Source organism: Amycolatopsis sp. NBC_00345 (assembly GCF_036116635.1).
Lineage (GTDB): Bacteria > Actinomycetota > Actinomycetes > Mycobacteriales > Pseudonocardiaceae > Amycolatopsis.
Map to the genome: position 1 here is coordinate 1,880,705 of NZ_CP107995.1, position 56,325 is coordinate 1,937,029.

Annotated in this window: 51 protein-coding genes and 1 pseudogene (2 of these 52 only partly in view); 30 read left to right on the top strand and 22 right to left on the bottom strand. The window is 71.1% G+C overall.

Features of this window, described 5'->3' with window-relative positions; all coding sequences use genetic code 11:
• The 12 genes from OG943_RS08315 to OG943_RS08370 all read left to right on the top strand — a co-directional run.
• On the top strand, positions 1–572 hold the 3' portion of the coding sequence (locus OG943_RS08315; protein ID WP_328609112.1) for a GNAT family N-acetyltransferase. It extends 322 nt beyond the left edge of the window; the window shows 572 of its 894 coding nt (coding positions 323–894); the start codon falls outside the window, past its left edge; the stop codon is at positions 570–572.
• A complete protein-coding gene (gene menC / locus OG943_RS08320) occupies positions 569–1,675 on the top strand; it encodes an o-succinylbenzoate synthase (RefSeq protein WP_328609113.1) in 1,107 nt (368 codons plus the stop codon). The genes OG943_RS08315 and menC overlap by 4 nt, the downstream gene beginning before the upstream one ends.
• A 76-nt stretch (positions 1,676–1,751) precedes the next feature.
• Positions 1,752–3,440 (top strand): PucR family transcriptional regulator, encoded by a 1,689-nt coding sequence (locus OG943_RS08325; RefSeq protein ID WP_328609114.1) that lies wholly within the window; start codon positions 1,752–1,754, stop codon positions 3,438–3,440.
• Positions 3,441–3,565: 125 nt separating this feature from the next.
• Entirely contained in the window at positions 3,566–4,834 is a 1,269-nt protein-coding gene (locus tag OG943_RS08330; protein WP_328609115.1) for an MFS transporter, read from the top strand.
• Positions 4,831–5,730 carry a serine hydrolase gene (locus OG943_RS08335; RefSeq protein ID WP_328609116.1) on the top strand — a complete coding sequence of 300 codons (900 nt, stop codon included), beginning with the start codon at positions 4,831–4,833 and terminating at the stop codon, positions 5,728–5,730. The genes OG943_RS08330 and OG943_RS08335 overlap by 4 nt, the downstream gene beginning before the upstream one ends.
• A 134-nt stretch (positions 5,731–5,864) precedes the next feature.
• Complete coding sequence (locus OG943_RS08340; RefSeq protein ID WP_328609117.1) at positions 5,865–7,259, top strand: serine hydrolase domain-containing protein; 1,395 nt, start codon at positions 5,865–5,867, stop codon at positions 7,257–7,259.
• Positions 7,259–8,158 (top strand): serine hydrolase, encoded by a 900-nt coding sequence (locus tag OG943_RS08345; protein ID WP_328609118.1) that lies wholly within the window; start codon positions 7,259–7,261, stop codon positions 8,156–8,158. Before OG943_RS08340 ends, OG943_RS08345 begins: the two co-directional genes overlap by 1 nt.
• A 9-nt stretch (positions 8,159–8,167) precedes the next feature.
• On the top strand, positions 8,168–9,763 hold the full coding sequence (locus OG943_RS08350) for an ABC transporter substrate-binding protein (RefSeq protein ID WP_328609119.1): 1,596 nt from the start codon (positions 8,168–8,170) through the stop codon (positions 9,761–9,763).
• On the top strand, positions 9,763–10,761 hold the full coding sequence (locus OG943_RS08355) for an ABC transporter permease (protein ID WP_328609120.1): 999 nt from the start codon (positions 9,763–9,765) through the stop codon (positions 10,759–10,761). The genes OG943_RS08350 and OG943_RS08355 overlap by 1 nt, the downstream gene beginning before the upstream one ends.
• A 112-nt stretch (positions 10,762–10,873) precedes the next feature.
• Positions 10,874–12,772, top strand: coding sequence for a dipeptide/oligopeptide/nickel ABC transporter permease/ATP-binding protein (locus OG943_RS08360; RefSeq protein ID WP_328609121.1), 1,899 nt, complete (start codon positions 10,874–10,876; stop codon positions 12,770–12,772).
• A complete protein-coding gene (locus OG943_RS08365; RefSeq protein ID WP_328609122.1) occupies positions 12,769–13,758 on the top strand; it encodes an ABC transporter ATP-binding protein in 990 nt (329 codons plus the stop codon). Before OG943_RS08360 ends, OG943_RS08365 begins: the two co-directional genes overlap by 4 nt.
• Complete coding sequence (locus OG943_RS08370; protein WP_328609123.1) at positions 13,755–17,081, top strand: serine hydrolase; 3,327 nt, start codon at positions 13,755–13,757, stop codon at positions 17,079–17,081. Before OG943_RS08365 ends, OG943_RS08370 begins: the two co-directional genes overlap by 4 nt.
• Before the next feature lie 82 nt (positions 17,082–17,163).
• Here the strand turns inward: OG943_RS08370 and OG943_RS08375 are convergent, their stop codons facing one another.
• Positions 17,164–18,687, bottom strand: coding sequence for an FAD-dependent oxidoreductase (locus OG943_RS08375; RefSeq protein ID WP_328609124.1), 1,524 nt, complete (start codon positions 18,685–18,687; stop codon positions 17,164–17,166).
• Between the two features lie 158 nt (positions 18,688–18,845).
• On the opposite strand from OG943_RS08375, the gene OG943_RS08380 reads away from it, so the two are divergent.
• Together OG943_RS08380 and OG943_RS08385 are read left to right on the top strand one after the other, a co-directional pair.
• Positions 18,846–19,925: a TetR/AcrR family transcriptional regulator C-terminal ligand-binding domain-containing protein gene (locus OG943_RS08380; protein ID WP_328609125.1), complete on the top strand. Its 1,080-nt coding sequence runs from the start codon at positions 18,846–18,848 to the stop codon at positions 19,923–19,925.
• A 101-nt stretch (positions 19,926–20,026) separates the two neighbouring features.
• Positions 20,027–20,362: a hypothetical protein gene (locus OG943_RS08385; RefSeq protein ID WP_328609126.1), complete on the top strand. Its 336-nt coding sequence runs from the start codon at positions 20,027–20,029 to the stop codon at positions 20,360–20,362.
• 29 nt (positions 20,363–20,391) lie between these two features.
• On the opposite strand, the gene pqqB is transcribed toward OG943_RS08385, so the two are convergent.
• From pqqB to OG943_RS08425, 8 genes are all read right to left on the bottom strand, one after another.
• Positions 20,392–21,261 (bottom strand): pyrroloquinoline quinone biosynthesis protein PqqB, encoded by an 870-nt coding sequence (pqqB, locus tag OG943_RS08390; protein WP_328609127.1) that lies wholly within the window; start codon positions 21,259–21,261, stop codon positions 20,392–20,394.
• Positions 21,258–22,349, bottom strand: a complete 1,092-nt coding sequence (gene pqqE / locus OG943_RS08395; RefSeq protein WP_328609128.1) for a pyrroloquinoline quinone biosynthesis protein PqqE — start codon at positions 22,347–22,349, stop codon at positions 21,258–21,260. Before pqqE ends, pqqB begins: the two co-directional genes overlap by 4 nt.
• Positions 22,340–22,612 (bottom strand): pyrroloquinoline quinone biosynthesis peptide chaperone PqqD, encoded by a 273-nt coding sequence (gene pqqD / locus OG943_RS08400; RefSeq protein WP_328609129.1) that lies wholly within the window; start codon positions 22,610–22,612, stop codon positions 22,340–22,342. The genes pqqE and pqqD overlap by 10 nt, the downstream gene beginning before the upstream one ends.
• A gap of 4 nt (positions 22,613–22,616) precedes the next feature.
• Positions 22,617–23,315 carry a pyrroloquinoline-quinone synthase PqqC gene (pqqC, locus tag OG943_RS08405; RefSeq protein WP_328609130.1) on the bottom strand — a complete coding sequence of 233 codons (699 nt, stop codon included), beginning with the start codon at positions 23,313–23,315 and terminating at the stop codon, positions 22,617–22,619.
• A gap of 82 nt (positions 23,316–23,397) precedes the next feature.
• Positions 23,398–23,490 (bottom strand): pyrroloquinoline quinone precursor peptide PqqA, encoded by a 93-nt coding sequence (gene pqqA / locus OG943_RS08410; RefSeq protein WP_328609131.1) that lies wholly within the window; start codon positions 23,488–23,490, stop codon positions 23,398–23,400.
• Between the two features lie 308 nt (positions 23,491–23,798).
• Positions 23,799–24,677, bottom strand: a complete 879-nt coding sequence (locus OG943_RS08415; RefSeq protein WP_328609132.1) for a toll/interleukin-1 receptor domain-containing protein — start codon at positions 24,675–24,677, stop codon at positions 23,799–23,801.
• On the bottom strand, positions 24,661–27,213 hold the full coding sequence (locus OG943_RS08420; protein ID WP_328609133.1) for a CHAT domain-containing protein: 2,553 nt from the start codon (positions 27,211–27,213) through the stop codon (positions 24,661–24,663). Before OG943_RS08420 ends, OG943_RS08415 begins: the two co-directional genes overlap by 17 nt.
• On the bottom strand, positions 27,213–30,485 hold the full coding sequence (locus OG943_RS08425) for a hypothetical protein (protein ID WP_328609134.1): 3,273 nt from the start codon (positions 30,483–30,485) through the stop codon (positions 27,213–27,215). The genes OG943_RS08420 and OG943_RS08425 overlap by 1 nt, the downstream gene beginning before the upstream one ends.
• Before the next feature lie 344 nt (positions 30,486–30,829).
• Here OG943_RS08425 and OG943_RS08430 point away from each other — a divergent pair, with 344 nt between their 5' ends.
• Positions 30,830–31,039 (top strand): CsbD family protein, encoded by a 210-nt coding sequence (locus tag OG943_RS08430; protein ID WP_328609135.1) that lies wholly within the window; start codon positions 30,830–30,832, stop codon positions 31,037–31,039.
• Positions 31,040–31,104: 65 nt separating this feature from the next.
• On the opposite strand, the gene OG943_RS08435 is transcribed toward OG943_RS08430, so the two are convergent.
• Positions 31,105–31,533, bottom strand: a complete 429-nt coding sequence (locus tag OG943_RS08435; RefSeq protein WP_442874697.1) for a hypothetical protein — start codon at positions 31,531–31,533, stop codon at positions 31,105–31,107.
• Between OG943_RS08435 and ribA the strand changes: the two genes are divergently transcribed.
• Positions 31,439–32,395, top strand: coding sequence for a GTP cyclohydrolase II (gene ribA, locus OG943_RS08440; RefSeq protein ID WP_442874698.1), 957 nt, complete (start codon positions 31,439–31,441; stop codon positions 32,393–32,395). The two genes, OG943_RS08435 and ribA, sit on opposite strands and share 95 nt — an antisense overlap.
• Before the next feature lie 12 nt (positions 32,396–32,407).
• Here the strand turns inward: ribA and OG943_RS08445 are convergent, their stop codons facing one another.
• Positions 32,408–33,490 (bottom strand): oxidoreductase, encoded by a 1,083-nt coding sequence (locus tag OG943_RS08445; RefSeq protein ID WP_328609137.1) that lies wholly within the window; start codon positions 33,488–33,490, stop codon positions 32,408–32,410.
• A 102-nt stretch (positions 33,491–33,592) separates the two neighbouring features.
• On the opposite strand from OG943_RS08445, the gene OG943_RS08450 reads away from it, so the two are divergent.
• Together OG943_RS08450 and OG943_RS08455 are read left to right on the top strand one after the other, a co-directional pair.
• Positions 33,593–34,789 carry a dipeptidase gene (locus tag OG943_RS08450; RefSeq protein WP_328609138.1) on the top strand — a complete coding sequence of 399 codons (1,197 nt, stop codon included), beginning with the start codon at positions 33,593–33,595 and terminating at the stop codon, positions 34,787–34,789.
• Between the two features lie 31 nt (positions 34,790–34,820).
• Positions 34,821–36,119: an MFS transporter gene (locus OG943_RS08455; RefSeq protein WP_328609139.1), complete on the top strand. Its 1,299-nt coding sequence runs from the start codon at positions 34,821–34,823 to the stop codon at positions 36,117–36,119.
• Here OG943_RS08455 and OG943_RS08460 read toward each other — a convergent pair.
• The 4 genes from OG943_RS08460 to OG943_RS08475 form a co-directional block, all read right to left on the bottom strand.
• Positions 36,109–37,527, bottom strand: coding sequence for an amidase (locus OG943_RS08460; RefSeq protein ID WP_328609140.1), 1,419 nt, complete (start codon positions 37,525–37,527; stop codon positions 36,109–36,111). The two genes, OG943_RS08455 and OG943_RS08460, sit on opposite strands and share 11 nt — an antisense overlap.
• Before the next feature lie 47 nt (positions 37,528–37,574).
• On the bottom strand, positions 37,575–38,393 hold the full coding sequence (locus tag OG943_RS08465) for an HpcH/HpaI aldolase/citrate lyase family protein (RefSeq protein ID WP_328609141.1): 819 nt from the start codon (positions 38,391–38,393) through the stop codon (positions 37,575–37,577).
• A complete protein-coding gene (locus OG943_RS08470; protein ID WP_328609142.1) occupies positions 38,390–39,208 on the bottom strand; it encodes an FAS1-like dehydratase domain-containing protein in 819 nt (272 codons plus the stop codon). Before OG943_RS08470 ends, OG943_RS08465 begins: the two co-directional genes overlap by 4 nt.
• 120 nt (positions 39,209–39,328) lie before the next feature.
• The gene (locus OG943_RS08475) at positions 39,329–40,264 is read right to left on the bottom strand and encodes a LysR family transcriptional regulator (RefSeq protein WP_328609143.1); all 936 of its coding nucleotides are present in this window, start codon (positions 40,262–40,264) and stop codon (positions 39,329–39,331) included.
• 100 nt (positions 40,265–40,364) lie between these two features.
• On the opposite strand from OG943_RS08475, the gene OG943_RS08480 reads away from it, so the two are divergent.
• Positions 40,365–41,522 carry an acyl-CoA dehydrogenase family protein gene (locus tag OG943_RS08480; protein WP_328609144.1) on the top strand — a complete coding sequence of 386 codons (1,158 nt, stop codon included), beginning with the start codon at positions 40,365–40,367 and terminating at the stop codon, positions 41,520–41,522.
• A 10-nt stretch (positions 41,523–41,532) separates the two neighbouring features.
• The gene (locus OG943_RS08485; RefSeq protein WP_328609145.1) at positions 41,533–42,687 is read left to right on the top strand and encodes a CaiB/BaiF CoA transferase family protein; all 1,155 of its coding nucleotides are present in this window, start codon (positions 41,533–41,535) and stop codon (positions 42,685–42,687) included.
• 190 nt (positions 42,688–42,877) lie between these two features.
• Here OG943_RS08485 and OG943_RS48290 read toward each other — a convergent pair.
• The 3 genes and pseudogenes from OG943_RS48290 to OG943_RS08500 form a co-directional block, all read right to left on the bottom strand.
• Positions 42,878–43,378: pseudogene (locus tag OG943_RS48290) on the bottom strand (HAMP domain-containing protein); the annotation flags it as partial.
• A gap of 103 nt (positions 43,379–43,481) precedes the next feature.
• Positions 43,482–44,135 (bottom strand): response regulator transcription factor, encoded by a 654-nt coding sequence (locus tag OG943_RS08495; protein WP_328609147.1) that lies wholly within the window; start codon positions 44,133–44,135, stop codon positions 43,482–43,484.
• Between the two features lie 58 nt (positions 44,136–44,193).
• Positions 44,194–44,814 (bottom strand): TetR/AcrR family transcriptional regulator, encoded by a 621-nt coding sequence (locus OG943_RS08500; RefSeq protein ID WP_328609148.1) that lies wholly within the window; start codon positions 44,812–44,814, stop codon positions 44,194–44,196.
• Between the two features lie 101 nt (positions 44,815–44,915).
• On the opposite strand from OG943_RS08500, the gene OG943_RS08505 reads away from it, so the two are divergent.
• The 7 genes from OG943_RS08505 to OG943_RS08530 are packed head-to-tail and all read left to right on the top strand — an operon-like array spanning position 44,916 to position 49,896.
• Entirely contained in the window at positions 44,916–45,254 is a 339-nt protein-coding gene (locus OG943_RS08505) for a non-heme iron oxygenase ferredoxin subunit (protein ID WP_328609149.1), read from the top strand.
• A complete protein-coding gene (locus OG943_RS08510; RefSeq protein WP_328609150.1) occupies positions 45,254–45,844 on the top strand; it encodes an aromatic-ring-hydroxylating dioxygenase subunit beta in 591 nt (196 codons plus the stop codon). The genes OG943_RS08505 and OG943_RS08510 overlap by 1 nt, the downstream gene beginning before the upstream one ends.
• Before the next feature lie 30 nt (positions 45,845–45,874).
• Complete coding sequence (locus OG943_RS08515; RefSeq protein WP_328609151.1) at positions 45,875–47,113, top strand: aromatic ring-hydroxylating oxygenase subunit alpha; 1,239 nt, start codon at positions 45,875–45,877, stop codon at positions 47,111–47,113.
• 16 nt (positions 47,114–47,129) lie between these two features.
• On the top strand, positions 47,130–47,894 hold the full coding sequence (locus tag OG943_RS08520; protein WP_328609152.1) for an SDR family oxidoreductase: 765 nt from the start codon (positions 47,130–47,132) through the stop codon (positions 47,892–47,894).
• A gap of 46 nt (positions 47,895–47,940) precedes the next feature.
• Positions 47,941–48,108: a hypothetical protein gene (locus OG943_RS48295; protein ID WP_442874699.1), complete on the top strand. Its 168-nt coding sequence runs from the start codon at positions 47,941–47,943 to the stop codon at positions 48,106–48,108.
• Positions 48,101–49,033, top strand: a complete 933-nt coding sequence (locus OG943_RS08525) for an aldo/keto reductase (protein ID WP_328609153.1) — start codon at positions 48,101–48,103, stop codon at positions 49,031–49,033. Before OG943_RS48295 ends, OG943_RS08525 begins: the two co-directional genes overlap by 8 nt.
• A gap of 53 nt (positions 49,034–49,086) precedes the next feature.
• The gene (locus OG943_RS08530) at positions 49,087–49,896 is read left to right on the top strand and encodes an SDR family NAD(P)-dependent oxidoreductase (protein ID WP_328609154.1); all 810 of its coding nucleotides are present in this window, start codon (positions 49,087–49,089) and stop codon (positions 49,894–49,896) included.
• On the opposite strand, the gene OG943_RS08535 is transcribed toward OG943_RS08530, so the two are convergent.
• The 3 genes from OG943_RS08535 to OG943_RS08545 are packed head-to-tail and all read right to left on the bottom strand — an operon-like array spanning position 49,897 to position 52,814.
• Positions 49,897–50,826, bottom strand: coding sequence for a fumarylacetoacetate hydrolase family protein (locus OG943_RS08535; RefSeq protein WP_328609155.1), 930 nt, complete (start codon positions 50,824–50,826; stop codon positions 49,897–49,899).
• A complete protein-coding gene (locus OG943_RS08540; RefSeq protein ID WP_328609156.1) occupies positions 50,823–51,611 on the bottom strand; it encodes a cyclase family protein in 789 nt (262 codons plus the stop codon). The genes OG943_RS08535 and OG943_RS08540 overlap by 4 nt, the downstream gene beginning before the upstream one ends.
• Before the next feature lie 15 nt (positions 51,612–51,626).
• Positions 51,627–52,814, bottom strand: a complete 1,188-nt coding sequence (locus tag OG943_RS08545) for an MFS transporter (protein ID WP_328609157.1) — start codon at positions 52,812–52,814, stop codon at positions 51,627–51,629.
• Positions 52,815–52,933: 119 nt separating this feature from the next.
• Here OG943_RS08545 and OG943_RS08550 point away from each other — a divergent pair, with 119 nt between their 5' ends.
• Together OG943_RS08550 and OG943_RS08555 are read left to right on the top strand one after the other, a co-directional pair.
• The gene (locus OG943_RS08550; protein WP_328609158.1) at positions 52,934–53,536 is read left to right on the top strand and encodes a TetR/AcrR family transcriptional regulator; all 603 of its coding nucleotides are present in this window, start codon (positions 52,934–52,936) and stop codon (positions 53,534–53,536) included.
• Positions 53,537–53,727: 191 nt separating this feature from the next.
• On the top strand, positions 53,728–54,261 hold the full coding sequence (locus OG943_RS08555) for a DUF222 domain-containing protein (RefSeq protein WP_328609159.1): 534 nt from the start codon (positions 53,728–53,730) through the stop codon (positions 54,259–54,261).
• 196 nt (positions 54,262–54,457) lie between these two features.
• Here the strand turns inward: OG943_RS08555 and OG943_RS08560 are convergent, their stop codons facing one another.
• Entirely contained in the window at positions 54,458–55,057 is a 600-nt protein-coding gene (locus tag OG943_RS08560) for a TetR/AcrR family transcriptional regulator (protein ID WP_328609160.1), read from the bottom strand.
• Between the two features lie 130 nt (positions 55,058–55,187).
• Between OG943_RS08560 and OG943_RS08565 the strand changes: the two genes are divergently transcribed.
• Positions 55,188–56,325, top strand: partial view of a macrolide family glycosyltransferase gene (locus OG943_RS08565; RefSeq protein WP_328609161.1) — the 5' portion only. Its footprint extends 44 nt past the window's final position; only the first 1,138 of its 1,182 coding nucleotides appear in the window; its start codon is at positions 55,188–55,190; its stop codon lies beyond the right edge, outside the window.

Here is a 56,325-nt window from a genome sequence, read left to right on the forward strand (position 1 = left end):
TCGCCGGGGTGGCGCCGTCCGGCGCGGGCCGGGGGATCGGCCAGGCGCTCAAGCTGCACCAGCGCGGCTGGGCGCTGGCCCAGGACCTTTCGCTGATCACCTGGACCTTCGACCCGCTGGTGCGGCGCAACGCCTATTTCAACCTCGGCAAGCTCGGCGCGCTCCCGCTGCGGTACCTGCCCGACTTCTACGGGCCGATGCTGGACCGCATCAACGGCTCGGGCGACACCGACCGCCTGATGGTCGGCTGGGACCTGACGAGCCCGGCCGTACGGTCCGCGTCGTTCGGCGAACCGGTGCTGGCCGACGCGGGCGCTTTGCGGGCTCAGGGGGCCGCGACGGCGCTCTCGGCCGGTCCCGGCGGCGGGCCGGTGACCGGGCCGGCCGACTCGCCGACCGTGCTCGTTGCCGTCCCGCCCGACATAGAACTGTTGCGCCGCAACGATCCCGGCCGCGCCGCGGCGTGGCGCACGGCGCTGCGCGAGGTGCTCGGCGGGCTGATGGCGGACAACGCGAGGGTCACCGGATTCGATCGTGCCGGCTGGTACGTGATCTCTAAGGAGCAGTCGTGAAACTCAGCGGTGTGGAACTGCGCCGGGTACGGATGCCGCTCGTCGCCCCGTTCCGGACCTCGTTCGGGACCCAGTCCGAACGGGAGCTCCTGCTCGTCCGCGCGGTGACCCCGAACGGCGAGGGCTGGGGCGAATGCGTCACGATGGCCGGCCCGCTCTACTCCTCGGAGTACAACGACGGCGCCGAGCACGTGCTCGTGAACCACCTGATCCCGGCGCTGCTGCACGCCGGCGACGTCACCGCGAACAAGGTGGCGACGCACCTGGCGAAGTTCAAGGGGCACCGGATGGCGAAGGGGGCGCTGGAGATGGCGGTCCTCGACGCCGAGCTCCGGGCGCACGACCGGTCCTTCGCCGCCGAGCTCGGGTCCACCCGCGACCGGGTGCCCTGCGGGGTTTCGGTCGGGATCATGGATTCCGTCCCGCAGCTGCTCGACGTCGTCGCCGGTTACCTCGACGAAGGCTACGTGCGCATCAAGCTGAAGATCGAACCCGGCTGGGACGTCGAGCCGGTGCGCGCGGTGCGCGAGCGCTTCGGTGACGACGTGCTGCTGCAGGTCGACGCGAACACCGCGTACACACTGGGGGACGCGCCGCTGCTGGCCCGGCTCGACCCGTTCGAGCTGCTCCTGATCGAGCAGCCGCTGGAAGAGGAGGACGTGCTCGGCCACGCCGAGCTGGCCCGGCGCATCCGGACGCCGATCTGCCTCGACGAGACGATCGTGTCGGCCAGGGCCGCCGCCGACGCCATCAAACTCGGCGCCTGCCAGATCGTGAACATCAAGCCGGGCCGCGTCGGCGGTTACCTCGAAGCCCGCCGGGTGCACGACGTCTGCGCGGCGCACGGGGTGCCGGTGTGGTGCGGCGGGATGATCGAGACCGGGCTGGGCCGGGCGGCCAACGTCGCGCTCGCCTCGCTGCCCGGGTTCACCCTCCCCGGCGACACCTCGGCGTCGGACCGGTTCTACCGCACCGACATCACTGAGCCGTTCGTGCTGGAGGCCGGGCACCTGCCGGTGCCGTCCGGCCCAGGGCTCGGGGTCACCCCGATCCCCGGGCTGCTCGAGGAGGTCACCACGGCGAAGGCCTGGATCGCTTCGTAGCCGCGCACGAATTCCGGGGGTGGATTTGGTCGCGCCGGACCAGCGGGCCCGGCGTGGCCGGGGCTAGCTTCGGGGGATGGTGACACCGGCGTCCGGCCCATCGCCCACGACTCTATCGCCCACAACTCTGGGGCGTGTCCTCGACGATCTCGGGGAGGTGCTCCTGGAGCCGGTCGCGGTCGCCCGGTTCACCCGGAAGCAGCTCGGCGGGGTGGTCATCCACGATCCGCACGACGACGCCGAGTTCCCGCGCCACGCCGTGGTGCTGGGCGTCGGGGTGCGGGAGCCGGACGAGGTCGTCCGCCTGCTGCACGAGGCCGGCCGGCGCGGGGCGGTGGCGCTGGTCGTCCGGTCCCCGGTCACCCCGTCGCCGGAGTTCCGGCGCGCCGCGGACTCGTCCGGCGTCGCCCTGCTGGGGCTCGCGGCCGGCGCGTCCTGGACCCAGCTCGCCGCCATGCTGCGGACGCTGCTGGCCGAAGGCGACATCGGCGACGTCTCGCCGCAGACGCTGGGCGGTCTGCCCTCGGGCGACCTGTTCGCGCTCGCCAACGCGGTGGCCGCACTCCTGGACGCGCCGGTGACCATCGAGGACCGCAACTCGCGGGTCCTCGCGTTCTCCGGCCGCCAGGACGAGGCCGACTCGTCCCGCGTCGAGACCATCCTGGGCCGTCAGGTGCCCGAGCGGTTCACCCGCGACCTCGAACACGACGGCGTCTTCGAGCGGCTGTACCGCGACCATGCCCCGGTGTACGTCGACCCGCTCCGCTACGAGCACGAGGGGATCAGCCTGCCCCGCGTGGCCCTCGCCGTACGGGCGGGCGACGAGGTGCTGGGGTCGATCTGGGCGGCGGTGCGCGAGCCGTTGAGCGAGGAGCGGACCCAGGCGCTGGTCGACGCGGCCAAGCTCGTCGCGCTGCACCTGCTCCGGCTGCGGGCGGGCGCGGACGTCGAACGGCGGCTGCGCGCCGACCTGGTGAGCACGGCGCTCGAAGGCGGCACCGGGGCGCCGGAGGCCATCGCCCGGCTCGGCCTGCTGGGCCAGCCCTCGGTCGTGCTCGCCATGGGGCTGCTCGGCGCGTCCGAGCCCGACGACGACCTTCGCCTGGTCGCGGAACGCCAGCGGGTCGCCGACGCACTGGCCATGCACCTGAGCGCGGTCCAGCCGCGCTCGGCCGTCGCCCTCGTCGGCGACGTCGCCTACGGCATCGTCCCCATGCCGGGCAGCCACGCCGACTGCCTGGGGCGGGCGGTGCGGGTCGCGTCGACGTTCCTGGAGCGCACCGGACGCCGGGCGGCGGCGGCGATCGGCATCGGCGGGCTCGCGCTCGACGGCTCGGGCCTGCGCGCCTCGCGCGACGGCGCGGACCGGGCGTTGCGCGTGCTGCTCACCGGCGGCGGCGCCAAGCGGGTGACCACGGCCGAGGACGCCCACGTCGACGCGCTGATGCTGGAGCTGGCCGACCTCGCCGCGGCCCGGGGGGACGGCGCGACCGGCCCGGTCGCGCGGCTGCTGGACTACGACGCCCGGCACCAGTCCCAGCTCGTGCACACCCTGCGGTGCTGGCTGGACGCCTTCGGGGACATCACCGCCGCGTCCGCCGCCGCCTACGTCCACCCGAGCACGTTCCGGTACCGGCTGCGGCGGCTCGCCGAAGTCGGCGAGATCGACCTCGGCGACCCCGGGGACCGGTTCGCCGCCATGCTGCAGCTGCGGCTGCTGCCCCGGCGCGCGGCGACCGGCGCGTCGCAGGCCGAAGCGAGCTGACGCCCGCGCCGGGGTTCGTCGCCCCGGCCCGAAAGACCGCCGGATGTTCGTGTGAACGCACGAACTCCGGGCGGAACGCGCTGATCAGAATGAGGGATCTTCTCCCACGTTCCCGCGGAGGCGCCATGACGGCAGTGGTCAACGAAGACACCTGGACAGCGCGGCGGATCAACCGGACGGCGCTGATCACCATGACGGTGATGGTGTTCGCCTGGTCGATCGACTACATCGACCGGTTCTCGATCGGGATGGCGCTGCCCCTGATCGGGCGCGAGTTCGGCATCGGCAAGACCGAGCAGGGCTGGCTGGTCACCGTTTTCGCCCTGGTCTACATGGTCTGCCAGATCCCGGCCGGGTTCCTCGCCGACCGGTTCGGCGCGCGCGGGCCGATGCTGGTCACGCTGGTGCTCTGGTCGGTGTTCACCGCGCTGACCGGGATGGCGGGCACGTTCGGGATGCTGCTGGTCGTGCGCGGGCTTTTCGGCGTGTGCCAAGGGCTTTTCCCGGCGGCCTCGTTCAAGGCGGTCGCGGAGCGGACGACCCCGGCCAACCGGGCGACCAGCGCCGGCGTGATGCTGTCCGCGAGCGGGATCGGCTCGGGGGTGGCCCCGCTGATCGTCGGCCCGCTGCTGATGGCCGTCGGCTGGCGGCACACGTTCTTCTGGATGGCGGGGGTCGGCGCGGTCATCGGCGTCGTGGTCTGGGCGTTCCTGCCCAAGGCGCTGCCGGAAGCGCTCAGCAGCCTTCCGCGCACCGAGGCGAAAACCCCGGAGGTCTCGCGCAAGCAGCTGCTGAAGTCGCCGGTGATCTGGAAGTTCACGCTGCTGTTCTGCACCACCAACATGCTGAGCTACGGCCTGATCACCTGGGTGCCCAGCTACCTGCTGGAGGCCCGTGGCCTGACGCTGACCCAGACCGGCGTGGCCGCCGCCATCCCGATGCTGGTCAGCATCGGCACGACCATCCTCGGCGGCTGGCTGTTCGACCGGTACTTCCACGACCACGGCCGCTGGTACCTCGGCTCGGTCGCGCTGGTGACCGTGGTCCTGCTGGTCCTCATGGTGAACGCGGGCAGCACGGTGGAGTTCACCGTCTACGAGACGCTGGCCCTCGGCGTCTTCGGCCTGGCCACGATGGGCGTCTTCGGCCTGCCGCTGCGGGTGCTCCCCACGGCGCTGACCGGGATCGGCATGGGGGTGATGAACTTCGGCGGCCAGGTGGCCGGCGCGGTCGCCCCGCTCGCGATGGGCTGGCTGGCCGAGACCTTCTCCTACACCGCCGCGTTCGGGTTCCTGATCGGCAGCACGCTGCTCACCGTGGTGCTGGCGTTCTGGGTCCCGCAGAACCCCGCGCAGTTCGCCTTCGCCAGTCCTGAGCAGACAGGAGCGTCATGACCACCGCAGCCGAGACGGTCGCCACGATCAACCGCCGCGCGAAGGAGGTGGGAGTCCGGGTTTGGCTGCACGCGGCCGAAATCGGTGGTACGCGCGGGATCGGCATCGGCGAGGACGAACCGGTTGTCACGGCGTCGGTGTTCAAGGTCCCGGTCGCCCTGGAACTGGCCCGGCAGGCCGCCGAGGGCGCGTTCGACCTGGCCGGCCGGGTCACCGTCGCGCCGGGACACCCCACGCCCAGCCCGTACGGCCTGGCGACCTTCCGGCACGAGGTGGTGCTGTCCTGGCACGATCTGGCGATCCTGATGATCGGCATCAGCGACAACGTCGCCACCGACCTGATCCTCGCCGAGGTGGGTAAGGACGCCGTCAACGCGTCGTTGCGGCGCCTCGGCTTCGAGCACACCACCGTCCCGCAGGACTGCCGGGAGGTGCTGGACAGCATCGGCGAGGACCTCGGGCTGTCCTATGAGGACGACGAACGGCTGCTGGCCGAGCTGCCGTACGAGCAAGTGTCCGCGTTGCGCGCGCTGCGCCCGGAGCACACCTGCCGGACGACGGCCGCCGAGGCCACCCGGCTGCTCGGGTTGATCTGGCGCGACGAGGCGGCGGCGCCCGCCGCGTGCGCCGACGTCCGGCGCTGGCTGGAACTGCAGGTGTGGCCGCACCGGCTGCGGTCCGGGTTCCCGGACGACGGGATCCGCGTCAGCGGCAAGACCGGGACCCTGCCGTCGGTGCGCAACGAGGTCGGCGTGGTCGAGTACCCGGACGGGAGCCGTTACGCCGTGGGGGTTTTCACGCAGGCCGGGGACACGCGATCGCGGGTGCCGGAGCGGGACGCGTTCATCGGCTTCGCCGCGGCCGAGGCCCTCGGGTGGCTGCGGACGGCCGCGTGATTCGTCGGCCCGGACGAATTTTCCCGGCGCTGTCCTCGGTTCCGACGAACAAGTGACCTCCGTCACCGACCTAGCATTCCGGGGACGCCGGACCACCCCTTCCCGGACTCCCTTCCCTCGAAAATGAGGTGCACATGTCGAAACTCGCCGAAATCGATGCCTGGCTCCAGGAAAACCTGCCCGTACTCCTGGCCGAACACCAAGTGCCCGGCGCGGCGGTCGCGGTCTTCGCCGGCGGCGAGGTGATCGACCACGCGGCGGGCGTGCTGAACACGGACACCGGCGTGGAGTCCACAGTGGATTCCGTGTTCCAGATCGGCTCGATCACGAAGGTGTGGACGACCACGCTGGCGATGCAGCTCGTCGACGAGGGGCGGCTCGACCTCGACCGGCCGGTGCGGGCCTACCTGCCGGAGTTCGCCCTCGCCGACGAAGACGCCGCGGCGCGCATCACCGTCCGGCAGCTGACGAGTCACACCTCCGGGTTCGAGGGTGACATCTTCACCGACACCGGCCAGGGTGACGACTGCGTGGCCAAGCTGGTCGCGACGCTGTCCGAAGTGCCCCAGCTGTTCGCCCCGGGGGAGATGTTCTCCTACAACAACGCCGGCTACTGCGTGCTCGGCCGGGTCATCGAGGTGCTGCGCGGCAAGTCCTACGACGAATGCGTGCGCGACCACCTCTTCGCGCCGCTGGGGCTGACCCACGCGGCCGCCGGGCCGTACGACGCGATCCGCTACCGCGCCGCGATCGGCCACCTGCAGCCGTCGCCGGAGGACGCGCCGCGGCCCGCGCCGGTCTGGGCACTGGCCCGGTCGAACGCCCCGGCCGGCTCGACGCTCGCGATGCGCCCGCGGGACCTGCTGACCTTCGTCCGGATGCACCTCAACGGCGGCCGGGCCGACGACGGCACCCAGGTGCTCGCCCCGGAGTCGGTCCGCGCGATGCGGGAGCGGCAGGTGGAACTGCCCGACCTCGGCCTGATAGGCGGGGCCTGGGGGCTCGGCTGGATGCTCTTCGACTGGGCCGGCGGTCCGGTGATCGGCCACGACGGCGGCACCATCGGCCAGTCGTCGTTCCTGCGGGTGGTCCCCGGCCACGACGTCGCGGTGGCCCTGCTGACCAACGGCGGGCAGCCGTTGCGGGTGTACCTGGAGATCTTCCGGAAGGTGCTGGGCGACCTGGCCGGCGTCGAAGTCCCGGCGCTGCCGGAGCCGAACGCCGCCGAGGCCCCGGCCGACGCGGCCCGCTACGTCGGCGAGTACTCGTCGCGGGTGGCGGACACCGTGGTCAGCCAGGACGAGGACGGCAGGCTGTGGATCGAGCACACGGCGAAGGGGGTGATGGCCGAAGCCAGCGGCAGCGGGGCCACGGACAAGGCCGAGCTGCTGGGCTGGAGGGGCGACACGCTGGTCGCCACCCATCCGCAGCTCCCGGGTGCGTACATGTCGCACGCGTTCGTCGGTGACGACGGCGACGGGCGGGCGCTGTACCTCCACACCGGCCGGGCCGACCGGCGGGTGGGCTGATGAGCGCGATCGGCGACGAGATCGAAGCGGTCTTCGCGGACGCGGGGGCGCGGGGGTTCGTGCACGCGCGAGAGGTCGGCGTGACCGGCGGCCCCGAGGTCGGGGTCGGCGCGGACGACCCGGTGGTGCTCGCCTCGGTGTTCAAGATCCCGGTCGCGGTCGCCTACGCCCGGGAGGTGGTGGCGGGCCGGCTCGACGAGACCGAGCGCACCCGGGTCACCGCGCGGTACCGGATCGGCGGCATCGGCACCGCGGGCTGTGCCGACGACGTCGAAATGACCTGGCGGGACTTGGCGCGCTTCATGCTGACCATGAGCGACAACGCCGCGACCGACGTCGTGTACCACCGCGTCGGGCAGGCGGCGGTGGACCGCGTCCTCACGGACCTCGGGCTGTCCCGGACGCGGCTGATCGGCTGTTGTGAGGACCTGTTCGCCACGCTGGCCGCCGACCTCGGGGCCGCTTCCGGCGACATCGAAGAACTCCTCGCCGCGGCCACGCCGGAACAGCTGTGGCAGCTTTCGGTGCTCGACCCGGAGCGCACCACGTCGTCGACCCCGCGCGAGATCACCACGCTGCTGGACGCCGTCTGGACCGACCGGGCGGGCGAACCGGCCGCGTGCGAGAAGGTGCGCGCGATCATGGCGCAGCAGATCTGGCCGCACCGGATCTCGTCCGGCTTCCCGGCCGGTGTGTCGATCGCGGCGAAAACCGGGACGCTGCCGGCGATCCGCAACGAAGCCGGGGTGGTGACCCACGAGGACGGCCGTCAGTTCGCCGTCGCCGTGTTCACCCGCGCCGGATCGCTCGAAGACCGCCTGCCCCGGGTCGACGCCTCCATCGGCAAGGCCGCCCGCCTCGCCGTCGACCACCTTCGCGCGCTGCCCGTGAACCCGTAGGAGAACCCCGTGAAGACAGCTCAGCTCACCGCCGTTGTGGCGGGCGTGGTGGTTCTGACCGTGAGTGCCTGCGGGGCGACCGCGTCCGGGCCGGACCGGACCGCGAACCAGAAACTGGCCGACGGCAAGACTTTCACCCTCGCGGTCCCGACCGACCCGGGATCACTCGACCCGGCCATGACTGTCCTGGGGACCACCCGGCAGATCGACGCGTTCCTCTACGACGGCCTGGTGACCCTGGACGCCACGGGCAAGCCGGTCGCGAGCCTGGCGGACAAGTGGACGGCCACGACGACCACCGCGACCTTCACCCTGCGCAAGGGCGTCACCTGTGCCGACGGCGCCCCGCTGACCGCGCGCGACGTGGCCGCGAACATCAACTTCGTCGGGGATCCGGCGAACAAGTCGCCGATCGCGGGGGTCACGGTCAAGCCGGGGACGAAGGCGGTCGGCGACGACGGCGCCGGGACCGTCACGATCACCAGCGGGGCGCCGGACGCGTTCCTGCTCCGCAACGTGGGCGGCGTGCCGATCGTCTGTGCCAAGGGATTGGCCGACCGCGCGCCGCTCGCCAAGGGGCAGCAGGGCACCGGCATGTTCACCATGACCGAGATCGTGCCGAACGACCACTACACGCTCACCCGGCGCAAGGACTACACCTGGGGCCCCGGCGCGTGGCAGCGGGAGCAGCCCGGCCTGCCGGACCAGGTGGTCGTCCGGGTCATCCAGAACATGACGACGACGTCGAACCTGCTGCTGTCCGGGGAAGTCAACGCCGGCGCGATCACCGGCCAGGACACGCGGCGGCTGAGCGCGCAGAAGCTGTTCCACGCCGACTACACCCTCTCGGTCGGCGAGCTGTTCTTCAACCAGGCGCCCGGACGGCCCAGCGGCGACCCGGCCGTGCGCCGGGCACTGGTGCAGGCGCTCGACCTCGCCCAGGTCGGCAAGGTGCTCACCAGCGGCATCGGCGTGCCGGTCACGGGCCTGGTCACCGGGGAGCCGCTGGCGTGCACCGGCCAATCGGTCGACGGGAAGCTGCCCGGCTTCGACGCCGGCGCCGCCAAGGCCGCGCTCGACGCGGCGGGCTGGAAGCCGGGGGCCGACGGCGTGCGCGTCAAGGACGGCAAGCGGCTCGCGCTCACCGCCGTCTACGGCACGCAGCTCGGCCCGACCGCGGCCCCGGCCGCCGAACTGGTCCAGCAGTCCCTGAAGGGCATCGGCGCCGACCTCACGCTCAAGGGCGTCGACGGCCCCGGGGTGAGCCGGGTGCTGTTCGACACCGGGGACTGGGACATCTCGATGGTCCCGCTGGGGCTCACGCTGCCCAGCCAGCTGGTGCCGTTCGTGTCCGGGCCGCTGCCGCCGCAGGGCACCAACTTCGCGCACATCCAGAACGCCCAGTACGACGCCCTCACCGGCAAGGCGGCGTCGATGGCCGCGGACGCGGGCTGCCCGAGCTGGACGGCCGCGGAATCGGCCCTGCTCGAGCGGCTGGACGTGGTGCCGTTCGCGAACACGGTCGTGCCGACCTTCGGCGACAACGCGCGGTTCGAGATCAGCCAGGGCGCCATCAAGCCGTCGTCGATCCGGATGTACTCCTGATGACGGACCTGACCGCCGCGACCGCCACCGCCGCGGTGCCCGGTCCGCGGGCCGGGCCCTGGCTGTCGTTCGGGCTGCGCCGCCTCGGCCGGTTCGCCGTCTCGTTGTGGCTGCTGGTCACGATGGCGTTCCTGATGATCCAGCTGATCCCGGGCGACCCCGTCCGCGCGGCGCTCGGCCTGACCGCCCCGGCCGAGCTGGTGAACGCCCGGCGGGCGGCGCTCGGCCTCGACCATCCGCTGTGGTTGCAGTACTTCGACTACCTCGGCGGGCTGGTCCGGGGCGACTTCGGCACGTCGATGCTGAGCGGGGTGCCGGTTTCGCAGGTCATCGGCGACCGGCTGCCCGCGACGCTGGAGCTGGCGCTGCCCGCCTTCGCGGCGGTCATCGTCGTGGCGGTCCCGCTCGGCCTCCTGTTCGCCGTGCTGACCCGCGGCGGCCGGCGCCGGGGCGGCGAGCTGGCGTTCACCTCGACGACCGTCCTGCTCGCCGCCATCCCCGAGTTCCTGGTCGCGGTGGCGCTGGTGGCGTTCTTCGCGGTCCAGCTCGGCTGGTTCCCGGTGGCCGGGCACGAGGGATCGGGATCGCTGGTGCTCCCGGTCATCGCCCTCGCGCTCGGCCCGGCGTCGGTGCTCTCCCGCATCGTGCGGGTGGAGACGCTTTCCGTGCTGGGCAACGACTTCATTCGCACCGCGCGGGCGAAACGGCTGCCCGCGAGGCTGGTCTACGCCCGGCACGCGCTGCCGAACGCGCTCACCGCGACGCTGACCCTCGGCGGGATGATGCTGACCGGGCTGGTCGCGGGCACCGTGCTGGTGGAGAACGTCTTCGCCTGGCCGGGCCTCGGCTCGACGATCGCGCAGTCGATCCTGCAGAAGGACTACCCGCTGGTGCAGGGAATCGTGCTCGTCTACGGCGTCGGGGTGCTGCTGGTGAACCTGGCGGTCGACGTGCTGCTGGCCGTGCTCGACCCGCGCTCGACGATCCGGGAGGGCTGACATGAACCGGCGCGCAACTGTGCCAGTCGTTACTAATCCGACGGCAGCCACGGCGGAAACGGGTTGCGACGAGCAGGTCGGCTGCAGACCGCATCCGCCTACTTTCGGTCGGATGAGTAAATGGCTCGCGGCCCTGCGCACCCCGTTGGGCGCGTTCTCGGCCGTCCTGCTGGTACTGGTGATCGCGCTCGCGGTGCTGGGCCCGGTCCTGTGGCACGACCAGGCTTTCGCGATCGACACGAACGCGATCGCCCAGGGCCCGTCGGCGGCGCACTGGGCGGGCACCGACGAACTCGGCCGCGACATCTTCTACCGCGTCCTCGTGGCGGCCCGGCTGTCGATCGTGCTGGCCCTGCTCGCCACGGTGCTCGGCGTGGTGACCGGGCTCGTCCTCGGCACGCTGCCCTCGGTGCTGCCGCGCCCGCTCGGGCGGCTGCTGATCGCCGGGGTGAACGTCGCGGTCGCGTTCCCCGGCCTGTTGCTGGTGTTGTTCTTCTCGGTCATCTTCGGGGTGGGCACGCAGGGCGCGGTGCTGGCGGTCGGTTTCGCGCTGGCGCCGTCGGTCGCGCGGCTGGCGCAGACGATGGCCGCTTCGGTCACCGGCAAGGATTTCGTGGCGGCCGCCCGGGTCGCCGGGGTGGGCCGGATCCGGCTGCTGGTCCGGCACGTGCTGCCCAACATCGGGGAACCGCTGGTGGTCAACGCCACCATCGGCGCCGGCGGCGCGCTGCTCGCCTTCTCGGGCCTGTCGTTCCTCGGGATCGGCGTGCAGGCGCCCGACTACGACTGGGGACGGCTGCTCGGGGAGGGGCTCAACGGGATCTACCTCAACCCCGTGGCGGCGCTGGCGCCCGGCGTCGCGGTGGTGCTGGCCGGCCTCGCCTTCAACCTGACGGGCGAGACGGTCGCCGGCGTGATCGGCCTGCGGACCCGCGCTCCGCGGCCCGGACCGCCGCCGGTCACCGACGCCCGCGCGGAGGCGTCGCCGGAGCACGACGACGCCGTGCTGGTGGTCGAGAACCTCCGAGTCGCGTTCCCGCGTCCGGGCGGGTGGACGGTGCCCGTCCGGGGCGTGAGCTTCACCGTCCGGGCGGGCGAGGCGATCGGCGTCGTCGGCGAGTCCGGTTCGGGCAAGAGCCTGACCGGGCTGGCGGTGTCGCGGCTGATCGAGGCCCCCGGCGTCGTCACCGCGGACCGGCTGGAGTTCGCGGGCACACCCGTGCTGACGACGCCGGAGCGCGAGTTGCGCGGGCTGCTCGGCACGTCGCTGGCGATGGTGTTCCAGGACCCGATGACGTCGTTCAACCCGGCCCGGCGGATCGGCAGGCAGCTCGCGGAGGTGTCCGAGCAGCACCACGGACTTTCGCGGGCCCAGGCGTTCACGCGGGCCGTCGACCGGTTGCGCGCGGTGCGGATCCCGGCGGCGCAGCGGCGGGCCCGGCAGTACCCGCACGAGTTCTCCGGCGGGATGCGGCAGCGCGCGATGATCGGCATGGGCCTGATGGGCGACCCGCGGCTGATCATCGCCGACGAGCCGACCACGGCGCTGGACGTCACGGTGCAGCGGCAGCTGCTGCGCCTGCTGGCGCGGACGCGGGCCGAACGGGACACCGCGATCGTGCTGATCAGCCACGACATCGCGGTCGTTTCCCAGACCTGCGAACGGATCTTGGTCATGTATGGCGGGCGGGTCGTGGAGGACCTGCCGTCCGACCCCGGCGTGACCCCGCGCCATCCGTACACGCGGGCGCTGCTGGCCACGACGCTGGATCTCGAGACCGATCGCACCGCGGCGCTCGCGGTGATCCCCGGCCGCCCGCCGGAACCGGGCCGGATGCCGGCCGGCTGCGCGTTCGCCGCCCGCTGCCCGGCGGCGACCGACCGGTGCCGCACCGACGACCCGGCGCTGGAGCGGGTGACGCCGGTGCACCGGGTCGCCTGCTGGCATCCGGACGACACGCCGGTTTCCGTGCCCGAGCGGGAGACCGTGACCGCCGGAGGTGCGGAATGAGCGATCTCGTCTTCGACGCGGTGAGCGTGCGGTACGGCGGGCGGCGTGGTCTCACCGCGGTCGACCGGGTCGGCCTGACCGTCCCTTCGGGACAGGTCGTCGGGCTGGTCGGCGAATCGGGCTCGGGGAAGTCGACGCTCGCCCGCGCGGCGGTCGGGCTCGCCCCGGTCAGCGCGGGCGCGGTCCGGCTCGGCGGGGTGGACGTGCGGCAGCTGCCCCGGCGGCGTCCGCTGCAGATGGTGTTCCAGGATCCGTATTCCTCTTTGGACCCGCGGATGAGCATCGGCGAGTCGATCACCGAGGCGATCCCGCGTGGCGCGCTGTCCGGCCGGGCGGCGCGGGCGGGTGAGGTCGCGCGGCTGCTGGAACTGGTCAACCTCGACCCGGACCGGGCCGGGCAGCGGCCGGGCCAGCTCTCCGGCGGGCAGCGCCAGCGCGTGGCACTGGCCCGCGCGCTGGCGGGACGGCCGGAGGTGCTGATCGCGGACGAGATCACCTCCGCGCTCGACGTCTCGGTGCAGGGCGCGGTGCTCAACCTCGTGCGGTCCGTGCAACGGCAGCTCGGCCTGTCGATGCTGTTCATCTCGCACAACCTCGCCGTGGTGCGGTATGTCAGCGACATCGTCGCGGTGATGTACCTGGGCCGCATCGTCGAGGCCGGTCCCGCGCACCAGGTGCTCACCGATCCCCAGCACCCCTACACCCGCGATCTGCTCGCCGCGGCCCCCTCGGCGCACAAGTCCCTGTTCGACATCGGCACCGACGAGCCGGGCGAGACCGCCGACGCGGAACCCGCCGACCCGCACCACCCGCCGGGCGGCTGCCGCTACCACACCCGATGCCCGGTCGGCCCGCTCGTGCGGTCCGGCCGTGAACTTTGCCTCCGGGCGGATCCGGCCGAGGACGCGGCACACCGCCGTCACTCGGCCGCCTGCCACTTCAGCGAGGACACCCAGCCCGCGATCTCCCGAGGAGCCAGCGCATGACCCGACGCTTAGGCATCGAAGACCTGTACGACATCGCCGTGCCCAGCCAGCCCGCTTTGTCGCCCGACGGCAGCCGGATCGTCTACGTCCTGCGGACCGTCGACCGTGAGGCGGACCGCAACGTGGACACGCTGTGGGAAGTCGGCTCCAGCACGGGGGAGGCCCGGCAGCTCACGCGCGGAACCTCCGACGGGGCACCGAAATGGGCACCGGACGGCACCCGGATCGCCTTCCTGCGTGCCGAGGAGGCGCCGCCGCAGGTGTGGCTCCTGCCGGCGGCTGGTGGCGAGGCCGAGCCGGTCACGAAGCTCCCGCTCGGCGCGGGCGCGCCGGTCTGGAGCCCGGACGGGAGCAAGATCGCGTTCTCGGCGGCGGTCGACCTGACCGCGGAAGACGGCGCGCCCGCGCCGAACGTCCCGGTCGTGGCGGACCGGCTGGACTTCAAGGCGGACGGGGCCGGGCTGGTCAAGACCGTCCGCAAGCACCTGCACGTCCTGGACGCCGGCACCGGCGAGGTCCGGCAGGTCACCTTCGGCGACTGGCACGCGGGCGAGCCCACCTGGTCGCCCGACGGCGCGCAGCTGGCGTTCTCCGCGGCCCGCGACGGCGACGCCGACCTCACTTTCCGTTCCGGGGCCTACGTTCTCGACGTGACCGCGCGGATCGCCGAGCCGCGGCTGATCGGGTCCGGCGAGGGCATGGCCGGCCCGGTCGGCTGGACGGCTGACGGCAAGGCGCTGCTGGTCGTCGGCCGGGCCGACACCGCCGTCGGCCACCTCGGGTTGCTGCGCGTGCCGCTGGACGGCGGGGGCACCGTCGACCTGGCCGCCTCCCTCGACCGCAACGTGATGTCCGGCGGCTCCGGCTACCCGGGCGCGCTCCCGCAGCTGACCGCGGACGGCGACACCGTGGTGTTCGGCGTCCGGGACCGTGGCTGCACTCATCTGTACAAAGTGGACGTCGCCGGTGGCGGTCCGAGCGCGGTACTGGCGGGTGCCGGCCGCGTGGTGTCCGGAATGGACATCGCGGGCGGCACGGTGGCCGTCGTGCTGGCCACGGACACGTCGTTCGGCGAGATCGCGGTGCTCGACCTGGCCGGGGGACCGGCCGACGTGCGCACCAGCCACGGCGCGGCGCTGTCCGAAGTGGACCTGTTCGTCCGCGAGGAGCGGGAGTTCACCATCGGCGACGGCACCGTGGTGCAAGGCTGGCTGGTGCGCGATCCCGCGCGGACCGGCTCGCTGCCCCTGCTGCTCGACATCCACGGCGGCCCGCACAACGCCTGGAACGGCGCGGCCGACTCGGCCCACCTCTACCACCAGGTGCTGGCGGCGCGCGGCTGGGCGGTGCTGATGCTCAACCCGAGGGGCAGCGACGGCTACGGCGAGGCGTTCTACACCGCCGCGGTCGGCGGCTGGGGCGTGGCCGATGCTTCCGACTTCCTCGAACCACTCGACCAGCTCGTGGCCGAGGGCCTCGCCGACCCGGACCGGCTCGCCGTCACGGGATACAGCTACGGCGGGTTCATGACCTGCTACCTGACCAGCCGTGACGACCGCTTCGCCGCCGCCGTCACCGGGGGCGTGGTCAGTGACCTGACCAGCATGGCGGGCACCTCCGACGCCGGGCACTACCTCGGCGTCAGCGAACTCGGCACGCACTCGTGGGAGAACGAGTACGCCCCGTTCTCGCCGCTGGCCGAGGTCGCGAAGGTGCGGACGCCGACGCTGGTCGTGCAGGGCGCGGCCGACGAGCGCTGCCCGGTCGGGCAGGCCGAGCAGTGGTTCACCGCCCTGCGCGAGCGCGGCGTGCCGTCCCGCCTGGTGCTCTACCCCGGCGGCGCGCACCTGTTCATCCTCGACGGCCCGCCCTCGCACCGCGCCGACTTCAACCGGCGCGTCGTCGACTGGGTGGAGCAGTACGCGCCCCCGGCCGACGGGGTGGTGCGGGTGCCGATCGAGGCCGCGCACTGGCGCCGCCGTCTGGCGGAACTGGCGCGCAAGTACCGCGTTCCCGGTGCGGCACTGGGCATTCTGCGGGTCGGCACCGGCGAGGAGGTGCACGCGAGCCACGGGGTGCTGAACAAGGCCACCGGGGTCGAGGTCACCGACGACTCGCTGTTCCAGATCGGCTCGATCTCCAAGGTGTGGACCTCGACCGTGGTGCTGCGGCTGGTCGACGAAGGGCGGCTCGACCTGGACGCGCCGATCGCCGACGTGCTGCCGGAACTGCGGCTGGCCGATCCCGACGTGGCCAAGCAGGTGACCATGCGCCACCTGCTGACCCACACCAGCGGGATCGACGGCGACGTCTTCACCGACACCGGCCGTGGCGACGACTGCATCGAGCGTTACGTCGAGCAGCTCGACGAGACCGCGCAGAACCACCCGCTCGGCGCGACTTTCTCTTACTGCAACGCGGGTTTCGTGCTGATGGGCCGGGCGGTCGAGAAGCTGACCGGGCTGACCTGGGACGCCGCGATGCGGGAGAAGCTGTTCACCCCGCTAGGGCTGACGCACACGGTCACGCTCCCGGAAGAGGCCCTGCTGTTCCGCGCCGCCGTCGGCCACGCCGCGGTGGGCGACGCCGATCCGGAGCCGGTGCCCACCTGGCAGCTGCCCCGGTCGATGGGCCCGGCCGGGCTGATCTCCGCGCGGGCCGCGGACGTGCTCGCGTTCGCCCGGCTGCACCTGACCGGCGGGCTCACCGCGGCCGGGGAGCGGATCCTCACGGCGGAGTCCGCCGCCGCGATGGTCGAGAAGCAGGCCGACGTGCCCGACCAGCACACCATCGGCGACTCGTGGGGCCTCGGCTGGATCCGGGACGACTGGAACGGCACGAGGATCGTCGGCCACGACGGCAACACCATCGGCCAGTCGGCGTTCCTGCGGCTGCTGCCGGACCAGGGGCTCGCGGTCACCCTGCTCACCAACGGCGGCAACGCGCACGACCTGTATGTCGAGCTGTACCGGGAGATCTTCGCCGAACTGGCCGGTGTGGCCATGCCGCAGCCGCTCGAACCGCCGCCGGTCCCGGTCACCGTCGACGCGACCCGCCACCTCGGCGTCTACGAACGGGCCGGCTCGCTGACCGAGGTGCTGCGCGAGGACGGCGGGTTGCGCCTGCGGAACACGGTCACCGGGCCGTTGGCGGACCTGCTGCCGGAGAAGACGCGGGAGTTCGACCTCGTGCCGGTCACCGACACACTTTTCGTCTTCCGGGAGCCGGGCGCGGAGAACTGGACGCCGGTCGTCTTCTACACCCTGCCGACTGGTGAGCCGTACGTGCACTACGGCGTGCGGGCGACGCCGAAGGTGTCCTGAGTGGCCGTCAAGGACTCCTTGCCTACCTTGAGGGTAGGCAAGGAGTCCTTGACGGCGTGGGGCTGATTCTGGCCGGGACCGCTCAGCTGATCGCGGCGAGATGGTCCGAGACCGCCGAGACGTCACCGGCGTCGGAGATCAGCGCGACGTAACCGTCGGGACGGATCAGCACCAGGGTGTGTTCGGCCGCGCCATAGGCGTCGGCCAGGTGGCCTTCGGTGTCGGCGAGGTCGCCGGGCCCGGTCGGCCGTCCGACGACGCGGAGGGTGCTGAGGCCGGACGGAGCGGCGTCGACCGCGGGTGTGTTTCCGAAGCACAGCAACGTGAAGTGCCCGCCGCGGGTCAGGTCGAACAACCGGCAGTCGCCTTCCACCGTCGTCAGCTTGGTCGCGTCGGGAGCGCGGTCGCCGGCGCGGAGTACGGCGGTTTCGTCACGGTCGTCACGGTCGTCGCGGGCCAAGGCCGAGTCGCGGTAGCCGATGCCGAGCTGAGACGTGCGCGCATCGCGTTGGGTGGGGATGCCCTTCTGCTCCAGCGTCTCCTTGAGGCGCGCGTTCGAGAGCACGAGCACGCCGGCCGCGACCGGTCGCCGCTCGGCCTCGTAGCTGTCGAGCAGCGCCGGCGAGGCGCCGTTCACGACGGCCGCGAGCTTCCAGCCGAGGTTGTGCGAGTCCTGGATGCCGGTGTTCATCCCCTGGCCACCGGCGGGGGAGTGGATGTGCGCAGCGTCGCCGGCGAGGAAGACGTGGCCCTTGCGATAACGGTCGGCGAGGCGGATGTTGGCGCGCCACAACGACGACCACGCCGGTTCGTGGAGGCGGATGTCGGTGCGGCCGGTCCGCCGTTCGAGGATCGCCTGCAGGTTCGCGAGGCCGAGCCCGGGATCCTGGCCCGGCGCGATGGCGGCCTGGTACTGGAAGACGCCGGTCGAGGGCAGCGGGCAGAGGTTGAGGAGGCCGTCGTCGTGCCGCCACATGTGCCAGGCGCTGCGATCGAGGCCGTCGACCTCGACGTCGGCGACGATCATCCGCACCTCCTCGCGGGTCTCGCCCTCGAACGCGATCCCGGCCTGCTTGCGGACGACGCTGTGGCCGCCGTCGCAGCCGACCAGCCAGCGCGCGGTGACCGTCTCGGCCTCGCCGTTCTTGATGACCACCGCCGACACGCCCTCGTCCGACTGCTTGAAACTGTCGAGCACGGTGTCGAACTCAGGCGAGCCGCCGAGTTCCGCGAGCCGCAGCCGCAGGGCTTCTTCGATCCGCCATTCCGGCGTGACCAGGCTGTCCGGATAAGGGATGTCGGGAGGAACGCTCACCGTCTCGACGCCGGTCAGCGTCACCTGGCCGTCGGCATCGGTCGAACGGATCGGCATGGCCGTGCGGCCGTGCGCGAGCACGCGGTCGACGATGCCGAGATCGTCGAACACCTCGAGGGTGCGCGGCTGGATGCCCTTGCCACGCGAGCCGGGCTGCGGGTCGGGGGCGGCCTCGATCAGGCGGAAGGAAACACCGGTGCGGGCGAGCTCGCAGGCCAGCGTCAGCCCGGTCGGACCGGCGCCGGCGATCAGCACCGTCGGCGCGTTCCGCCCGGTTGGCGCGTTCGGCACGTTCCGCACCGTTGACGCGATCGGCCCCGTCGGCGCGTTCGACACTCGTGGCGGCAGCTTCGGTTCCATCGGCTCATCCCCCCGTTCAAGAAATGAATCTCCTTCTAAGCACGGTACGGAGCCTTGTTAAGGAAGGCAAGTCCTTCTATCGTGCCTTGATGGTCACCGAGGCGTCCGAACCCGTCCGCCGTCGACGGCACGGCGAGCAGCTCGAGTCCGCGCTGCTCGCCGCCGGATGGGACGAGCTGGTGGAAGCCGGGTACGCCCGCCTGACGATGGAATCGGTCGCCGCCCGCGCCCGTACCGGGAGTGCGGTGCTGTATCGCCGCTGGGCCAACAAGGACGAGCTCGTGCTCGCCGCGATCGAGCACCACCGCATCGCCAACCCGGTCGCCACTCCCGACACCGGCGCGCTGCGCGGCGACCTGCTCGCCCAGCTGACGGCCATGAGCGAAGCCCTTGCCGGGTTCTTCGCCGTCGCCACGGCCGTCGCCTTTTCGGGGCTGCTGGCCGGAACCGGCCTCACCCCCGCGAAGGTTCGCGACAAGGTCATGGACGCCCAGGCGCTCCCGCGGCTCCGGACCATCTACCAGCGCGCCCACGACCGGGGCGAGATCGACCTCCGGCGCATTCCCCCGGCCGTGCTCGCGATGCCGTTCGACCTGGCGCGGCACGACCTGCTGATGGACCTCGAGCCGCTGAAGCCCGCCCGCATCCGGTCGATCGTCGACGAGCTCTTCCTGCCCCTGGTGCGGGACTCGATAATCAAGGACTTAACCAATAACTCGATCGAGGGCGAACCGGACGTCACGGGCAACCGCAGCTTCGAGCTGTTCAGCTCGATCATGGGGGCGCGGCGCCGGGCCGTCGAGGAGTGGGTCCGCGCCCGCGACCTCAGCTTCGAGCAGGCCATGGTGATCGGGTACCTGGAGCGGCGGCCGGGCGCCATCCAGCGCGACATCGCGGGGATGAGCCGCACGACCGCGGCGAACGTCTCGCTCCTGCTCAAGGGTCTCGAACGCCGCGGGCTCGTCGAGCGCCGCACCGAAAGCGGCGATGAACGCACCAAACGGGTCTACGCCACCCCGGCGGGCATCACGCTCATCGCCGGGCTCGACGCCGCGATGGCCGAGGTCGACAAGGCGGTTTTCGCTCCGCTGAACGAGGCCGAACGGTCCGGCCTCGAAGCCCTGCTCGACAAGATCAACGCGGGACTCCCGCAGCCGGCCGAACGGTAAGCGCGGCCCGTCCACCCGAAACTCACACACAACTCCTGCCGACCCAGCTCGCGCAACGCCAGGCCGACGGGCACGGCGACGACATCCGCGCCGCCGCGGCCGTGCTCGCCCAGTACGAACGCCCCGGTGACGGCGTGCTCTACGACTGCCTGAACTGCCACTACCCGGACATGCCCAGGGAGTTCGCGTTCGCCTACCCGGCTGCTTTCGACCCGCTCGACGACCTCGCCCTGGCCGAGTCGCCCAGTGCGTCGGGCACGTTGCGCGGCACCAGGACCGACCCGGCGACGCTGGCCCGGCGGCTCGACGGCGTCAGCCGGGTGTGGCTGATCGAGACGGGCGGCAAGAGATTGCCCGGCCCCCTGGCCGGTCGCGGCCTGCACCTGGCCAGGGTTTATCCGGCGGACAACATCACCGTCGCCCTTTACGAGCGCTGACCGGCTTGCTTTGACGGGCAGAGCGCGGGTCAGAGGAGGAATTCGGTTCCGTCGCCCGGCAATTCGGCGCCGGCGTCGAGGATCGCGGTGTGTTCCGGACCGGCCGGGTCGACGGCGGGGTTGGTGTTGTTGAGGTGGGTGTAGGCCCAGCGCGTGGGGCCACGCTGCTTCGTGATGGCCGGGAGCGTGGCGGTCATCGGGAGGTGCCCCATCGCGTGTTGCGCGGCTTGGTCCGGATGCTCGGTGGCGTGGGTGAATTCGGTGGGGCTGTGGAAGGTGCCGTCGAGCAGCACGAGGGTGGCGTCCTGGGTGAAGGCGTCGAAGCCGGGTGGCCAGGCGCGGAGGCAGGGCGCGTAGACGAGGGTGCCGCCCGTTGCCGGGTCGTGGATGCGGTAGGCGATGACCCAGGGGCCGGGATGGGTGGACTTCCGGGCGTACTTGGGTTGTTTGCCGCTGACCGGGAGGGTGCTGACCTGCAGCCCGTCGAGCGTGGTTTCCGTTGCCGGACACCAGTTCCAGCTGTGGTAGTCCTCGATGATGGTGCGGGCGGGGAAATGCTCGGTCAGGGCGTGCAGCGCGGCTTCGGGCGCGTGCACGGTGAGGCCGTCCGCTTCGCGGAGCATGAGCAGGCCGAGGGTGTGGTCGAGTTCGGCGTCGGTGAGCAGGACGCTGCGCAGCGGCGTGTCACGAGGCCCGGGCCCGGCGCGCAGGGCCGGCGTGGCCAGGATCTGCGCGCGGATGTCGGGTGAGGCGTTGAGCAGGTGCCAGGCGCGCCCGTCCGCGCTGAAGGCGACGCTGTCCTGGGTGCGGGCCGGGGCCGTGGAACCGCAGTGGCGGCAGGCGCAGTTCCACTGCGGGAAGCCGCCGCCGGCCGCGGTGCCGAGCAGGATCACCTTCATCGGGCGGGGCCTCGCATGACCAGCTCCGGAGCGGGCGCCGCGGGGGCGTCGAGGATGAGGTCGACGAGGCCGCGGTCGGGCGAGCGGGAACAGACCGGGTCGGTGTTGGCGGCGTCGCCGGTGAGCTGGAACGCCTGGCACCGGCAGCCGCCGTAGTCGATGCCGCGCCGGTCGCAGGTACGGCAGGGCTCGCTCATCCAGTCCTCGCCGCGGTAGGCGGTGAACGAGGGGGAGCGGTACCAGATGTCGGCCAGCGGGGTTTCGCGGACGTTGTCGAAGGAGAGCGTGGTGATGGCGGTGGCCGCGGGGCACGGCAGCACGGTGCCGTCGGGGGCGATGGTGAGCTGGCGCGCGCCCCAGCCGTGCATACAGGGCTTCGGGAACGGCTCGTAGTAGTCGGCGACGACGTAGATGACCTCCATCGTGCCGCGGAGCCGTTCGATCGCCTGGCGCACCACCGGTTCGGCCGCGTCGAGCTGTTCACGCGTGGGCATCAGCGCGTCGCGGTTGCGCAGCGCCCAGCCGTAGTACTGGGTGTTGGCCAGTTCGAGCCGGTCCGCGCCGAGGTCTTCGGCCAGCTCGATGATCCCGGCGAGCTGGTCGTGGTTCTGCCGGTGCAGCACCACGTTCACGGTCAGCGGCAGCCCGGCCGCCTTCACCAGCCCGGCCGCGGCCAGCTTCAGGTCGAACGCTTTCGCCCCGGCCAGCCGGTTCGCCCGGTCGCGGGTCGCGGCCTGGGCCGACAGCTGCACGTGCGCCAGCCCTTGCCCGGCCAGCTCGTCGAGCCGCGGCCCGGTCAGCCCGAGCCCGGAGGTGACCAGGTTGACGTAGCAGCCGAGCCCGCTCGCGTGCCCGACCAGCTGCGGCAGGTCGGGGCGGGCCAGCGGTTCCCCGCCGGAGAGGTGGACCTGCAGCACGCCCAGCGCCCGCGCCTGGGACAGCGCGTCCATCCATTCCTTTGTGGACATTTCCGCGGCCCGGGTGACCAGCTCCAGCGGATTCGAGCAGTACGCGCAATGCAGCGGGCACCGATGGGTCAGTTCGGCCAGCAACCCCAAGGGGGGCGCCGCGTCCTTGGTCAGGTCCATTCCACTACCCGCCGCTGCCCGAATCGGCCCAGCACGTCCACGACATCCCCCTCGCGCACGCCGAGGAATCGCTTCCCCAGCTTCGTCACGATCTCCGCCACCGGGTTCGTGCCGTCGCACAGTTGCAGCACCGCGGTCGCGGTCGCGTTCGGCACCAGCACACCCTCGGGGAACAACAGCACGTGCACCCCGCGTACTTCGTCGAACGTCAGTCGCACGCCGATGCGCAGCCGCGGCACGGACGCGGCGGTGATGGTGTCCATCGGCTCACTCCTTGGCCGCGGCGCGTTCGATGGCGTCCAGCATGGACCACAGGACGTCGCATTTGAACGACAGCGCGGAAATCGCCTTCTCCTGCTGCTCCCGGGTCACGCAGTGGCGCACGACGATGTCCAGTGTGTCCTTGCCCTCGCCGGAGACCTGGTCGATCCGGTGGGTGAAGTAGGCCAGGTCGTCCCGGGCGATCCAGGAGTACCCGGCCAGCACGTCAGCCACCCGCTGCTGCATCAGGTGCCCGGCGAACATCTCGGTCAGCCCGGAGGCGATGGCCTCGACCCACGGTTTGGTGCGGGCGAAGGTGACGTAGGCGTCGACGGCGAACCGGACGCCCGGGGCGACGTGCCGTTCGCCGACGACCTCTTCGCGGGTGAGGCCGACCGCGGCGCACAACCGCAACCAGCGTTCGATGCCGCCTTCCCCTTCGGCGGCACCGTCGTGATAGACGATCCGGTCGAGCCACTGGCGCCGGATTTCCGGCACCGGGCAGTTGCTGATGATCGCCGCGTCTTTCTGCGGCAGCACGCGCTGGTAGTACCAGCGGTTGGCCGCCCACAGTTTCACCTCGTGCTCGGACAGCTCACCCGCGTGCATCCGCTGGTGGAACGGATGGGTCCCCCAGTAGCGATGCGACAGACCGCGTAACGCGCCGGTGAACTCCGCCGGGCTCATCGGGTGCACGGTGGACATTCACGGCCTCCGGTAATTCGCGTGGAGCGATGGGGTTTCCGGTGGGACGGGGTCGCGGCGCGCCGGGCCCCGTCCCGGCGGGTCACTCCATGCGGGCCGCGTAGGCGGTGACCTCCATCGGGGTTTCGTACTCGACGAAGTCGGGCGCAGTCCACATCTCGACGGGCTCGGGCATGAGGAAACCTCGCTAACTTTTTCGGTGATGCCCCATTCAGCGGGGCATTCGATTCCCCGGTCGAACCCGGTCACCCTAAAAGGACACGGTCACCGTTCGCCAGCCTTCGGCCCCGGTTTTCGGCCGGGCCAGGGGAGATTCCTTCCGATGGCGGATCGAACGGCCCGCGGTGATCACTCTCGGGTGCTTCGGCCGGTGGCGGCCCGGCACTCGGTCGGCGGTGCCGGGGGCCGGACGGGGCGTGCTGCAACGAGAACTTGCGCCGCCTTCCCGAGCGACAGCGCGTGAAGCGTCTGCGGGTCCAGAGCTCAACGGCCGCGCGGCTCCAGATGGCCGAACGCCGATTTCAGCAGCGCCCCCAGCATCGCCGGGGCCAGCACCGCCGAGCTCGGCCGGGCCGCCCGGTAGACGATGGGGGACCCCGTTCCGTCCGGGCCGAACGGTTCCATCGTGACCGTCAGGTCGAGCACGCTGTCCTCGGTGATGCCCAGCTCGCTCAAGGGCCGATCGGACACCGGCAGCCCACGGTGATGGAGTTCGTACTCGAACCGCAGGCCCACCTTGCCGCCGAACCGGGTCTCGGCGTCCTCGAGCTCCAGCGCCGAGCGGACCTCCGCCATCAGCTGGGCGCCGGTCGCGCCGACGGGCACCGGGACCTGGTGGGCCACCGAGAGGGCCTGATTGCGCACGTACAGCCGGATCTGCGGGCCGGCCGCGCAGCGGGGACCGGGCGCGGGCAGCACCGGCGTGCCCACCGCCAGGTCCTGCCGCCACGCGGTGACGAGCCGGCTGACCATCGCGGCCCAGTCCGGATAGGCGTCCAGGTACTTGCGGGGCGCCAGCAGCGGCGGCAGCTCGGCGTCGTCCAGCCGGACGATGAACAGGAACGACCGCCGCGCGGCGCTGAGATCCTGAACGAACGCCGCCGACCACTCCAGGTCGACCCACGGCCGGTCCACGGTGTGCCGCGACCACAGCAGGACGTAGTAGTCGGACTCGGCCAGCGCGGTGTTGAGGGCGAGCACGAAGTCCCGGCCGGGCTCGATGCTGGTGTCGTCGACGAACGCGTCGATGCCCAGCAGCCGCAGGTCCTCCCGCAGCTGCTTGGCGGCGGGCCGGTCGGGGCCGGCGAACGACAGGAACACCCGGGGCCGGCCGGTGGCGCGGTGCTCAGCGGACTGGGGCACGAAGCCTCCTGGGGGCCATGCGCCTGCGGAGCAGACGGCGTAACGGTCCGGCCGAGGTCTGCCAGCCGGGGTCACCGTAAAGGGTCCAGCAGGCCCAGCGGGCCGGATGAGCGGGATCCGGCAGCAACCCCTGGGCCTTCCGGCACCCTTCGAGCTGCGCCAGCCGCAGCGCCCGGTCCCTGGGCAGCCAGCGCACGTGGTCCTCGAACGCGTCGAGCACGGCGGCGGCCACCACGTCGGCGGCGATCCAGCGGGCGGCCACCGCCGAGGCGGTCCCGGCGTGCAGCGCCGCCCGCACGAAACCCAGCCGTTCGTCCCGGCCGGCGCGCTGGGCCATGCCGGACTCGCAGGCGCCGAGCACGAGCGTGCCACAGCCGTGAAGATCCAGGTCCCGCACGGCTTCCGGCCGCAGCTGCCCCGCCGGGCCCGCGGGCGCCAGCTGCAACCACGAATGCTCGACGTCCGAGAGGTCGTGGCTGCCGTGGCAGTCGATGCGGATCATGGCGTCCAGCCGCAGGGCGGCCCGCGCCCGCACCTCGCCCGGGGTCTCCAGCGCCGGGGGATTCCTCGGCCCGGCCGCCGCGGTGAGGTCGCGGCCGGGCGATCGGACCAGCAGCGCGCGGTCACCGCGACGGTGGGCGGCCCGGAGCCGCAACGGCGCGCGGGCCGACAGGCAGGGCAGGTCGGACAACGCGAAGCGGTGCACCAACCGCCGGTCGGGGTCGCCGGGCAGCCGGATCGCCGCGAGCGGCACCTCCGAGAGCGCCCCGGCCGCGACCACCGCGATCCGGTCGGCCTCGGCGGGCACCAGGTCCACCACCTGCGACACGGCCAGCTGGTCGGCGATCCCGGCCAGGTACTCGTCGAATTCGCCGCCCTCGACGCTCGCCTCCAGCAGTGATTCCTGCAGGCAGGCCAGGAAATTCTCGATACTGTCCGTGAGCAGGCCCCGATCGGCCTCCACATGCAGGTGGCGCAGCAGCTTCCGGCCCAGGATCACGTGATGCAGGCGGTCCTCGGTGACGTACATCAGCCACACCACCTGCGACCGGGGCAGGTCCCTGGTCACCGTGCGCACCCAGCGCCAGGCCCCGTCCAGGTCGCCCGGCGGGGGCAGGTCCCTGGTCCGCCCGCCGCCGGGCAGCATCCCGGCCAGTATCGCCGCGCCGCGCGCCGCCTCCATCGCCACCACCACCGAGGCCACGGCCTCCGGATTGTCCTCGCAGGCCCGCGTGGCGGCGCGGATCCGCTCGTCGTGCTCGTCGGCGGCCTGCTCCAGCATCCGGACCCGCACCCCGTCGCTGTCCTGCCGGGCCGCCCGATGTTCCTCGAGCCAGTGCGCCTGGGCCCAGCACCGGCTCGCGAGATCGTGCTCGCCCAGATCGGCCCGCGCCCGGCCGAGCAGCCGCAACGCCCGGAACCGGACCTCGACCAGCGCGGTCGACGACGCTCGGACGGCCGCCCGCGTCAGGTGCTTCACAGCCTGGTGCAAGACTTCCGGCTCCCGGAGATGGCCGTGCCGGGCCAGTTCCAGCTCCCCGGCGGCCAGGTGCCAGCTCGCGCCGTCCCGGTGCCCGCGCACCCGGTCCCGCAGGTCCACGAGCACGGTTTCCGCTTCGGCCAGCCGATCCGCCTCGATCAGCAGCCGGGCGTGCTGCACGGCCGCCCACACCGGCTCGGGCACCGGACCGGCCGGTCCGGCACCCGGGCTGATCCGGGCCAGCAGTTGCCGTGCCGTTACCTGATCCGGTGCTTCGGCCACGGCGTCGCGCAGCCGCGGTTGCAGCTCCCGCGCGGCGGCGTCCTGGTAGGTCATCCGCAGCAGCACCGTCAGCTGGCTCAGCACGGACAGCCGCAACGCCGGGTCCACGTGGTCCGGTATCGCGCGCAGCACCCGGATCGCGGACTCGTAGCGCATTTCCCGCTTGAGCGCCATGGCCAGCTGCAGGTGCCCGGCCGCCGACCGGGCCGGGCGGGCGGCCAGCAGGGCGGACACCGCGTCCTGCTCGCCGAGACCGGCGGCGAGCACCAGCCGGTCCCGGTCGACCAGGGCGGCACCGGTGTGGTCGCCGTCCTCCTGGAACAGCCGGCGGGCCTGGGTGAGCTGTTTTTCCGCCTCGTCGACGTCACCCCGGTCGAAGGCGGCCAGCCCGAGCACCCGCCGCAGCCTCGCCCGCTGGTTGGCGCCGGGCGACCAGGTGCGGTCGGCCAGCGCCGCCTCGGCGTCGGCGGCGGCGAGCCGGTGCGAGCCGACGCTGCTGTGCGCCTGGGCTCGCACCAGCAGCAGCCCGGGCCCGGCCAGGTCGGTGGCCAGGTGGTGATCGCAGCGCCGGATCGCCAGGCTCGGCTCGGCCAGGTCGAGCAGCCGCGCGACGTGGTCCACCGCGAGCTCGGCCCGGACGTCGTGGCCGGCGGCCATGGCCACGGCTTCCTGATAGGCGCTGTCCACCGCGGCCACGTCCGACTCGGCGAAGGCCCGGCCGGCCCGGAGGACCACCCGCGCGAGCGGGCTGCCGGGCTCCAGCTCGGAGGGCATCAGTCGGTGCTCCCGCAGCCGGCCAGCTTTTCGTTGGTGTCCGGGCAGATCAGCGCGACGGTCGTGCCGGTGGCGGGGGTGCCGTCGGCGCCGGCGGGCGAGCTGGTGGCGGTCGTCGGCGTGGTCGTCGGCGTGGCGGTCGAGATGGTCGGCCCGGACGGGAACAGGTCGACCCGCAGCCACTTTCCGTTGCTGCCGCCGCCACCGCCGCCGTACACCCGGACCTCGGGCTGCACGGCTTGGTGCTGCTGGGTCTTCACCTGGCGGACGGTCACCTTGGTGTCGCTGGGCAGCGACGAGGTGATCACCGGCCCGTCCTCGAAGGTCAGCGTGGACCGGAAGTGCTCGTGCACGTAGATCGTCACGCCGGCGGCTGCCAGCGTCTTCGCGTCGCCCAGTCCCATCCTCTGCGGCGGCCCGGTCGCGGTGAGCGGGCTCTCGTCGACGATCAGGACCTGGTTGCCCTCGACCAGCAGCAGGGGCATCCGGTGCGCGGGGTCGGCGCTCTTCGCGCCCAGCGCCCGGGCCGCCCAGGGGTGGTCGGCGGGCACCAGGATGACCTGGCCGTCGCCGACCAGCGCCACGCCGTCACCGCCGAGCTCGACACCGCGCAGGAAGCCGTCCTTGGCCTCGGCGGCATTGTGCATCGCCGCGTCGACGGCGGTGAAGCCCCGCAGCAGGGCGGCGCCCTCCGTGGTCCCGTTCAGCCCGAGCAGGGGGTCGTTCGCGTCGAGGACCAGGCGGCCGTCATGCGGGTACAGGACTGATTCGCGGCCGTCCGGTGTGCTCACGCGCACCGGTGAGCCGGTGTCGGCGGGCGGATCGGAGGCGACCACACTCGCCTGCCCGCCGTGGGGGTCCGGCGTGGCCGTGAGCCAGTGCTTGCCGCCCAGCACATCCGGGGCGGGCACCAGCGTGCCGAGGTAGTACCGCACCGGGTCGTTCCGCTGCCCCGGATTCGGCTCACCGATGCGGAAAGCGAGGTTGTCGTCGGCGGGCGGGATCTGATCGGAGATCGACAGCCACGGGTCGTCCTTGCCGCCCACCCGGAGCAGTTGCCGGCCATCGGCGTCGGTGAAGCCGTACAGCACACCGTCGGCCGGGGGCGGCGATCCGGGACTGGGGCTGGCGACGAGCTTGTTCTGCACCGACTCCATCGCCTGCCGGACCCGGTCCAGCGGGCCGCGCGACCACTGCACGGTCACCAGGTCGCCGTGCTGCTGGGCGGTCAGCTTGCCGAGTTGCTTGCCCTGGAAGCCGAGCGTCTCGGAGACCAGCCCGTGGCCCGCCGACAGCAGCAGGCTCAGCTTGCGGGGCGTGTTCTGCGAAAGCCACGCCTTCACCGCGCCCAGCGGCGCGACGTTACGGCCGTCCCCGGTGGTCTCGACCTCGTTGGCGCCGTCGGGCCGGGGGCTGAAATCACGCCGGACGTGCTCGGAGGCGGTGTGCGAGTCGTCGACCGACACCTGGGTGAGGTGCCCGGTGCCGTCGCCGTCGTCGAAGCCGGCGTCCGGCTCGAACAGCCCGGCCCGCTTGACCTGGCTGGGCAGGTCCGGGTGGTAGTCCTGGCCGTTGGTGCGGTCGGTGCTGTTCGACAGCGACACACCGCCTTCGATCCACTGGCCGCCGCACTGCTGGTACGCGGGTGAAGGCGTGTGCGCGAGCGCCTCTTCAGTGGCCGAGGACGGCTTGACGAAGTCGACCGGCGCCCGTTCCTTCAGCTCGGGGTGCTGCGCGAACCAGTTCGCGAACGTCAGCGTGGACTCGACCTGCGCGTCGGGCAGCGTCGGCAGGGTGGCGGAATCCTTGGCACTGAGCCAATCCAGCGCGCCGCTCCAGCGCATGAGCTGGTCCAGCCGCTGGTACTGCGGCTCGTAAGCGGCGACGGCGGCGTAGTTCTCATCCCACCAGCGCAGCCCTCGCCCGAAGCCGTAACTGGTCTCCACCTCCTTGCCGCCGTCGGCGTTGGACCGGGCGAACAGCCGGGTGGCCTGCGCGCCGAGGTCGACCGAGTCGGCGCCGTAGCCGAACGCGGTGTCCGCCTGGCCGAACCAGAGCCGGCCGCTCTCGCTGTCGCTGCCGGCGGAACCGCACTGGCTCCACGGGACCACCAGATCGCTGTCGGGCACGAACCCGGCCACCGCCTTGGCCGGCACCCCGGTGCCCACCCCGGCCGTCCAGTTCTTGGCGACGTAGTCGGTGTAGAAGAGAGTCATGCCGACCTGGGTGCCCGCCAGGCCACCGTCGTACCGGGCCTGGGAATAGGCGTGCTGGCCCTCCAGCACGCCTTTGAGCGCCCAGAGCTGGGTCCGGTCGGTGGGCAGGCCGACCGACCGCGGGTCCTCCGGGGTCGGCTCGCCGAACAGGATGGCGTCGGCCCAGGTGCCGACCTCGTCGGCCGAGCGGAAGTCCGATCCGGCCCAGTCCTTGCCGATGATCCGGGCGGCCAGGTCGGGGCTGAGGCCGGGCACCACGGCGAGCAGGTCCTGCGTCGTCTCGGCGTCCTGCGGGTCCAGCGAGAAGCCCGGCCGCGCGCCGAAATGCGACGCGTAGCCACGTTGCAGCACCGAGACGTCCTGGGCCTGGACCTTGGCGCCCGCGGGCGCCGGCCAGTTCCAGCCGTCCGCCCAGACCTCGGAGTCCCGCAGTTCCAGGCGGGACAGGTGGCTGGTCTTGTCCAGGAACTGCTTCAGCTCGTCGACGCTGCCCAGCCGCGCCGAGACGTACCCCAGCGCCGAGCGCTCCTGGCCGGTGGGCAGCTGCCGGTCGGCGGCGATGTCGACGAGGTCGGTGTCGGTGTGCACCCGATAGTGGTGCACCTGCACGTTCGGCGCGTCGGCCCCGGAATCGGTGCGGTACTGGTCCAGCTGCAGCCCGATGGTGCGGGCCGGGGCGGGGTCGCCGACGGGCACCAGCACGTGCAGCGTGTCGCCGTCGAGCAGCGAGCGTCCTGGGCCGGTGGGTTGACGGGTCAGGTCGCTGAAACCGTCTTCGCGCACCGGGGTGGTGTCGAAGCTGGTGTCGCGCAGCTGCGCGGAGTCCAGCTCCAGGTGGGCGGCCAGCGCGGTGCGCGTCCAGTCGGTGACTTGTTCCTGCCGGTCAGTCGGGCTGAGCCCGGACAGCCGGTCGCCCGCGCCCGCGTAGGACACCGTGAAGTTCGGGCTGGGCGGGGTCCCGGGGGACGGGGGCTGGTCGCTGCAACCGGCACTGGCGAGCAGGACGCCCGAGGCCAGGAGCGCGATGACCGCTCTGGTCAGCGTGGGGACAGACATGGAGATCCTTCGTGCAGAGGTGAATCCCGGACGAGCGTGATCCCGGGAGAAACCGATACGGCCGAATGGACGAGCGATGTGGTGCGTACAGAGTAGCCAGGGCCCGCTGCCGAGTGGCAGTTTGTCAGCTTTGTGGCAGGAAGCTGTCCGGAATCCGCCGGTGCGGCTCCGCTGTGACCGTCTCTGCTGTGACCGTCTACTGTGGACGATTTCGCCCGCGCTGCGACGCGGTGACCGCTGTCACGGGCCTACTTCCGTCGTGACCGTGACGATCTTCCGCCGCCGGGGTCATACCTGGTGAACGGCGCCCACCCCGGTGCGCCGCACGAGCAGGGAGATCCGCGATGTCGTTGGGCGACAAGATCAGCAACAAGGCCGAGGACCTCGGCGGCAAGGCCAAGGAGGCCACCGGTCAGGTGACCGGCGACGAGCAGCTGCAGGCCGAAGGCAAGGGCGACCAGGCCAAGGCCGGTCTCAAGGACGCCGTCGAAGACGTCAAGGACGCGGTGGGCGACGTGGCGGACAAGGTCAAGGGCGTCTTCAAGAAAGACTGACCAGGTATGGCCGGGCCGCAGCGGGGGAGGGGACACCGCTGCGGCCGGCCTGGCCTTTCCCCGGTTCAGCCCCGGCGGACGTGCTTCGCGATCGCTGCGTCGTCGTTCAGGGCCGCGAACGCGCTGACGACGGCGTTGCGCTTGATCTTGCCGTTCGCGGTCCGCTCGCCGCGCTCGACCGCCAAGGACCGCGGCAGGATGCGAAAGTCCTTCAGCTGCTCTGCGCGCGCGAGGTCCACGTTGACCCGGGCGACCTCCACCCGCAGGTGTTCGGTCAGCTGTTCGACCGACCGGGCGTCCGCGGCTGTGCTCGGCTCGAGCAGGACGGTCAGGTACTTGCGCGCGTCGCCGACGACGATCGCTTCGTTGATCAGCAAGCTCTCCCTCAGCCGGGTTTCGATGGGCTGGGGATTGATCGTTTTGCCGCCCCGGGTGATGATCACGTCCTTCTTCCGGCCGATGAGCCGGATGTCGCCGCGGGGCGTGCGCTCCATCAACGCTCTCGGGCATCGCGGCGGACGCGGTGTAGGCGACGCGGATGCGGTCCATCCCGGCGCCCGCCCGCAGTGGCAAGAAGACCCGGCGAAGGGCCACCGCGTAAGCGATCCGGAGAAGCATCGGGGAACGGCGGCGGGACCAGCGGTTTTCGGCCACCTTCCGGCCGGCCCGCATCGCGGCGTCGTAGACGTGGCGACGCAGCCGCGGCCAGGACTCCGTCTGTGCGATCAGTTCACCGGCGATCTTTTCGTAGAATCGCGGTGGCCACACCATTACCGTCGGGCGCACCGAGCGCAGCTGGACGGCACCGAACACCTCGCGCTGGTCATGGGCGACGTCGCCGCCGCGGGCCGTTCCGAGCGAGGCGTCCTGGTGCGGGTGCACAGCGAATGCCTCACCGGCGACATCCTGGGCTCGTTGCGCTGCGACTGCGGCACCCAGCTCGAGCAGGCGATGCGCGCGGTGGCCGGGGAGGGCTGCGGGGCCATCGTCTACCTGCGTGGCCACGAGGGGCGCGGAATCGGGCTGGCGCAGAAGATCCGCGCCTACGCCCTGCAGGAGACCGGCCTCGACACCGTCGACGCCAACGTCGCGTTGGGCCTGCCCGTGGACTCCCGCTCCTATGGTGCCGGCGCCCAGATCCTCGGGGACCTCGGCATCCGCCGGCTGCGCCTCATCACCAACAATCCGGCGAAATACGACGGCCTCAAGGAATACCCACTCGAAATCGTGGGCCGGGTCGCGCTTCACCCCGTCGAGACCCCGCAGAACCACCGCTACCTCCAGACCAAACGCGACCGCATGGGACACGCATTCGGCGCGTTGGCCGGTTCCGACGCCGCTTCAGCAGCCGGCTGATCCCCGGCCGCGTCAGAAAGCGCGGTGGTACTGCTTCGGCCAGGACTGCAGCGGCTCCGCGTCGAGAGCGCGCAGCGCCCAGTAAGGGTCGCGCAGCATCGCGCGGCCGACCAGGACCGCGTCCACCAGTTCCGGGACGGCCTCGTCGAGGTGGTGTGCCTCGGAAATGGCGCCGGACGCCGCCACCGGCACCCCGGCCGCGCGGAAACGCGGGCCGTACCGGGCGTTGTGCAGCGGCTCGGTCAGCCGGCGGGCCTGCGGGATCAGGGCACCGGACGAGAGGTCGATCAGGTCGACGCCCGCCGCGGCCATCCGCGACGCGACGGTAACCATCTCGTCCACCGTCAGGCCGCCGTCGAGCAGGTCTTCGGCGGGCAGCCGGACGAAGACCGGCTTGTCCTCCGGCCAGGCCGCGCGGAGGGCGTCGATCATCTGCAGCGGGAACCGCAAGCGCCGCTCCAGGTCGCCGCCCCATGCGTCGGCGCGGTGGTTGGCGAGCGGCGAGAGGAACTCGTGGAGCAGGTATCCGTTCGCCCCATGCAGTTCGATGGCCTCGTACCCCGCCTGGTGGGCGCCGCGCGCGGCTCGCCCGAGGTCCTCCAGCACCCTCGTGCCGTCCTTTGTGGACATCTCGGTGGGGGTGCCCAGGCCGGCGAACGCGAGGGGGGAGGGCGCGATCGGCTGCCACCCGCCTTCGCTCGGGGGCACCGGGCTCCGGGTGCCGGCGTTGTCCCACGGCACGCCGTGTGAGCTCTTGCGGCCCGCGACCCCCAGCTGGACCGCGGGAATCGAGCCGACAGACCGGATGGCCGACGCGAGCCGCCGGTGCCCGGCCACCTGGTTTTCGGTGTACAGCCCCAGATCCCGCGCCGTGGTGCGCAGATCGGGGGCGACGCCGGTGCATTCGACCACGACCATTCCGGCGCCCCCGGCCGCCCTCGCTCCGTAGTGGGCGAGGTGCCAGTCCGTCGGGGCGCCGGACTCGTCCGCGGAGTACTGGCACATCGGGGAGACCCACACCCGGTTCGGGAGCACCAGCTCCCGGAGCCGGATCGGGGTCCAGGCCGTGGCTGTGTCCTGGGGAGTGCTGGACATCTTCCGGGAAATCCTTTCGCCGAGCCGGGCATTGGCGTACCGTCCTGCAGCACGCCGTACCGCAATACAGTACATCGCCGTGGTCAGGGAGGCAAAGCCGCCATGAAAACCCAGCGCTACACCGGATACCGGTCGTTCTCGTACCTGGAAGCCGGCACGGACTACCCCGAGTTCACCCCGTCCGCCGAGGTGGACCGGCTGCCCGGACACGACCTCGGCGTGAGCGCCGGCCAGCTGGCGCGCGCCGAACGGCTGCTGGCCGACAACATCGTGGTTTCGCTGCACGACCACCCGGTGCGCCTCCCGCGGGACACACGGACGGAGCTGCTCGAGTGGAATCGCGGGGCGCGCCTCGCCTACGGCTACGAAGGGCTGAGCCGGTCCGGTTTGGACGCGGTGTTCGACAACCTCGGCTGGGGCGCCTGCGAGTCCCGCAACGGCGGGAAGTGGGACGACGTCATCACCGATCTCGGGATGCGCTTCTGCGACTTCGCCCACCAGGACTACGTCGTCCGCGCGGAATCGGTCGCCGAACTCCGGCGCGCGCACGCCGACGGGCGGCTGGCCGTGGTCGCCGGGCTCGAAGGGGCGGCGCTGATCGAGAACGAGATCGACCGGCTGGACGTCCTGTACGGGCTGGGGGTCCGGCAGATCGGCCTCGCCTACAGCGACGCGAACGCCCTCGGCAGCGGCCTGCGCGAAACCAGGGACGGGGGCCTGACCGCGCTCGGGCGGCGCGCGGTCCGCCGGATGAACCAGCTCGGGATCGCCATCGACGTCTCCCACTCCGGGGACCGGACCGCGCTCGACGTGATCGAGGCCAGCGACAGTCCCGTGCTGATCACACACGCCGGGGCGCGGGGGCTGTGGGACACCCCGCGGATGAAGCCCGACGAGGTCATCCGGGCCTGTGCCGAAAGCGGCGGGATGATCGGGATCGAGGCGGCGCCGTACACCACCGTCAGCCCGCGGCACCGCCGCCACACCATCGAATCCGTGATGGACCACTTCCGCTACTGCGTCGAGCTGGTCGGGATCGAGCACGTCGGGTTCGGCCCGGACACGTTCTTCGGCGACCACCTCGACCTGCACCACGTGATGAGCGGGAAGTGGGGAGTCGCCGACACCATCCGGGGCGGCCCGGAGTTCGAGACCGTCGAAGCCGTGGCCGGGCTGGAGAACCCGGGCGAAAACTTCCGCAACATCACCCGCTGGCTGGTCAAGCACGACTACCCGGACGACGACATCGCCGCGGTGATCGGCGGGAACGTCCTGCGTGTGCTCGAAAAGATCTGGTGACCTGCACGTTCCTCTTCCCCCCGGAGCTGTGATGCAGAAGAAAATCCTCGGCGCCGCGATGTTCGGGCACGCCGTAGAGTCCTACGACTTCGTCATCTACGGGTCGTCGGCGACGATCATCGCCCGCCACTTCTTCCCCGGCGGAAGCCCGGCCATGGCCATTCTGTCGACGCTGGCCGTTTACGGCATCGCCTTCGTGGTGCGCCCGCTCGGTGCCGCCGTCTTCGGCAGCATCGGCGACCGTCGCGGCCGGCGCACCGCACTGTCCACAGTGGTCTTGATCATGGCGGTTTCGACGATCGCGATCGCCATGCTGCCCGGTTACGCGCAGGCGGGGATCCTGTCCCCGTTGCTGTTGCTGTGCTGCCGGCTCGCCCAGGGGATTTCGATGGGCGCCGAGTACACCAGCGCCGCGTCGTATGTGATGGAACAAGCGCCCCCAGGCAAGCGCGGACTGTGGATCAGCACGGTCGGGAGTGCCACCTACATCGGTTCGGCGGTCGCCACCTTCGCGCTGCTCGCGCTCCAGCTGGCCTCGCCGGCGGCCTACGCGGCCTGGACCTGGCGGCTCGCTTTCCTGTTCGGCGGCCTCATGGCGCTGGTCGGTCTCTACCTGCGCTTGCGCCTCGAAGAGACCGGCACCTTCCGGGAACTCGAGGCCCAGGGGGCGACCTCGACGCGTCCGGTCCGGGAATCTTTCCGTAACTGGCGCGTCTTCTTGCTGCTGTTCTCCGTTTTCGCGCTGCTCGCCGTGGTCGTCCACAACCTGCTCGGTTACCTGCCCACCTATCTCATGACCACCGGCGGTATCCCGGGCACCACGGTGCTCGTGTCCGGGGGTATCGCCCTCTTGCTGTGCACCTGTTTTTCCGTCCTCACCGGTGTTGCCGCGGACCGGTTCGGCCGGAAGCCGCTGCTGGTCGCCGGGTTGGCCGTCGCGGTCGGCGGCTCGATCCCGGCGTATGTCCTCGCACGCGGCGGAACGCTGATGTCCACAGTGGGCGCCGAGATCCTGCTGGCGGTCCCGGCCGCACTGGTCGGGATGGCGGCCACGGTCGTGGCGGTGGAACTCGTCCCGCCCCGGGTCCGGGCGACCAGCACGGCACTCGCCTACAACATCGCGTACGCGGTTTTCGGCGGCACTGCGCCGCTTCTCGGCGCGTTGCTCACCGAGAAGTTCGGCAGGCTGGCGCCCGGCGGTTATCTCACCGTGGTGGCGGCGATCGTGCTCGTCATCGTGCTCGTCGCGCTGCCGGAAACCCGCGGCCGCGCGACTGCGGGTTCCGGCAGTGAAAGCGTTGGTGGGCGGAGCACCCGCGTCACACGCTGACCGGGGTCAGCGCCTCACCGAGCCACCGCGCGATGGCGGTCACCTTGGCGTCGGTACCCGGCTGCCCCATGATCTGGAGGCCGAACGGCAGGCCGTCGGCCGCCATCAGCGGGACGTTCACGGCCGGCGCGCCCAGCAGCGAACTCGGGAAGTTGAACGCCGGGTCCCCGGTCGGCCACCTCGCGGGCGGGCGGCCCGGCGCGTCGCCGAGCCAAACCGGGGCGGAGCCGCTCGACGTCGGCGCGATCACCGCGTCCACTCGCGGGCCGAGCAGTGCGTGAGCGGATTTCACGGCGGCGCGGTCGCGGAGCGCCTCCTCGTAGCCCGCCGCGCCCAGCTTTTCCGCGGCCTCGATGAAGAACCGCTTGCCGCGGGCGCTGACGCCGTCGGGGTTGTCGGCGACGACGTCGCGGAACGCCCAATAGTGTTCCCACGCCAGGATTCCGCTGCCGAGGTCGGACACACCCCGCAGCGCTCGCTCGAACCGTTCCACGACGGCGTCCTGGCTTCGGCGCAGCACGGTCACGCCGTTCGATTCGAGTTGCGCGAGGACCTGTTCGAACGCGCCACGGCTGACGTCGTCGAGGCGTTCCCAGCCGTCGGTTTCCATCACTGCCAGCGTGCCCGGCCGTCGCGCGGCCGGGGGAGTGGCGGGCCCGGACAGGGCCGGCTGGCCGGGGTCGCCGCCCGCGCGCGACGCGATCGCCATCGCGACCAGCCACATGTCCTCGGGGCAGGCGGCGAGAACCCCGTGCGAGGTCATGCTCGCGGTCTGCCGTTCGCCGCGGTTGATCGCGCCCTGGGACGGTTTCAGGCCCCAGTTCCCGTTGAAGCTCGCCGGCCGCATGAGCGAGCCGCCGGTCTGCGTGGCGATGGTGGCGGGAACCATCCGGGCCCCGACAGCGGCTCCCGAGCCCGACGAGGAACCGCCGGGAGTGTGCCGGGGGTTGAACGGGTTTGTCGTCAGGCTGGGTTCCGGACCGCCCAGTTCGGTGGTCACCGTCTTGCCGAGCACGACCGCGCCCGCCTGCCGGAGTGCCCAGACCGCCGCGTTGTCCCGCTTCGGGAAGTTGCCGCTGAACGCGGCGCAGCCCATCTGGGTGGGCATGTCCCGGGTCTCCAGCAGGTCCTTGATGCCGATCGGCATGCCGTCGACGGGCGAAAGCGGTTCGCCGCGGCGCCAGCGGCGGGTGCTGGCGTCGGCCTGCTCGCGGGCCGTCGGCACGTTGAGCACGACCCAGGCCCGCACGACGGGCTCGCGTTCGGAGATCGTCGCGAGGCACCGTTCCAGATACTCGCGGGGGGAGTCGGTGCCGTCGTGGAAGGCCCGGACCGCGGTGTGGAAGCGCAGCCCTTCGAAGGCGGCTGGGTCGTAATCGACGACGTCGTCGGTGGTTGCGGAAGTCACCAGGTGCTCTCCTTGCGTTGGGCGGAACGATGAGGTGTCGAGAACGGCTACTGCGGCGGCCGTTGGCCGGCGCGCGCCAGAATGGCCTGGGCGCGCAGAAGCACGGGCCGGTCGACCATCTGGCCGTCCACCACCGTGACGGAGCCGCAGGCGCGCTGGCTCAGCATCCGGTGCGCCCAGGCGATCTCGTCGTCGGTCGGGCTCAGCGCGCGGTTCGCGAGGGGGACCTGCCGCGGGTGGAGGCAGAGCTTGGCGGTGAAGCCGAGGGATTTCGCGTGTTCCAGGTCGGCGTCCAGGATCACGACGTCCTCGAGCGCCGTGGTGACGCCGTCGACCGGTGCGGCGCGGCCGGCCGCGGCGGCGGCGAGGACAACCGCGGAACGCGCATGGCGGAGGGCTTCGTGCGAGGTGTGGTCGACGCCGATCTGCGCGGCGAGGTCGACGTTGCCGAACGCCGGTCGTACCACCGCTTCGGCCGCGCAGACCGCGACGGCCTGGACCACCCCGAGCGCGGTCTCGATCAGCGGCAGGATCGGGGTTCCGGGGAGTCCGGCGGCGAGCGCTTCGATCTGCTGCGGCGCTTCCGCTTTCGGGAGCATGACCGCGGACGCGAGGTTCCGGATCGCCGCGACATCCTCGTCGTGCCACGGCGTGTCCCCGGGGTTGACGCGCACTACGGCCGGGTGCCCCTCGGCGAGCCAGGCGCGGACGTGCTCTCGTGCGTCGTCTTTCCGGTCGGGGGCGACGGCGTCCTCGAGATCCAGGATCACCAGGTCGGCCCCGCTCGCGGCCGCCTTGGCGAACCGATCGGGGCGGTGCCCCGGGACGAACAGGAACGTGCGGGCGCCGGTCACGAGCTCGGTCACGGCCGGGTGCTCCGCATCAGGCCGGACGCGGTCTGCCGGCCGGAGTGGTCACGCACCGCCGTGGTGATGCCCTCCGCCGCGGTGCTGGCCTGAACCACCATTCCCTGATGGTCGAACAGCGGCGAGACGAGCCGGTAGGCGAACTCGGGCTCCGCGCCGTAGCCGCGGCTGCGGGCTGCTTCGGCCATGGCGAGTGCTTGGAGCGGGCCGTGGGTGACCAGCCCCGGGTAACCCTCGACGTCGCGCGCGTAGTCCCGGTCGTAGTGGATGCGATGGGCGTTGTAGGTCAGTGCCGAATAGCGGAAGAGCAGGGTGGGGGTGACATCGATGGGCCACTCGTCCGGTCCGGCCGGGACAGCATCGGCTGCCAGTGGGGCGTCGGCGTTGCCGGTGGTCGCTTCGCGGTAGACGAGGTCCTGCCGCTCGTCGACCACGACCTCGCCGCGCTGCACGATCTGGTGCTCGACCACCACGAACGTCAACGGCCCGGTTCGCCCGGTCTTGTGCTGGATCGACTGGACCGCGGTGCGCCGGGTGGCCGGGATGCCGCACCGCAGCGTGCCGGGCGCGCGCACCCGGCCGCCGGCCCACATGCGGCGGCGTCCCGGCTCGGGCGGCGCGGGCACGGTGTGGCGAACCGGGTGCCCGTCCGGTCCGAGATCGGTCTGGGCGGGGCGGTCGAGCAGGTAGATCCAGTGCCACAGCAACGGCAGGCCGTCGCGTTCGAGGTCCGGCACCTCGACGCCGAGCAGGGCTCCCAGCGCGTGCGCCGGCTCGGGCACCAGCACCTCGGTGCGCTCGACTGTCTCGGTCACTCCGTACCTCCTCGTGCTGGCGCCGCTCCGTCGACTCCCATCATGAGACGTCATCGGCCCGGAACGGAAATGCCGATCGATGATGCCGCCATGCCCGCCGGGGATGAGCCGGTCCGCGGTTCATCCCTCGGCCGTGAGTTCCGCCGAAGGCCACCGTCCTTTTCGGACGAAAGACCGCACGAGGCGCACCACTTCGCGCGCGACGACCTCGACGGCGGGGGAGATCCGCCCGGTCCTCGGCATCGCGAGGACGATGGACCGCCAGATCTCCGGATCGCCGACCGGCGCGGCGCTCAGGGTCCCGGCGGCGACGTCGTCCGCGACGCCGACCGCGGGCAGGATCGTCCAGCCGTGTCCCGCGGCCACCAGCTGCTTCTGCAGGGCCATGGAATTCGTCTGCACCCCGCCCGAGAGGTCGGCCCCGGCGCGGCGGGCGGCCGTTTCGATCAAGGCGCGCAAGCCGTGTCCGGGCGCGGGCATGACGAACCGGTGCCCGGCGAGGTCGCCGATCGGCACCGGGTGGTCGGCGCTCAGGCGGTCGTCCGGCGGCGCGACGGCCCAGAGCCGTTCCCGCACCAGCGGAGTGACGTTGAGCGACGGCGAGCCGGTGAGGTTGTAGAGCAGGCTCAGATCGAGGTCGCCGTCGTCGAGCCAGCGCTGCAGGTGTCCCGAGTAGGCGGTCTGGAGGCGTAACTCGATCCCCGGATGGTCGGGGAGCAGGCACGCGACCAGCGGTTCGGCGAGCAGGCCGGCGGTGCTTTCGAGGAGCCCGATACTCACGATGCCGGTGACGACACCCGGCTCCGGGGCCAGCTCGGCTCGCGCCCGTTCGAGTTCGGCCAGGGCGCGCCGGGCGCGTCCGGCGAGGGTCAGACCGGCTTCGGTGGGCTGCATGCCCTGGCGGGTCCGTTCGAACAGGGGCACGCCGAGTTCCTGTTCGAGTGTCTTGATCTGGCGGGTCACCGCCGGCTGGACGAGGTGCAGCAGTTCGGCCGCCCTGGTCACGCTGCCGACCTCCACCACGGTCACCAGAGCTTTCAGCTGCCTGAAGTCCATCGTGTCATCCCGGTCCGGCATGGCGATATCAATGAATGCTATTTCACTTCACCATCCATCAAAGCACATGATAGAGGGAACCGGCGTCGAGAGGAACGGGATGGACTGGCTCAGCGAGGAAGAAGCCGCGATCGTCGGGCTCGTGCGGGAGTGGGTCGACCGCGAGGTCCGGCCGGTGGTGCGGGAGCTCGAACACGCGAACACCTACCCGGAGACGCTCATCGAGCAGATGAAGCAGCTGGGCATCTACGGCCTGGCCATCCCCGAGCCCTGGGGCGAGGCCGCGGTGTCGGCGCAGTGCTACGCCGCGGTCACCGAGGAGCTGGCGCGCGGCTGGATGAGCCTGGCCGGCGCGATGGGCGGGCACACCGTGGTCGCCAAGCTGCTCGTCACCTTCGGCACGCCGGAGCAGCGGGACAGGTACCTGCCGAAGATGGCGACCGGCGAACTGCGGGCGACCATGGCGCTGACCGAGCCGGGCGGCGGCTCGGATCTGCAGGCGCTGCGCACGAAGGCCCGGCTCGAAGGCGACGAGTACGTGGTCAACGGCTCGAAGACCTGGATTTCCAACGCCCGCCGCTCGGATCTGATCGCGGTGCTGGCCAAGACCGACCCGGCGGCCGAGCCGGCGCACCGGGGGTTCAGCGTGCTCCTGGTGGAGAAGGGCCCCGGTTTCGAGGTGTCGCGCGACCTGCCGAAGCTGGGCTACAAGGGCGTCGAGAGCTGCGAGCTGTCGTTCGCCGACCTGCGCGTGCCCGCGTCTGCGGTGCTGGGCGGCGTGGCCGGGGAGGGGTTCGCGCAGATGATGCGCGGGCTGGAGATCGGGCGGATCCAGGTCGCGTCGCGGGCGCTCGGCGTCGGCCGGGCGGCGCTGGAAGATTCGCTGCGCTACGCCCAGGAACGCGAGACCTTCGGCAAACCCATCTGGCAGCACCAATCTATCGGCAACTACCTCGCCGACATGGCCACCAAGCTCGAAGCGGCCCGGCAGCTCACCCTGCACGCCGCGCGGCGCTACGACTCCGGCGTGCGCGCCGACCTGGAATGCGGGATGGCGAAGCTCTTCGCTTCGGAGACGGCGATGGAGATCGCGCTCAATGCGATGCGTATCCACGGCGGTTACGGCTACTCGACCGAGTTCGACGTCGAACGGTACTTCCGCGACGCGCCGTTGATGATCGTCGGTGAGGGCACCAACGAGATCCAGCGCAACGTGATCGCGAAGCAGCTGGTGCAGCGCCACCGGAACGCGCACTGAGGAGGTGGTCATGCCCCAGCCACTGGACGGGATCGTGGTCGTCGCGCTCGAACAGGCGGTCGCCGCGCCGTTCGCCACGCGCCAGCTCGCCGACCTCGGCGCCCGGGTGATCAAGATCGAACGACCCGGTGCCGGCGACTTCGCGCGCGGGTACGACCGCACCGTGCACGGTCAGTCGAGCTACTTCGTGTGGTTGAACCGTGGCAAGGAAAGCGTCGAGCTCGACGTCAAGGACACCGAGGACCGGCGGCTGCTGGACAAGCTGGTGGCGCACGCGGACGTCTTCGTCCAGAACCTGGTTCCCGGTGCGGCCGACCGGCTCGGCCTGGACGCGGCGACGCTGCGCGCGGCGAAACCCGGGCTGATCCACTGCTCGATCTCCGGGTACGGGGCGGACGGGCCGTACCGGGCCAAAAAAGCCTACGACCTGCTGGTGCAGTGCGAAACCGGGCTCGTGCTGGCGACCGGGACGCCGGACGCGCCGGCGAAGGCGGGCATGTCCATCGCCGACATCGCCACCGGGATGTACGCCTACAGCGGGATCCTGTCCGCGCTGTACGACCGCGAGCGCACCGGCACCGGCGCGAGCCTCCACGTCGCGATGATCGACGCGCTGGGGGAGTGGATGAGCCAGCCGGCCTACTTTTCCCGCTACGGCCACGAACCACCCCGCCGGACCGGCGCCCGGCACCCGTCGATCGCCCCGTACGGCCCTTACCGGACGAGCGACGGGCAGGTGTTCCTCGCGGTCCAGAACGATCGCGAATGGACAGTGCTGTGCCGGGACCTCCTGGACCGTCCGGACCTGGTCGCGGACGGCCGTTTCGCGACCAACCCGGATCGCGTTGACCACAACGAGGAACTGACACGCATCATCGAGAGCGTGTTCTCCGCGCGCGACGCCGAGCAGGTCACCACTCTCCTTGACGCGGCCGGCATCGCGAACGCCCGGCTGCGCACCCCGGAAGACCTGACCCGCCACCCGCAGTTGACCGCCCGCCACCGGTTCCGCAGCGTTGACACCCCTGGCGGCACCATGTCCGCGATGCTGCCCCCGGTGGAGGTCGCGGGGCAGGAACCGCTGATGGGCGCGGTTCCCGCTGTGGGCCAGCACACGAGGGCAATTCGCGCCGAGTTCGCGCGGGACGCACCGGCCGCGCCCTGATCCCGGGGATGATCAACGGGGTCGCCGGCCACGAAATCGTGGCCGGCCCGCCACCGCCCGCAGCTGAGGAGAGGTTACCGCCGTGCACTGGGATGCCGATGTCGTGATCGTCGGCGGTGCCGCGGTTCGCGGTCAGCAGCTGCTCCCGGACCTCGGCCGCCTTGGCCGGGCCGGGGTTGCGGGCGAGCTCGATCTGCACCGCGGCGCGCTGGATCGCCAGCGGGGTGCGCAGTTCGTGGGACGCGTTCGCCACGAACCGGCGCTGGCTGTCGAACGCCGATTCAAGGCGGTCGAGCATGTCGTCGAAGGTTTCGGCCAGTTCGGTGAGTTCGTCTCGCGGGCCGTGCAGCGCGAGCCGTTCGTGCAGATTGGACGAGGACAGCCGGCGCGCGGTCGCGGTGATCGTGTTCAGCGGCCGGAGCGCCCGGCCGGACAGCCACCAGCCTGCCGCCACCGCCACCGCCACCGCCACCGCGACCACGGTCACCGCGATCAGCGACAACGCTGAGACGATCAGCAGCGTGTCCAGGGTCATCGCCCCCAGGCTGTCGGCGAACCGCCCGGTGCTCTGAGCCGGCGGGATTCCGCCCGGCGGGGCGTCGGACAGGGAAAGCTGCACCTGCGGCGGGTTACCCACCTGCTGTGCCTGCAGCGTGGCGTCCTTCACCAGGAACGGATACCGGCTGCGCATCAGCAAGTAGATGATGGCCAGCAGGACCGCGCCGCCGGCAAGGAAGAGCGCGCCGTACAACGCGGTGAGCTTGACCTGGACGGTGAGCCGCGGCCGGCGGCGGTCAGATCCGGTAGCCGGCACCGGGCACCGTTTCGATCACCGGGGGCTCGCCGAGCTTCGTGCGCAGCTTGGAAACGGCCACTCGCACCGCGTTGGTGAACGGGTCGGTGTGCTCGTCCCAGGCCAGTTCGAGCAGCCGCTCGGAGCTGAGCACCGCGCCCTGCGCGCGCATCAGCACGGCCAGCACCGCGAATTCCTTGGGGGACAACGCGATTTCCCGCCCGCCGCGGCTGACTTCGTGGTTGGTCGTGTCGAGCCGGAGGTCGCCGTGCACGAGTACCGGCGGCAGCGCGGGCTGGCTGCGCCGCCCGAGGGCGTGCACGCGCGCCAGCAACTCCGGGTACTCGAAGGGTTTGGTGAGGTAGTCGTCGGCGCCGAGCCCGAGCCCGTCCACCTTGTCGTCCAGCGACCCGGCCGCGGTGAGCATGAGCACCTTGGTCCGGGTGCCGGCCGCGGCCAGCTCGGCGCACACGTCGTCCCCGTGTTTGCCGGGCAGGTCCCGATCGAGCACCAGCACGTCGTAATCGTGCAGGGTCAGCCGTTCCTGCGCGTCCAGCCCATTGTGGACAACGTCCACCGCCATCGCTTCGCGACGCAACCCGGATGCCACCAGCCCGGCCAGCGCCACTTCGTCCTCGGCGGCCAAGATCCGCATGGCGGCGAGCGTATCGGGCCGGGGGTTTCCGAAAGGTTTCCGGCGAACCCGGGTGGAATCACCGGTGGGCGCCGGCGGGCCCGCGTGAAGCCGGGTAAGGCCGGGCGGGAACCAGGATCTGGTGGATGGCGGGGGCGAGGTACCACAGGATCTCCGCGTCGGAGGCTTCGGCGAGCTGGGGCAGCCCGACCATGTCGCGCAGCAGGCTCAGGCCGAACAGCTGGACGAACAGCAGGCTCGTCCGCAGGCCCGCGTCCGGGCCGTCGACGTGCTGGCCGAACGGGGCCGCGAGGAGCTGGTCGAGCAGCTGGCGGATCGCGTCGCCGGACGCGCCGGGCCCGACCGAGCGCAGCAGGATGCTCACCCGCTCCCGATGCTCCTCGTAGGTCGTCAGCTGGGCCATCTCCAGCTGCCGCTGGACGAGTTCCCGCGCCCGCGCTCCCGTCCGCACGTCGCTGGTCATCGTCCGATGGCCCGGCATGTTCTCGCTGACGACCATCGCGTACAGCGATGACTTGCCGCCGAAGTAGCGGCTGATCAGGGCCGGGTTGCAAGCGGCCTTCGCCGCGATCGCGCGCACGGTCGTCCGCTGATAGCCCTGTTCGGCGAACAGGATCGCGGCCGCCTGCAGGATCGCCGCCCTGGTTTTCGCGGCGTCCCGCTTCCTGGTCTCTGCCATGTAAACACCGTACTCGGGTCTCTGCTGTCTCTACCAGGTAAGACACGGCCTGATGTATTCAGTCGTTTACTTTCTTCCGAACCTGCTCCTAGCGTCGTGGCATGACGACGAACACCACCTGGCACCTTGTCGGCGCCCTCGCCGACCTCCCGGTGGGAGAAGCGGTCCGGGCCGAAACACCCGACGGCGAGGTGGCCGTCTTCCACACCGGGACCGGGGTCCGGGCGATCGCGAACCGCTGCACCCACGGCGACGCCGAGCTCTGGGAGGGCTACCTCGACGGCGAAACGGTCGAATGCCCGGCACATTTCGGCGCGTTCTGCCTCCGCACCGGCGAGGCGCTCGTGTACCCGGCCGTCGAGCCGGTGGCCACGTGGCAGACACAGGTCGAAGGCGGCCTGATCTACCTCGGCGGCCCGACGACCCCGGGGAGCGACTGATGCAGATCTCCACCCAGGCCTACCGCCCACGACCGGCCGGCGCCCCCGCCGTGAGCAGACCGGCGTACGTCGAGCCGGCGACCCAGTACGCCATCGAGCAGTTCCTGTTCTTCGAAGCCCAGCTGCTGGACGAAGCCCGCTACAACGACTGGTACGACCTGCTGCACGAGGACATCCGCTACCGGATGCCGTTGCGCCGCAACCGGTTGCACCGCGACCTCCCGCTCGAAAGCACCGGCGGCCGCGAACTCGCGCACTACGACGACACCCACGAGAGCCTGGCGATCCGCATCCGCCGCATCCAGCAGCCGACCGCCTGGTCGGACAACCCGCCGCCCCGCACCACCCGGCTCATCACCGGCGTCCAGGCGCGGAAGGGCGAGCGGCCGGGCACCTACGAGGTGCGGTCGGTGTTCCAGCTCTACCGCAACCGCCTGCAGGACGACGCCGACACCTTCGCCGGGCACCGCGACGACCTCCTGGCCGACGGCGGGGTCCCCGGCGGTGAACCGGATTTCCGCCTCCTGGCTCGCACGATCCACCTGGCCCAGTCGGTGGTGCTGGCCAAGAACATCGGCCTGTTCTTCTGAAACCGGAGAGACCCTGAAACCGGAGAGATAATGCCCTACCAGGACTTGATGGACTTCGACAAGGTCGGCTCGCTGAACCCGGAGGTCCTGCATTCCGAGGAGATCTACCGCCGCGAGCTCGCCACCGTTTTCGCGCGCAGCTGGCTGTTCCTGACCCACGAATCCCAGCTGCCCAAGCCCGGGGACTTCGTGACCGCCCTGATGGGCGAGGACCCGGTCCTCGTGACCCGCCAGCGCGACGGCGGGCTGAAGGCGTTCCTCAACGTCTGCCGGCACCGCGGCATGCGCGTGTGCCGGCAGGATCTGGGCAACACCCAGCGTTTCACCTGCTCCTACCACGGCTGGTCCTACAACAGCGCCGGAACGCTCGTCGACGTCCCGATGGAGGACCACAGCTACCACAACCGGCTGGACAAACCCGGCTGGTCACTGCTCCAGGTCCCGCGGATCGAGACCTACCACGGTCTCGTTTTCGGTTGCTGGGACGAGGAAGTGCCGCCGCTGGCCGACTATCTCGCCGGCGCGGCACCGCTGCTCGACCCGATGCTCACCCGGTACGAAGACGTCGAATTCGTCGGCCCGATGAAATGGCGGCTGGTCGGCAACTGGAAACTCGCCGCCGAGCAGTTCGCCAGCGACGGCTACCACGGGGGGACCACTCACGCCTCCGCAGCGTCGGCCCTGGGTACCGACCTGACCGCCATGGGCAAGGACGAGAACAGCCTGCAGCTGGGTACCGCGCTCGGTCACGCCGGTGCCCTGGTCACCCCGGCTCATCTCCCGCTGACGATGCGACAGGGCGAAACCGGCGCCGCTCTGCCGGAGCTGCGGGTGGCGCACATGAATGTCTTCCCGAACTTCTCCGCGCTGGGCAGCGGGCTCTTCCGGGTCTGGCAGCCCCGGGGCACAGGGGAGATGGAGATCTGGTCGTGGGTGATGGTCCCCGCCGGCGCCGACGACGAGACCCGGCGCGCGCTGCTCAACAAGGTGTCCCTGAGTTTCTCGGCCACCGGCATCGTCGAGGTCGACGACAGTGAGAACTGGTCGGAGATCCAGGCGGCGTCCCGTGGTCACATCGCCCGCCGGCTGCCGCTGAATTACCAGATGGGCTTCGGCCTGGACCGGGACGACGACCGGATCCCGCCGTTCGACGGGAAAACCGGCCACATGACCAACGACATCGGCGCCCGCTACTTCTACACGCGCTGGGCCGAGCTGCTCGACGGCGAGCCCCTTACACCGGCTCCGTCCGGTCCCGCGCTGTTGTGAAACGAGAGGACAACTCATGACAATCCCAGCACTTTCGGCCGAGCTGGAAGGCAAGCGGGCCGTCGTCACCGGCGGCAGCCGGGGGATCGGGGCGGCGATCGTCCAGCGCTTCCTCGACGCCGGCGCGACCGTGGTCACCTCGGCCCGCACACCGACCGAGCACACGCCGTCCGCGGCCAAGTTCGTGCGGGCCGACGTCAGCACGCGTGACGGCGTGCGCGCCCTGGCCGACGCCGCGCTGGAAACCCTTGGCGGCGTGGACATCCTCGTCAACAACGCCGGGGACGGCCGCCCGTTCCCGTCCGTGCTGGAGATCGGCGACGACGCCTGGCAGGCCTCGCTGGACATCAACTTCCTGGCGGCGGTCCGGCTCAACGCCGCGCTGGTCCCGTCGATGGTGGCGCAGGGGGCGGGCGTGATCGTGAACCTGTCCTCGATGATCACCAACGCGCCCATGGGCCCGTTGCTGCACTACGCCGCGGCCAAGTCCGCGCTGGAGACCTACGGCAAGGGACTGGCGAACGACCTGGCGCCGCGCGGCATCCGCGTGGTCACGGTGGCGCCGGGCAATGTGGCCAGCCCCGGCTCCGACGTGGTGCGGCGCGAAATGACCGAGCACCTCGGCCTGGAGGAGTCGGCGTTCGACGTGGCCGTGCCGCTCGGTCGCGTCGGCCAGCCGGCCGACATCGCCGAGGCGATCGGGTTCCTGGTTTCGGACCGGGCTTCCTGGATCACCGGGACCCGCTTGATGGTCGACGGCGGGGAAAGCCCGCACCTGTGAACGTGTATCCGAACTATCCCGAAAGTGCAGTGGAACAGAAAGCACAGTGGAACAGAAAGCACAGTGGAACAGAAAGCACAGTGGAACAGAAAGCACAGTGGAACAGAAAGCACAGTGGAACAGAAAGCACAGTGGAACAGAAAGCACAGTGGAACAGAAAGCACAGTGGAACAGAAAGCACAGTGGAACAGAAAGCACAGTGGAACATGACTAAAATCGGAAATTCCGACCTCGACGTCTTCGGGCTGAACCTCGGCGGCAACGTGTTCGGCTTCACCGCGGACGAGCAGGAGTCGTTCGAAGTCCTCGACGCCTACACGGCGGCGGGCGGGAACTTCATCGACACCGCCGACTCGTACTCCGCGTTCGTGCCGGGCCACGTCGGCGGCGAATCCGAGACGATCATCGGCAAGTGGCTGGCCCGGCGCGGCCGTCGCGACGACGTGGTGATCGCGACGAAGGTCGGCAACCTCGGAACGCGACCCGGCCTGTCGGCGAAGAACATCGCCGCCGCGGTCGAAGACTCCCTCAGCCGCCTCCAGACCGACTACATCGACCTGTATTACGCGCACAGCGACGACGCCGATACCGCGTTCGAGGAGACCCTGCAGGCGTTCGACGAACTGGTGCGCGCCGGCAAGGTCCGCTACATCGCGGCCTCGAACTACACCGCGCCCCGGCTGGCCGAGGCCCTGGCTGTCTCCGACCGCGAAGGTTTCGCGCGGTACGTCGCGCTGCAGCCGCACTACAACCTGGTCAAGCGTGACTACGAGGACGAGCTGGCGCCGCTGGTGGCCCGCGAAGGCCTCTCGACGCTGCCCTACTTCGGACTCGCCGGGGGCTTCCTGACCGGCAAGTACCGCTCCACGGACGACGCGAGCAAGAGCCCGCGGGCCGCGGGTGCGCTGGCCTACCTCGACGCCCGTGGCGAGCGGATCCTGGCCGTGCTCGACGAGGTCGCGGGGGCACACAATGCGTCGGTCGCTTCGGTTTCCCTTGCCTGGCTGGGCGCGCAACCCACCGTCGCCGCCCCCATTGCCAGCGCTCGCACCGTCGGCCAATTGCCGGACCTCCTCGCGGCGGTCTCCCTGGAACTGACCCCCGCGGAGCTGACGGCGCTCTCCGACGCTTCGGCCTGACCCCCACGTTCACGAAGAAAGAGGAAAATGTGCTCACTGGTCAAGTAGTTCTGGTGACGGGCGCGACCGGCACGATCGGCCGGGCCATCGCGACCGAACTCGGAGCGCGTGGTGCCGCGCTCGTGCTCACCGGGCGTCGTCAGGACGTCCTGGCCGAGGTGGCCGGTGAGCTGCGCGATCGAGGTGTTCAGGTCGAAACGGTGTCCGGCGACGTCTCGGATCCCGGTCATGCCGAAGCCGCGGTGGCGCGGGCGAAGGACGCGTTCGGCCCGGTGACGGCCTTGGTGAACAACGCCGGCGGGACCACCTCGGTCCACGCGACCATCGCGGACAGCGATCCGCGAGTGTGGCAGGAAACGCTGCTCGCCAATGTCTACGGGCCCTATCTGTTCGCCCGCGCCGTGCTGCCGTCCATGCTGGAACGGAAAGCGGGGCGGATCATCACGGTGGCCAGCCGGGCGGGCACCGCGGCCATGCCCGGGGCCGGCGACTACGCGGTGGCCAAGGCGGCGGCGATCCGGCTGAGCGAGAGCATCGCCGCCGAGACGCAGGAGCAGGGCGTGCTCGCGTTCAGCCTGCACCCCGGCGGGGTCGTGAATCCCTTCGTCGCCGAGGCGATCGAGCAGGGACGGGTCGCCCCTGAACGGTTCCCCGATCCGCCGGACACCGCCGCCCGGATGATCGCCGACCTGGCGGAGGGCCGCTACGACGTGTTGTCCGGCGCCTTTCTCGACGTCAACGACGACCTGCCGGCTCTGGCGGCGCTGACCGCCGAGCGTCCGCCCGGGTCTTCGCCGGCCCGGGTCCTGCGTGTGGTCGGCCTTCCGCCGGAATGGGAGGCCAAACCGCGTACCTCGTGGTGATCACCGCAAGCGGGCCGGGGGCACGGGGTGCACCGGATCGCCGGCGATGACGGAGTTCTCGATGCTGCCGAGCCCGGTCACCTCCATGGTCACGGTGTCGCCGATCGCCAGCGGCGGGGGCACGCGTTCGCCGCCGTTGCGGCCCCACAGCTCGACCAGGCAGCCGCCGCCGCAGGTACCGGAGCCGAGGATGTCCGAGGCCCGCACTTCGGTGCCGCGGCTGGCATAGGCGACCATCTCCGGGAACGACCACGCCGAGTTGGCCAGCGAGTCCTTGCCGATGGCGGTCCCGTTGACCGACACCGACATGGTGAGGTCGAAGCGGTCGCCCTGGCGGTAGGGCTCGAGCTCGTCCGGGGTCACCAGGTAGGGCCCGAGCGTGGAGGCGGTGTCCTTGCCCTTGGCCGGGCCGAGGCCGACGCGCATTTCGTGCATCTGCAGGTCGCGCGCCGACCAGTCGTTGAAGATGCTGTAGCCGGCGATGTGCCCTTCGGCCTCGTCGACGCGCAGGTTGCGGCCGCCGGTGCCGATGACGGCGGCGACTTCGAGCTCGAAGTCGAAAACGGTGCAGCCGGGCGGCATCGGGACCGGGTCGGTGGGGCCGATCAGCGCGTACGGGTTGGTGAAGTAGAACGTCGGGATCTCGTACCACTCCGGGACGACCGCGGGGTCGCGGCTGCCCTTGAACGAGCCTTCGACGTGCTGTTCGAAGGTGATGAAGTCCCGGATGGACCCGGCCTGGACGGGCGGCAGGAGCCGCTGGCCGGCGAGCGCGACGGGCGACGAGCACCGGCTCAGCACTTCGTCTTCGCCGGGGCCGGCGGCCAGCAGCTCGAACAGGTCGGTGCCGTCCGGGAGCGGGTGCAGCCGGTCGTCGCGCACGAGCGCTTGCCGGTACCGGCCGTCGATGAGCAGGGCGGCGAATTTCATGCGTTCTCCTCGGTGTCGTCGATGATGGCCACGGCCCGGGTCCAGCCCGCGGAGGCCGCGTGGATCTTATGGGGGAAGCAGGAGACCCGGAATCCGGTCGCGGGCAACGCTTCCAGGTTGTGCAGCTTTTCGAGATGGCAGTAGCCGATCTCCCGGCCGGCCTTGTGGCCTTCCCAGATGATCGAGCCGTCCCCGGTTTCGGCGAACCGGCGGGCGGTGTGGACGAACGGCGCGTCCCAGCTCCACGCGTCGGTCCCGGTGACCCGGACGCCTTGGCGGAGCAGGTGCAGCGTGGCGTCCCGGCCCATGCCGCAGCCGCGGGCGAGGTAGTCGTCCTCGCCGTAGCGGGTCCCGGCACTTGTGTTGACGACGACGATCTCGAGCGGGCTCAGCGTGTGCCCGATGCGTTTGAGTTCGAGGTCGATGTCGTCGGGTGTCACGACGTAGCCGTCGGGCAGGTCCCGGAAGTCGAGCTTCACGCCGGGCTGGAAGCACCATTCCAGTGGCACCTCGTCGACCGTGATCGCCCGCTGCCCGTTGTCCATTGTGGACGCGTAGTGGTACGGCGCGTCCAGGTGGGTGCCGCAGTGGGTGGACAGCCGGATCCGCTCGATCGCCCAGCCCTCGCCGTCGGGCAGGACTTCGGGGCCCGCGCCGGGGAAGTGGGCGAGCATGCCGTCCACGGTGTCGCGGTGACCGAGGTACTCGATCTCCGGGGTCGACCCCGGCGGGTCGGACGCGATGCCGGACCGCAGCGCGACGGAGATGTCGACGAACGTGGGCATGGGGTTCCTTCGGTCTCAGGTGGCCGGCGCGGGCACCGGGGCCGCGCTGTGCAGGTTGGGCAGGAAGGTCATGGCGAACGCCGCGCAGAGGATGATCCCGGCGCACACGAGCAGGCCGGTGCCGAGCCCGGCGCCGGTCGCCAGCGCGCCCAGTGCCAGCGGGGCCAAGGCGGACACGCCGCGTCCGACGTTGAAGCAGAACCCGGCGCCGGTCGCCCGCACCCGGGTCGGGAACAGCTCGCCCAGGTAGGAGCCGAAGATCCCGGTGAAGGCGGCGAAGAAGGCGAACAGCGGGCCCAGCCAGAGCAGCGCCGTCCGGTCGGCGGCGACGACGTAGAGCGGCAGGGTGAGCCCGACGCCGGCCAGTGACAGGAGCAGCGCGTACTTGCGGCCGATCCGGTCGGCGATCAGGCCGAAGACGTTGTAGCCGACGAACATGCCGAGGTTCAGCACGGTCATGAACAGGGCGACGGTGGCCGTGGGGATGCCGCGGTCGGTGTGCAGGAAGGTCGGCAGCCAGGTGGAGCCGCCCCACCAGCCGAACAGGGCGAGCGCGGCCACCGCGGTGCCGAGGAGGGTGTTCCGCCGCAGTGCGGGGGAGAAGATCTCGGCGATTTTCACCGGGGTGCTCTTCTGCCGGGCCCATTCGGCTGATTCGGTGAAGAACAGGGCGACGATCAGCATCGGCACCACAACGCCCGCCCCGGCCAGGAAGAACAGCAGGCGCCAGTCCGGCAGCAGCGCGCCGGCCAGCAGCGCGGCGACCGCCCCGCCCACGGGGAACGAACTGAGCACGAAGGCGACCGCGCGGCCGCGCTGGGCGGCAGGCCAGGTCTCGACCACGTAAGTCGAAACGGCGCCCCAGACCCCGCCGAGGCCCAGCCCGGCGACGAAGCGCAGCAGCAGGAACACCGCGAAGTTCGGCACCAGCGGGAGCGCCGCGGTGAAGACGCCGAACACCGCGAGCGAGAGCAAGAGCGCCCGTTTGCGGCCGTAGTTGTCGGCGAGCCAGCCGACGGTCACGCTGCTGACCCCGATGCCGAGCAGCGTCGCGGTCGCGAGCAGGCCGCCCTGGGTCGCGGTCAGCCCGAACGTCGTGCGGATGTCGGGCAGCGCGTAGGACAGCAGCAGGATCTCGAGCGAGTCGAACATGTAGGCCATGAACGCGCCGGCGAGCACGACCCATCTGACGGAAGCCCTCATGCGGACCAGTCCCTTCGGTGAACTTCTTCGTCCCCGTTGGCGACTGACTGTACGTACGTACAGTAGAGTGGGGCAAGAGCGAGTTTCGGTGATCGATCCGACCGGAAAGGGTGGCCCCGGTGACGAGTGACGGCGGGCGCCGTGCGGCGATCCTGCGCGCGGCCGAAAAGGTGTTCGCGCGAGAAGGCTACGACGGGGCGACGATGCGGCAGATCGCCGCGGAGGCGGACGCCAAGCTCTCGCTGGTGGTCTACCACTTCACCTCGAAACTCGGGCTCTACGTGGCGATCTTCGAGGGCCGCCAGTACGTCAACGAGCAACGGCTGGCCCGCCTCGCGGCCATTCCGGACCTGCGGGCCGATGACGCGGTGGAGCAGATCGTGCACGCCTTCGCCGACCCGGTACTGGCCCTGCACGACGATCCGGACGACATCTGGTTCGCCCGGCTGGTGATGCGCGAGGCGTCCGACCCGTCGAGCCAGCAGCGTCCGGTGATTGCGGAGTTGTTCGACCCGATGGCGCGCGAGTTCATCAAGGCTCTACGTGAGGCGCTGCCTGGTAAGCCGGATGGGTTCCACCATTGGGCTTATCTGTTTTCTGTGGGCGCGCTGACGAAGTCCTCTTACGAGGTGCGGGTGAGCAATCTGACCGATAAGCCTCGCATCGATCAGAAGCAGGATATCTTGCGCTCGTTCATTGTGGCGGCGTTGCGGTACGGCTGAGGTCTGGCAAGTCACAGTGAGGCTGCTTGTCAACCGAATTCTGGGCGGACTTAATGGTTGATATGGGAGATGTTTTGTTCACTCGTTTTGGTGAGGTTTTTGGTGGGTGGTGTCGGTAAAATTGTGGGGTGAGTTGTTATGGGGATGCTTCTTCCGATGTTTTGTCTCGGATTCATGAACGGGCTGTCCGGGTGGCGCGGCTGGAGGCCGAGCAGGCCGCTGATGTCGCGTTGTTCGCGGCAGCGGGCGGTTCTGTCCGGTCGGTGACGGCGGAGCTGGCGTTGGAGTTGTCGGTGACAGAGCGGCGCGCTGGGGCTGATGTCGCGTTGGCGCAGGCGCTGACAACCCGGCTCCCGAAGACGTTCGCAGCATTCCGGCGCGGAGAAATCGATGCTTTCAAAGCGCGGATGGTTTTCGAGCCGACGATCGCCCTGTCCGATGAGATGGCCGGTCAGGTTGATGCGATTGTCGCGTCGCGGTTGGTGGGGAAGAATCCGTCGTCGTTACGGGCTGCGGTGAATCGGGTGGTGCAGAAGGTGGATGCCGAGGGGTATGAGCGAAGATCCCGGGCGCGTCGGCGCGATCGCAGTGTGTGTTTGGTTCATCAGGACGAGACGATGTCCACCTTGCTGTGTGATCTGCCCCACCACCATTGCACGAAAGCCGAGTCAAAGACACCGCAGGCGGGGCCGGGCATGAGGCAGCCGCCTGACCCCGGCGCATAGCCGCCGGCATTCGCTTCAACTCGGCATCGACCAATCGCCGACAGCTTGGCGTCCGATTCATCGGAGCGATAGGCAACTGCTGAACGGAATACGGCATGGTCTCGAAGAAGACCCTGCGTGAGCGCCGGCCGCCTCTCCGGCGTGGTCGAGGTCGAGCGTCGCGCGAATCCGGGGCCGCTCCTGCCGTAAGCACCGCTCACGGCGTCACGAGGGGCAGCACGGTGTTGTCGACGATGTCGGCGATCACCGATTCGGGGATGGGTGCGCCGTGGAGCAGGAAGTGCTCGCGGATGAGCGCCGGGCCGATCATCGCGACCTGCAGGCCCGCTGCCGAGTCGGTGGCCTGCCCTCGTTCGATGGCCCGTTGCAGGATCTGCTGGGTGGGCAGGGGGCGGGCGGCGAAGATGTGCGCGCGGAAGGCGTCGCGGAGTTCGGGATCCTTGATCGACTCGGCGAGCAGGCCCGGCATCACCTGGCCGAGCGGTCCGGCGAGCCGGTTCGCGAGGGTGCGCAGCAGGGCGAGCAGGTCTTCGCGCAGGTCGCCGGTGTCGGGCAGTTCGATGCGCTCGGGCAGCCGGCTCAGCAGGGCGATCACGATCTCCGGGCGTCCGGGCCAGCGTTTGTAGACCGACGTCTTGCCGGTGCGGGCCCGTTCGGCGACCCGGTCGAGGCTGAAGGCCGCGTACCCGTACTCGGTCAGCTCGGCCAGGGCCGCGTCGAGGATGGCGTCGTCGAGTTCCTTGCCGCGGCGCCGGCTGAGGGTGCGGTGATCGACGGACGGTTCGGGGGACGGCATGGACGATCTTGCACACCTCTCTGGATCACGCCTAAGATAGAGGCCTACTTGTCCTCTATCTTCGATCGGCTGGTGCGATACAAGCCGGTCGGCGCCGTTGGCGCAAGCTTGACCAACCCCAGAGGGAACCATGACCCAGCACTTCGCCGTCGTCAGCATGCCCGCACCCGGCCACGTCAACCCGACGCTGCCGCTCGTGCGGGAGCTCGTCCGCCGTGGCCATCGGGTGACTTACCCCGTCCCGGAGCCGTTCCGGGACGCCGTCACCGGCGCCGGTGCGGACTTCGCCGAGCTGCCGGCCTGGGAGCGCCCGAGGCGGCCGGGCAAGATCGAGATCACCCCGCAGCTCATGGGCATGATGGCGGACATGATCATCGCGCAGACCGAGCGGACCCTGCCGGAACTGCTCGCCCGGTTCGAGCACGACCGTCCCGACGCGGTGTGTTACGACGGGATGCTGCCCGCCGGGCCGATGCTCGCCGCGCTGCTGGACGTTCCCGCGGTGCAGCTGTTCACCAGCTTTGCCTCCAACGAGCACTACTCGCTGCGGGAGGAGCTGTTCCCCGGGCTCGGCGCCGACGTCCCCGAGCTGGCCGGCGCGCTGGAGCGGATCCGCCGGTTCGCCGAGGAGAGCGGCGTTTCCCGGCCGGTGGGCGCGCTTTTCGCCCCCGTGGCCGAAGACCTGAACCTCGTGTTCCTGCCGCGCCGGTTCCAGTACGCGGGGGACAGCTTCGACGAGCGGTTCGTCTTCGTCGGCCCGTCCGTCGACGGCCGCGAAGGCGCCGCCGACTGGCAGCCGCCCGCCCCCGGTACCCGGCTGCTGTTCATTTCACTGGGCACCGCCATGAACAACCGGCCGGAGTTCTTCCGGCTGTGCCTCGAGGCGTTCGGCGGGACCGGCTGGCAGGTCGTGATGGCGATCGGCGACCAGGTGGATCGCGCCGAACTCGGGCCGATCCCGGCCAACTTCGAGGTGCGGCCCTACTTCCCGCAACCGGCGGTGCTCGGCCGCGCCACCGCGTTCCTCACCCACTCGGGGATGAATTCGACGATGGAATCACTCGTCGCCGAGGTGCCGATGGTGAGTGCGCCGCAGATGGGCGAACAGGCGGCGAACGGCCGCCGGGTGGAAGAACTCGGGCTCGGCCGCCGGCTGCCCGAGGAGCCGACCGCGGACGAACTGCGCGAGGCGGTCGACGCCGTCGCGGACGACCCCTCGATCCGGGCGAACCTCGCCGACATGGCCAAGGTGCTCCGCGAAGCCGGTG

What these genes read in the sequence shown, in the direction of transcription:
- OG943_RS08325 (WP_328609114.1), top strand. Translation starts at nt 1,752, where the DNA reads ATGGTGACACCGGCGTCCGGCCCATCGCCCACGACTCTATCGCCCACA.
- OG943_RS08330 (WP_328609115.1), top strand. Translation starts at nt 3,566, where the DNA reads ATGACGGCAGTGGTCAACGAAGACACCTGGACAGCGCGGCGGATCAAC.
- OG943_RS08335 (WP_328609116.1), top strand. Translation starts at nt 4,831, where the DNA reads ATGACCACCGCAGCCGAGACGGTCGCCACGATCAACCGCCGCGCGAAG.
- OG943_RS08340 (WP_328609117.1), top strand. Translation starts at nt 5,865, where the DNA reads ATGTCGAAACTCGCCGAAATCGATGCCTGGCTCCAGGAAAACCTGCCC.
- OG943_RS08345 (WP_328609118.1), top strand. Translation starts at nt 7,259, where the DNA reads ATGAGCGCGATCGGCGACGAGATCGAAGCGGTCTTCGCGGACGCGGGG.
- OG943_RS08355 (WP_328609120.1), top strand. Translation starts at nt 9,763, where the DNA reads ATGACGGACCTGACCGCCGCGACCGCCACCGCCGCGGTGCCCGGTCCG.
- OG943_RS08360 (WP_328609121.1), top strand. Translation starts at nt 10,874, where the DNA reads ATGAGTAAATGGCTCGCGGCCCTGCGCACCCCGTTGGGCGCGTTCTCG.
- OG943_RS08365 (WP_328609122.1), top strand. Translation starts at nt 12,769, where the DNA reads ATGAGCGATCTCGTCTTCGACGCGGTGAGCGTGCGGTACGGCGGGCGG.
- OG943_RS08370 (WP_328609123.1), top strand. Translation starts at nt 13,755, where the DNA reads ATGACCCGACGCTTAGGCATCGAAGACCTGTACGACATCGCCGTGCCC.
- OG943_RS08380 (WP_328609125.1), top strand. Translation starts at nt 18,846, where the DNA reads ATGGTCACCGAGGCGTCCGAACCCGTCCGCCGTCGACGGCACGGCGAG.
- pqqB (WP_328609127.1), bottom strand. Translation starts at nt 21,261, where the DNA reads ATGAAGGTGATCCTGCTCGGCACCGCGGCCGGCGGCGGCTTCCCGCAG.
- pqqE (WP_328609128.1), bottom strand. Translation starts at nt 22,349, where the DNA reads ATGGACCTGACCAAGGACGCGGCGCCCCCCTTGGGGTTGCTGGCCGAA.
- pqqD (WP_328609129.1), bottom strand. Translation starts at nt 22,612, where the DNA reads ATGGACACCATCACCGCCGCGTCCGTGCCGCGGCTGCGCATCGGCGTG.
- pqqC (WP_328609130.1), bottom strand. Translation starts at nt 23,315, where the DNA reads ATGTCCACCGTGCACCCGATGAGCCCGGCGGAGTTCACCGGCGCGTTA.
- pqqA (WP_328609131.1), bottom strand. Translation starts at nt 23,490, where the DNA reads ATGCCCGAGCCCGTCGAGATGTGGACTGCGCCCGACTTCGTCGAGTAC.
- OG943_RS08420 (WP_328609133.1), bottom strand. Translation starts at nt 27,213, where the DNA reads ATGCCCTCCGAGCTGGAGCCCGGCAGCCCGCTCGCGCGGGTGGTCCTC.
- OG943_RS08425 (WP_328609134.1), bottom strand. Translation starts at nt 30,485, where the DNA reads ATGTCTGTCCCCACGCTGACCAGAGCGGTCATCGCGCTCCTGGCCTCG.
- OG943_RS08430 (WP_328609135.1), top strand. Translation starts at nt 30,830, where the DNA reads ATGTCGTTGGGCGACAAGATCAGCAACAAGGCCGAGGACCTCGGCGGC.
- ribA (WP_442874698.1), top strand. Translation starts at nt 31,439, where the DNA reads ATGGGCTGGGGATTGATCGTTTTGCCGCCCCGGGTGATGATCACGTCC.
- OG943_RS08435 (WP_442874697.1), bottom strand. Translation starts at nt 31,533, where the DNA reads ATGGAGCGCACGCCCCGCGGCGACATCCGGCTCATCGGCCGGAAGAAG.
- OG943_RS08445 (WP_328609137.1), bottom strand. Translation starts at nt 33,490, where the DNA reads ATGTCCAGCACTCCCCAGGACACAGCCACGGCCTGGACCCCGATCCGG.
- OG943_RS08450 (WP_328609138.1), top strand. Translation starts at nt 33,593, where the DNA reads ATGAAAACCCAGCGCTACACCGGATACCGGTCGTTCTCGTACCTGGAA.
- OG943_RS08455 (WP_328609139.1), top strand. Translation starts at nt 34,821, where the DNA reads ATGCAGAAGAAAATCCTCGGCGCCGCGATGTTCGGGCACGCCGTAGAG.
- OG943_RS08475 (WP_328609143.1), bottom strand. Translation starts at nt 40,264, where the DNA reads ATGGACTTCAGGCAGCTGAAAGCTCTGGTGACCGTGGTGGAGGTCGGC.
- OG943_RS08480 (WP_328609144.1), top strand. Translation starts at nt 40,365, where the DNA reads ATGGACTGGCTCAGCGAGGAAGAAGCCGCGATCGTCGGGCTCGTGCGG.
- OG943_RS08485 (WP_328609145.1), top strand. Translation starts at nt 41,533, where the DNA reads ATGCCCCAGCCACTGGACGGGATCGTGGTCGTCGCGCTCGAACAGGCG.
- OG943_RS08495 (WP_328609147.1), bottom strand. Translation starts at nt 44,135, where the DNA reads ATGCGGATCTTGGCCGCCGAGGACGAAGTGGCGCTGGCCGGGCTGGTG.
- OG943_RS08500 (WP_328609148.1), bottom strand. Translation starts at nt 44,814, where the DNA reads ATGGCAGAGACCAGGAAGCGGGACGCCGCGAAAACCAGGGCGGCGATC.
- OG943_RS08505 (WP_328609149.1), top strand. Translation starts at nt 44,916, where the DNA reads ATGACGACGAACACCACCTGGCACCTTGTCGGCGCCCTCGCCGACCTC.
- OG943_RS08510 (WP_328609150.1), top strand. Translation starts at nt 45,254, where the DNA reads ATGCAGATCTCCACCCAGGCCTACCGCCCACGACCGGCCGGCGCCCCC.
- OG943_RS08515 (WP_328609151.1), top strand. Translation starts at nt 45,875, where the DNA reads ATGCCCTACCAGGACTTGATGGACTTCGACAAGGTCGGCTCGCTGAAC.
- OG943_RS08520 (WP_328609152.1), top strand. Translation starts at nt 47,130, where the DNA reads ATGACAATCCCAGCACTTTCGGCCGAGCTGGAAGGCAAGCGGGCCGTC.
- OG943_RS08525 (WP_328609153.1), top strand. Translation starts at nt 48,101, where the DNA reads ATGACTAAAATCGGAAATTCCGACCTCGACGTCTTCGGGCTGAACCTC.
- OG943_RS08535 (WP_328609155.1), bottom strand. Translation starts at nt 50,826, where the DNA reads ATGAAATTCGCCGCCCTGCTCATCGACGGCCGGTACCGGCAAGCGCTC.
- OG943_RS08540 (WP_328609156.1), bottom strand. Translation starts at nt 51,611, where the DNA reads ATGCCCACGTTCGTCGACATCTCCGTCGCGCTGCGGTCCGGCATCGCG.
- OG943_RS08545 (WP_328609157.1), bottom strand. Translation starts at nt 52,814, where the DNA reads ATGAGGGCTTCCGTCAGATGGGTCGTGCTCGCCGGCGCGTTCATGGCC.
- OG943_RS08560 (WP_328609160.1), bottom strand. Translation starts at nt 55,057, where the DNA reads ATGCCGTCCCCCGAACCGTCCGTCGATCACCGCACCCTCAGCCGGCGC.